The sequence below is a fragment of the Paenibacillus methanolicus genome (genome assembly GCF_008124765.1).
Taxonomy (GTDB): Bacteria; Bacillota; Bacilli; order Paenibacillales; family Paenibacillaceae; genus Paenibacillus_Z; species Paenibacillus_Z methanolicus.
Genome location: NZ_VNHS01000001.1, coordinates 1,152,778 through 1,210,448, shown reverse-complemented (window position 1 = coordinate 1,210,448; position 57,671 = coordinate 1,152,778). Strand labels below are relative to the sequence as shown.

The following is a 57,671-nucleotide window of genomic DNA, read 5'->3' as shown; positions in this document are numbered from 1 at the left end:
CTTCCCGAAGATGGTCATCAGCGGGTATCTCGACCCGATCGACGACGATGCGGACCTGACGTTGCCGGCATTCGCGACGAACAGCGTCACGATGACGAACGGCAAATTCCAGGGCAAGCAGTACGGCATCTCGGAGCCTTACGCCGAGACGCACGGTCTGTATTACGACAAGACACTGCTGCAGCAGCTGGGCCTGCCGGATCCGTATGAGCTGCAGGAGAAGGGCGAATGGACCTGGGCGAACATGCTGGACATCCTGAACAAGGTGAAGGCCGCCGGCAAAGTGCCGCTCTACTTCGACAGCGAATCGCTGCTCGCCTCCGTGCTCATCTACTCGAACGAAGGCAAGATCGAAGACGAGGCGACGGGCAAAATCGCGATCGACGAAGCGAATGCCATGGAAGCGCTTCAATTCTACAGCGACTTGTTCAACGTGCACAAAGTGATGAAAGTGGCGGACGGTGCCTCGTTCGGCAATGGCGATACGGCCTTCGTCAATGGCTACCGTTGGGATAACCTGGGCTACGTGAAAGACAAGCCGAACGATCTGGGATACGTGTTCTTCCCGAAAGGTCCGAAGGCGTCGAAGTACGTCGTTCCGTATGACAAAATGAACCTGTGGTTCGTGCCGAAGGGCGTCAAAAACCCGAAAGCCGTCCTCGCCGCGTTCTCGGAGCTGTTCGAGTTCGACGTTGTCAAAGGCAAGGACATCAAGCTCCAGAAGGAAGAGCCGAACATGAAGAACAAGGAATCGCTGGACACGATGCGCAAGATGATGGACAGCGAATTCAAAATCATCAACTACAAGGCGTACGTCGGACTCGCGGACGTCATCGAGGATGCGTTCAAGACCATCGCCTCCGGCAGCGAGTCGCCGTCTACGGCGATCGCAAGAGTGAAGCCGATGGCGCAGGCGGCGATCGACGTTACGACCAAAAAATAATAACCGCTGAAGAGGACGGAAGCGGCGGTACCCGGGGCGGATGCGAGGCTTGGGTACCGCCGTTCCTTCTGGAGGGGGACGCAGGATGAAGAAGGTAATGTTCCGCAAGGGCCTGCTCGCCGCGCTGCTGGCGGCGTGCGTCGCGCTCCCGCAGTCAGCCCCGTTCACGCCCGCAAGTTACGCAAGCGGGCGAACGGCCGGCGAAGTTACGGCGAGCCAAACCAACCTGAAACTGGGCTCATCGGCGAAGGACGGCTACGACCGCTACATCGCCCGTTACGAAGGGACCCCTGCGCCGAAGCAGGCGCTTATCGTGAAGGCGAGCGCGTTCTCCGCGGCGGAAGGGATGGCTCCGAGGCTGGTTGGCGGCGTGGAAGGCGCGGATGGCGAGGTGCTGGAGACGAGCGACGCCGGCACGGTGTCCTGGTCGATCGATGTGCCGGAGGACGGCTTGTACGAAATGGCGGTGCGTTATCGCGCCATGGCTGGCAAAGGATCAAATATGGCGCGCGAGATTTGGATCGACGGCAAGCTGCCGTTCGCAGAGGCGAAGAACATCGTGTTCTCGCGGGTATGGAAGAACGACGGCGAGACCGTCCGCGACGAGAAAGGCAACGACATGTATACGCCTCAGTCCGAGGCGCTCCAATGGCAGGTGTCGGCGGCGCAGAGCTCGGATGGACGCTACAGCGAGCCGTTCCGGTTTTATTTGTCCAAAGGCAAACACAAGCTGTCGCTCGTCTCCGTGAAGGAGCCGATGATGATCGATTACATAAAGCTGGATCGGGCCAAGGCGGTGCCGGCCTACGAAGAAATCAAAGCGGGTTACGAACGAGACGGGCGCAAGGCCGCGCGGGACGCGTTCGTCAAAGTGCAGGGCGAAGCGGCCGGCATGAAATCGAGCTCCTCGCTCGTGCCGATGATGGACCGCAGAAGTCCGGCAACCGAGCCTTATCACGTCTCGAAGGTCCGGCTGAACACGATCGGCTCCTATGAAGCCGGCCAGTGGATCGAATGGGAGTTCGACGTGCCGCAGAACGGATTGTACAAGATCGGCGTGAAATATGAGCAGAACATCTCGCGCGGCGTGACGTCCTATCGGAAAGTCATGATCGACGGCGAAGTGCCGTTCGCCGAATTGGAAGCGGTCCCGTTCGAATTCGCGACGGGCTGGCAATTAGGGGAGTTGGGCCCGGGCGACGGAGGCGAGCCTTATCTCTTCTACTTGACCGAGGGCAAGCACCGGCTGCGCATGGACGTCACGCTCGGCGACATGGCGGCGTTCTTGCGGACGATCGAGTCGAGCGTGCTGGAACTGAACACGATCTACCGGAAGATCGTCATGATTACCGGGACCGTGCCAGACGAATACCGGGACTATCAGCTGGACGTGAAGCTGCCGGAAATAATCGGAAAATTCAGAGAACAAGCGGATATAATTGCCGCCATCTCCGAGCGGCTCGAGCGGACGAGCGGAGGCGGCGAGAATACCGGGACGCTGGGCCGGCTCGTCTATCAGCTGCGGGACATGGCCGATCATCCCGGCACGATCGCAAGACGGCTGGAGACGTTCAAATCCAACACCGGCTCGCTCGGCACCTGGGTGTTCACCATGAAAGAAATGCCGCTTGCGATCGATTATATTGTCGTGGCTTCGCCGGAGCGGAAGATGCCGCGCGCATCGGCTTCCTTCCTGGCCAATGCCAAGCACCAGGCCGGCACGTTCTTCGCTTCGTTCTTCAACGATTACAATGCGTTCGGCTCCGGCAAGGAAGGCGCCGAGACGATCAAAGTATGGATCACGATGGGCCTGGACCAAGCCAAGATCATGAAACGGATGATCGAGGAGACGTTCGCGCCTGCCACCGGCATCTCGGTCGAACTGCAAGTCGTAACCGAGCCGGTGCTGCTGCAAGCGATGCTCGCGGGCCGTGGGCCGGACGTCGCGTTCGCGGTGCCGGACGACAAGCCGCTCAATTACGCGCTTCGGGGCGGCGTCGAGGATTTATCCGGTTATCCGGGATTCGCGGAGCTGAAGAGCGAGTATCACGAGAGCGCGTTCGTGCCTTACGAATTCGACGGCGCCACGTACGCGTTGCCCGTGGAGCAGTATTTTCCCGTCCTCTATTACCGCAAGGACATTCTCGAGGAGCTGGGCTTGACCGTGCCTCAAACGTGGGACGACGTCTATGCGATGATTCCGGAGCTCCAAAAGCACAATTTATTGTTCGGTTTCCCGATTCAGGTGCTCGTGAAGACCGGCTCCAACGTCCAGGAGAACGCCAGTCTCCCGATTAACCAGACCTACGGGACGATGCTGTTCCAGGAAGACGGCGAGCTGTATCAGAACGGCAACAAGAAAAGCGCGCTCGATACCGAGAAATCGGTGCAGGCGTTCATGCAATGGTCGGAGCTGTACACGACCTATAAGCTGCCGCTGACGACGGACTTCGTGAACCGGTTCCGCAGCGGCGAGATGCCGATCGGCATCTACGATTATAACAGGGCGAACGTCGTGAGCGTCGTGGCCCCGGAGTTGAACGGGATTTGGGATTTCACGCTCGTGCCGGGCACGCGGAAGCCAGACGGCACGATCCGGCGCGAGGTGCCGGCATCCGGCAGCGGCGCGGTCATGCTGAAGAGCAGCGCGCATAAGGACGCGGCTTGGACGTTCATGCGCTGGTGGGCGGAGGCGAAGACGCAGGCTAGATACGGCTGGGAGAACGAAGCGCTCTTCGGGCCGGCCGGACGCGTCGCCACGGCGAACCGCGAGGCGGCCGACCTGCTGGCCTGGCAGGCGAAGGACTACAAGACGATCATGGCGCAATGGGAGTGGGCCAAAGGCATCCCGCAGGTGCCCGGCGGCTATTTCACCGGACGCCATCTGGACAACGCGTTCCGCAGCGTGGTCATCTCGAACGAGGACCCGCGCGAAGCCATCGAGAAATACACGATTTATATCAATGACGAAATCAAGAAGAAGCGGGAAGAATTCGGATATCCCGCCGAATAGCCGACAAGGGGGAGAGGATCATTTCGGAACCGGTCCAAGTCAATGCCAAGCCGAGCCGGCTGCTCCCGCCGCCCGCGCGCGGGCTACGATCCGGCAGGCTCAAGGAAATCGCGCGCGAGATGAAGATGATGAGACAAGGATACGCGCTTATGGCCCCGTTCTTCTTATTGTTCTTCATCTTCACCGCATTTCCCGTACTTATGGCCTTCGCGCTCAGCTTTACTTATTACAACGTGCTGGAGACGCCGAAGTGGGTAGGCTGGGACAACTACGCGACGCTGTTCATCAAGGATGATGTGTTCCTTATCGCGCTTAAGAATACGCTCTTATTCGCCCTCGTCACGGGTCCGCTCAGCTATATCGCCTGCTTCCTGCTGGCCTGGCTGATCAACGAGCTGTCGCCGAAGATTCGCGCCGTCGTGACGCTGCTCTTCTACGCGCCGTCGATCTCGGGCAACGTCTATCTCATCTGGCAGGTCGGCTTCTCGGGCGATTCGTTCGGATACGTCAATGCGTTCTTGATCAAGTGGGGATTCATCCTGGAGCCGATTCAATGGCTTCAGGACCCCAAATACATGCTCGCGATCGTCATGGTCGTGCAGCTGTGGCTCAGTCTGGGCACCGCGTTCCTCGCCTTCATCGCCGGCCTGCAGAGCATGGATCAGACGCTGGTCGAAGCCGGCGCGATCGACGGCGTCCAGAATCGGTGGCAGGAATTGTGGTTCATTACGCTGCCGACGATGCGTCCGCAGCTCATGTTCGGCGCCGTCATGCAGATCACGAGTTCGTTCGCGGTGGCAGACGTGGCGACCAACATGGTCGGTTTCCCGAGTCCGCAGTACGCGGCGCATACGATCGTGACGCACTTGAACGATTACGGGTCGATCCGCTTCGAGATGGGCTATGCCTGCGCCATCGCTACGGTGCTGTTCATCATGATGCTCGGCACGAACATTCTCGTGCAGAAGTTGCTGCGGAAGGTGGGGGATTAGCCATGATGAGAGCCGTTCTTCGTTTGGGGAGAGAGAAGAAAATCAACCGGTCGCTACCGGTCGATCTCGCGCTCTTCGTCATACTGGCCGCCGTCGGCGCGTTCATGGCCGTCCCGTTCGTCTTCATGATCAGTACGGCGCTCAAGTCGCTCGACGAGCTGTTCCTTTTCCCGCCGACGTTCATCGTCCGCAATCCGACATTCGATAATTTTTACGACTTGTTTCTCATTTTCTCGAACTCGTGGGTGCCGCTGACGCGGTATATGTTCAACACGGTGTTCGTCTCGTTCGCGGGCACGGCGGGCCATGTCGTTCTGGCCTCCATGGCGGCGTATCCGCTGGCCAAGCTGAAGATACCGGGCCGGAACTTCCTGTTCTCGCTCGTCGTCCTCTCGCTCATGTTCGCGCCGCAGGTGACGGCGATTCCGAACTACTTGACGGTCAGCTGGATCGGGCTGCTGGATTCGTACGGGTCGCTGATTCTGCCGGCTTTCGCGACTTCGCTCGGTTTGTTCTTGATGAAGCAGTTCATGGAACAGATTCCGGATTCGCTGCTTGAGGCCGCGAAGATCGACGGCGCGAGCGAATATCGGATCTTCTGGCAGATCGTCATGCCGATCGTCAGACCGGCTTGGCTGACCTTGATTATTTTCTCGTTCAAGGGGCTGTGGGGAACCGGCGGCGGCTCCCAAGGCGCCTCGTATATCTACAGCGAGCAGCTGAAGACGATGGACTACGCGTTCAGCCAGATCATCTCGGGCGGCTTCGCCCGTTCCGGGCCGATGGCGGCCGCGACGCTCATTATGATGATCGTGCCGATCGCCATCTTCGTCTTCACGCAGAGCAACGTCATTCAGACCATGTCCACGTCAGGCATGAAAGATTAGAGGAGGGAGCGCATGTGAGAATGCGAAAGATAACCGGCTTGCTGCTGGCGACGGCGCTTCTGACCGCATGCCTGGCGGCTCCGGCGGCAGCGGAGGAACCGGACCATACGTACAACTATTCTTACTGGCGCGAGGCGGAGCCGGCACCGCTGCCGTATACCGCCGAACGCACCATTAACGGCTCCGATCTCGGGATCGGCGAGTTCCTCAATCCGCAGGATGTCTATGTCAGCTCGGATGGACATATCTTCATCGCGGATACGGACAACAACCGGGTGGTCCATTTAGATGAGACGGGGGACTTGGCAGGCGTCTTCGACGGATTCGATAACGAAGGCAAGGCGGACGCGTTCAACAAGCCGCATGGCGTATTCGTCGACCGGAACAAGGACGTATACGTCGCCGATACGCAGAACGGCCGGGTCGTGCGGCTGAACGAGTCGGGTAAGCTGCTTCAAATATACGGCCCCCCCGTATCGAGCGTCATTCCGAGGGACTTTCAATATTTCCCGAATAAGGTATCCGTTGACCGGACGGGACGCATCTACGTCGTGGCCAAGGGCGCTTACGAAGGGGTGATGGAATTCGACGGGCAGGGGGACTTCCGCGGCTACGTCGGGACGAACAAAGTACGTTTTAGTCCGGCGGATCTATTCTGGAAGCGGCTGGCGACCAAGGAGCAGAGCAGTCGGATGCAGCTGTTCCTGCCGGTCGAGTTCGCGAATCTCGATCTCGACGATCGCGGCTTCATGTACGTCGTTTCCTCGGAGGCGAACGCCGCGGCGCCGATCAAGCGGCTCAATCCCGGCGGGGAAGACGTGCTGCGGCGCGAAGGATATTTCGACCCGGTGGGAGACGTAGCTGCGCTTCGGGTCAGCGGGGATCAGCAGGAGGCGGTCGCGAACGCGGGCAGTTCGACCTTCGGCGATGTCGCGGCCGACGTTAGCGGGATGTACAGCGGGCTCGATACGAGGAGAGGACGCATCTTCACTTATAATCGCGACGGCAGCCTACTCTATCAATTCGGCGGCTTCGGCATGACGGACGAGGCTTTCGTGAACCCGACGGCAATCGACGCGCAGGGAGACCGCATGATCGTGCTCGATGCGGGCTTGAACCGGCTTGTCATCTTTAGTTCGACCCGTTACGGGGCGCTGATTCGGACCGGCGTCAAGGCGCATTTTGCCGGACGGTCCGACGAGGCGGCGCGGACGTGGGAGCAGGTGCTCCAACTGAACGCCAATTTCGATATCGCGTACATCGGGATCGGCAAGGCGCTCTTGAAGAAGGGCGAGAACAAGACGGCGATGGCGTATTTCAAGAACGGCAACAACCGCAAGTATTATTCCGAATCGCTGGATCGCTACCGTTCCGAATATGTGTGGAATCATTTCGGCGTTATCATGTCGTCGGCAATCGGATTGCTCGCCGCGACCATCGGCGGCCGCGTCTATTGGAGAAGACGCAAGCCGGCGGTCCATTATATCGACAATGGCGTCTGGACGACGCCGCTTCGCACGATCGTTCGTCCGTTCAGCGGATTCTGGGAAATGAAATACGAGCAGAAGGGCCGGGCGTGGATCGCGCTGGCAATCCTGCTCCTGCTCGTCATAACCATGATCGTGAAGCGCCAGTATGCCGGCTTCGTCGTCAATTTCAACAAGCCGGACGAGTTGAACAGTCTAGACGAACTGAAATTCATCGTCCTTCCGTTCCTCCTCTTCTGCGTCTCCAACTGGTCCCTGACGACGCTCATGGACGGCGAGGGCAAGTTCCGGGATATCGTGACGGCCGTCGGCTACGCGATGCTTCCGCTCGTCTTGATCTTCCTGCCTCAGACGCTGCTCAGCAATCTCGTCACGCTGGGCGAGGCGCCGTTCTATTACCTGTTGGACACGATCGCGTACTTGTGGTTCGGCTGGCTCTTGTTCGTCGGCACGATGACCGTCCATCAATATTCGATCGGCAAGACGGTGCTGACGCTCGCGCTGACCGCGTTCGTCATGGCGTTCATCGTCTTCCTGGGCCTGCTCTGCTTCAGTCTGCTTCAGCAGATGCTCCTGTTCGTCAAATCGTTGTACCGCGAAATTCTCGTACGCTGGTAAAGGAGGGATCGGAATGAAACGCAAGACAGCCAAACGGATTATTATCGGAAGCTTGGTCTGTGCCGCGGCGGCGGCTTATCTGATCCTGCAATGGACGGCGGCGCCGAGCACGGAGCGCACGGCGGCGGTTACCGCGCAGGACGGCGAGGCGCCGGAGAGCGAGTCGGGTGGAGCGATCGCGTTCGCGCAGACGGCTGGTCTTCAGCAGGTGTACGAAAATGAATCGCTCGCGCTCCTGCTCGATCCGGCCACGACGGAGATCGCCGTGAAAGACAAGCGCAGCGGAATGCTATGGTACTCCAATCCGCAGGACCGCGACCAGGACAAGAAGGCGGAAGGACCGAACCGGGACAATTTGTCCGCGCAATTCTCGATTGCTTATAACAACGATAAGGGCCAGAGCTTCGCCGCGAACAACTACGCCGAGTCGGTCAAACGCAAGCAGTTCGGCATTGCCCGCACGGCGAAAGGCGTCAAAATCACGTATCGGCTGGGCAACTTCCAGCAAGGGCTCGAAGCGATACCGACGCTGATCTCCAAGGCGCGCATGGACGAGAAAATTCTCGGCAAGCTCGCCGACGAGAAGCAGCGTTTCGAGATCGAGAAGCGGTTCTTCCTGGACGAGGAAACCCAAATCTACAAGCGCAAGGAAATCCCGGATTACGTCGTGGCCGACATCGTCGCGATCCTGGAACAGGCCGGTTACGCGGCGGAAGACGCCAAGGCCGACAACGCGGCGAATAACGCGGGGGGCGAGCAAGCGGCCGCAACCGCCAGGTTCACGGTTCCGATCGAATACGAGCTGGACGGCGCGGAGCTCCGCGTGCGGATAGCGGCGTCGGAAGTGACGGATACGCCGGCATTCCCGATCCAGTCGATCAAGCTGCTGGAGATGTTCGGGGCAGCCGGCGCCGCCGAGCAGGGATATATGTTCATTCCGGACGGTTCGGGCGCGTTGATCTACTTGAACAACGGCAAGACGTCCGCGCTGCCTTACGACATGCCCGTATACGGCAACGATCGCACGCTGCTCGCCAAGGAGAACGAAGGCGCGCAGCCCCCGGAACCCGCGACGCCCCGCTTCCCGGTGTACGGGATGAAGAAGGGCGACCATGCGTTCCTGGCGATGATCGAGGAAGGCGACGCGATCGCTTCGGTCCACGCGGATATTAGCGGCCGGGTGAACGTGTACAACCGCGCGTATGCGGAGTTTCTGATCAAGCCGATGGAGATGTTCACGTACCGGGTAGGCGCGGTGGCCAAGAACAGTCCGTTGTTCCCCGAGATGTTCGGCGGCGAGATCGAAATTCGCTACGCGTTCTTGTCCGGCGCGGACTCCGATTATTCCGGCATGGCGAATTATTACCGGGGCGCGCTCGTTCGCCAGGGCAAGCTCAAGCCGATGCAGGGCGAGTTGACTTCGCCGTTCATTCTGGAGCTGGCCGGCGCGATCGACGTGCGGAAGACGATACTGGGCGTCCCGTACTCATCGTCGGAGGCGCTTACGACGTTCAAGCAGGCGCGGTCGCTGCTGGAGCGGCTGAAGGCGAAGCGGGTCGACCATATCAAGCTGCGCTACTCGGGCTGGTTCAACGGCGGGATCGACCATGACTATCCCGACGACGTCGAGATCGAGCGCGCGCTCGGCGGGGCTAAGGGATTCGGTCAATTGAACGCCTATGCGGGCGAGAACGGAATCAAACTGTATCCGGACGTGGCGCTTCAGCGCGTGTCCCGCGGCGGCGAAGGGTTCAAGCCGTCCCGCGACGGCGCGGCATTCCTGTTCCGGGAAGGAATCCGGCAGATGCGGCGCGATCCGGTCACGACCAACAAAGACGGCACGGACTACTACGTGCTGTCGCCGAAGAAGCTGACGGGGCTTGTAGATGATTTCCTGAAGGACTTCCGACAGCTGGGAACGGGCGGACTGTCGCTTCGCGATCTCGGCGAGGATGTCAATTCCACCGTATCGTCGCGCGCCACGCTGGACCGGCAAGCTAGCGCTTCGCTTGTCGCGCAGAGCGCGGCGGAACTCGCGGAGGAAGCCGGCAAGCTGATGGTCAGCGGCGGCAACGGCATCGTGCTTCCGTACGCGGATACGGTCGTGCATGCGCCGCTCGCGGGCAGCCGGCTCTATCTCGCCGACGAGGATGTGCCGTTCTACGAAATGGTCGTGCACGGATTCGTCGATTACGCCGGGGCGCCGGTTAATTTAAGCCGCGATCAGGATTACGCGTCGAACCTGCTTAAGTCGCTGGAGACGGGCGCAAGCCTGTATGTGCTGTGGTTCTACGGCGACCCGGCCGCCGTGCGCGGCACGGACTTCAACGATCTGTATGCGGCGCATTATTCGAATTGGTTCGAGGAAGCGATTCGCGCTTACCATGAGCTGAACGAGGCGGTCGGCGACGTGCGGCTGCAGCCGATCGTGAAGCACGAGAAGTTGGCGGACAACGTCTACCGGACGACCTACGAGCGAGGGAAGAGGGTGACCGTCAACTACAACGCGCAAGCCGTAACGATCGACGGGACCCGGATCGAAGGGCGCGGCTACCGCATCGAAGGGGGGAGAACATGACCATGAAGCCTGCGCGAAAGCTGTGGAAGCTTCCGATAGGAGGAAGGAGCCTGTCGCTGTCCGACAAAAAATCGTGGCTCGGCGTCCTATTCGTCAGTCCGTGGTTCATCGGTTTCGTCTTTCTGTTCGCGGTTCCGCTCGTTCAATCGCTTCTATACAGCGTGAACACGCTGGAGGTCGGGCTCGAAGGGTTCGATACGACGTTCGCCGGCCTGCGGTTCTACGACGAACTGTTCACCGAGCATGCGACCTATACGCGGCTGCTCGTCGAATCGCTGGTAGACCTTGCGATCAACATCCCGTCGATCGTCGTGTTCAGCCTGTTCGCGGCGACGCTGCTGAACCAGAAGTTTCGCGGCCGCGTGCTGGCGCGGGCGATCTTCTTCTTGCCCGTGCTGCTCGCCACGAATCTGATCACGGTGGAGCAGAGCAGCGACATGGCGATGGTCGCGCAGAACGTCAGCGGGGCCGACGGCGGCGGGGCGCTCAAGAGCACGGAGCTGGAAGCGCTGCTGCTGCAGTCCGGTTTCGGCAGCGGCATCACCTCCTACATTACCGGCTCGGTTAACCGAATTTACGAGATTATTAGCCATTCGGGCGTCCAAATCCTAATCTTCCTCGCGGGCTTGCAGTCGGTGTCGCCGGCGCTCTACGAAGCGGCGAAGATCGAAGGGACGACAGGCTACGAAGCGTTCTGGAAGATCACCTTCCCGATGGTTAGTCCGCTCATTCTGACCAATCTGGTCTACACGGTCATCGATTCGTACAACTACAACAAGCTAAGCGTGCTCATCAGCGATACCGCCTTCGATGCGCTGAACTTCAGCCTGAGCGCGGCGATGTCGTGGGTATATTTCGCGGTCACGGGAATCATTCTGCTCGCGCTGGTCCGTTTGGTATCGACCAAAGTGTTCTATTACGACTGATCGGAGGGGAAACGCATGAAAGAGACGGCCATGCGGTCGGGCAGAGCCGCGGCGCGCTTGATCCGGCAGAAGCAGCCGCTGAACAAGCTGAGTTCTGCCGCTTGGGTGCTGCTGCGCGCGGTGCTGGTGACGGGTCTGTGCTTCGTCATTCTGTACCCGCTGTTCTTCAAATTGTCGATTTCGTTCAAGGCGCGCGGCGACATGCTCGATCCGACGGTGCTCTGGATTCCGAAGCACGTCACGCTGGATAATTTCCGCTTCGCGGCCAGCACGCTGCGCTATGCCGAGACGTTCACGAATTCGCTCGTCATCTCGCTGCTCACGACGGTGCTGCAGATCGTCTCCTGCTCGCTGGCGGCGTTCGGCTTCGCGCGGCTGAAGTTCAAGGGCAGCGGCGTCCTGTTCGCGCTGGCGGTGTTCACGATCGTCGTGCCGTCGCAGACGCTAATGATTCCGACGTACCTGAATTACCGGTATTTCGACCCGGCCGGCATTATCGGTTGGTTCGGCGGCGGGCAAGGGCTTAATTTGCTGGACAGTTATTGGCCTTTCGTTCTGCAGGCGATTACGGGGATGGGGATTAAGAGCGGCTTGATCATCTTCATCTTCCGGCAGTTCTTCCGGGGCATCCCGAAGGAGCTGGAGGAAGCGGCGTATATCGACGGCTGCGGCGTCTTCCAGACGTTCTGGCGCATCATGCTGCCGAACGCGATACCTGCCATTATCACCGGTTTCCTATTCTCGTTCGTCTGGATGTGGAACGACAATTATTACGCCGGCCTGCTGCTGACCAAAATCAAGGTGCTGACGACGACGCTGCCGATGATGTGGACGGCGACGCAGTTCGAGGATGGTCTGTACGGCTACATGATCAAGAATACGGGCGAACTGCTGTTCATCGCGCCGATTGTCATCTTGTATATGTTCGTGCAGCGGTATTTCACGGAAAGCATCGAACGGACTGGTCTTGTCGGCTAAGGCATACCTATGATAAGAACGTGAAGAGACAGCCAATAGGAACAGCCGCGCACCAGGCGCTGCGGGAGGGAATCGAAGATGGAGAAGCAATTGCGGTTTCGGGAAGACGGCACGTTTACGATCGTGCAGTTCACGGATTTGCATTGGAAGAACGGGGACGAGGAAGATCGGCGGACGCGTTCGCTCATGGAGCTTGCGATCGAGGCGGAGGCGCCCGATCTGATCGTCTTCACCGGCGACGTGATCTACAGCAGCGAATGCGTCAAGCCGCTGCTTGCGATTCGGGAGGCGGTGGCGGCAGCGGAGGCGAGCGGGATACCGTGGGCGGTCGTACTCGGCAATCACGATAGCGAGGCGGGCGTGACGCGCGAGGAACTGCACCGTTCTCTGCTAGGATATGGCGGCAGCGTAACGGGCCATACGCCCGGGCTGACCGGATTCGGCAATTATGCGATCGCGGTTCACGGCAGCGTCGCCGCTGCGGCTGCCGCCGTGCTGTACTTCCTGGACAGCGGGGACTATTCCAGACACGCGCATGTCGACGGCTATGCTTGGATCGCCAAGGACCAGATCGATTGGTACGCGAATCGATCCCGCTCGTTCGCGGCGGCAAGCGGCGGGGAACCGCTGCCGGCGCTGGCGTTCTTCCACATTCCGCTGCCCGAATACGCGGAAGCGTGGGAGCAAGGCGCATGCCGAGGAAGCAAGCACGAGGCGGTCTGCAGTCCAAAGCTCAACTCCGGGTTGTTCGCCGCGATGGTCGAGGCCGGGGACGTGATGGGCACGTTCGTCGGCCATGACCATATCAACGACTTCACCGGCGAGCTATGCGGCATCCGGCTGACCTATGGCCGGGCATCGGGCTACAACACGTACGGCAAAGAAGGCTTCCCTCGAGGAGCCCGGGTGATCCGGCTGCGGGAAGGAGATCGGTCGTTCGAGTCGTGGCTGCGGCTGGACGACGGCCGCGTCGATTGGCAGAACGAAGAGGCGCTAGTTAACAAGGAGGAGTGAGACGGGATGAAGATTCATTTTCTCGGCACGGCGGCGGCGGAAGGGTACCCGAACGCGTTCTGCCGCTGCGAAGCCTGCGCGAAGGCGCGAAGCTTGGGCGGACGCAACGTCCGGACGCGCAGCTCCGTCATCATCGACGATGTCATGAAAGTGGACTATTCGCCGGATTCGCATATGCAGGCGCTGCGAGATCGAGTCGATCTCGGGGCGGTCGAGCATTTGCTGTTCACGCACACGCATTACGATCATTTCAACCCGGAGGATCTATTCAGCCGGATCGAAGGATTCGCGCATGGCATCGACGCGCCGCTTGCGATCTATGGCAATGATGCGGTCATCGGCCGCAGCCGGGCGGCGCTCGGGCCATACGCCGGGGACAGGTTCCGGTTCCGCCTCGCGCGTCCCTTCGAGACCTTCGAAGCCGGCGATGCGCGGGTGACGCCGCTGCTCGCGGATCATGACCGGTACGAGACCTGTCTGCTCTATGATATCGAGAAAGGCGGCAGACGCATGTTCTACGGCAACGATACGGGATGGCTGCCCGAGACCACCTGGGCGTGGCTGGACGGCAGACAGGTCGATCTGGCTATCCTCGATTGCACCCATGGGTATACGGGCAACGACCGCAATCCGAACCATATGGGCATCGAGACTATTCTGGAAGTCAAGCGAAGAATGGAGGATAGCGGAGCGATGGCCAAGGACGGCCAAATCTTCGTGACGCACTTTACGCATAATTCGGGCTTGCTCCATGAAGAGTTCGTTCGGATATTCGAGCCGGCCGGCATCCAGGTCGCGTACGATGGGCTCGTTGTCCAGATCTGATCGCTCCGGCGCCGGCTGGCTGGCCGGTATCCGCGGCGTCGGGAGCACGAGGGACGGCTATTGATGAACGATGGAATAAGCAAACGAGGCGGCGAACGCGCGGTCGTCATGGTTGGCGCCGTCAGCGGGCTGGCGCTGTTCGGAGATGCGATGCTGTACGTCGTGCTGCCGATCTATTGGAAGGAAGCGGGGCTCGACTCGCTCTGGCAGGTGGGACTCGTTCTCTCGATTAACCGATTCGTTCGGCTGCCGCTCAATCCGCTGATCGGATGGCTGTATAACCGGCTGCCCCTGCGGGCTGGGCTCTATGCGGCGGTGCTGCTGGCAGCCTTGACGACGGCCGGTTACGGAATATGGAAGGGCTTCGCGGCATGGCTCGTTCTGCGGGCGTTGTGGGGCATCGCATGGTCGCTGCTTCGAATCGGCGGCTATCTGACCGTCATTCGTTATTCCGACCGGACGAATCGCGGCAGGCTCATGGGCCGGTATAATGGCGTCTGGCGACTCGGTTCGCTGGTTGGCGTCCTATTCGGCGGCATCCTCGTGCCCGCGGCCGGACTTCAGCCGGTTGCCATCTTGTTCGGCGTGCTCGCGCTCGCCGGGCTGCCGCTGGTCGCGCTGTACATCGGAAGGGGAAGCGCGGATGACGCGAACCCGCCTCCGAAGGCAGCTGGGGATCGGACGACGATACGGATATGGACGCGGCCGGTGAAGAAGATTGTCGCGTGCGGGCTGCTGATGGCCACGCTCCATGCGATATTCGGCTCCGCTCTCAGCTATTTGATCGCTTCGAAGTTCAGCCAAGGCGAGCTGATTCTGGGCATCGTGATCAGCAGCACGGTGCTCGCCGGCATGCTGGAGGCGATCCGCTGCCTCTGGGAGCCGTTCCTGGGGAGCTGGTTCGGGCGGCTGTCCGACGGGCCGGCCGGCCGAACGCCGCTGCTCCTGCTGTCCGCGGCAGCCGCGGCGCTCGGCTTCGCGCTCGTTCCGCTTGAGCTGCCGCCGCTGGCATGGCTGCTGATCGTGCTCTACGTCAAAGCAACGGGGACGATGATGACGACGATCGTCGACGCGATGGCGGCCGATGTCGCCAAGTCATCCGCCGTCGCGATCATGACGGCCTATTCGGTCGCGACGGATCTCGGCGCGGCGGTCGGTCCCGTCGTGATCTACTGGGCGCTGGGTCGCGAATTCGGGCTTCTGCCCGCTTTTCTGGCTTGCTCGGGGCTCTTCTTGCTCATCGGGTGGTCGTATCGCACCGAATATCGAATGGAAAGAAGGGGAGAAGAATGGGCAGAACGATGAAGTTCAGGGATGACGGCACGTTCGTCATCGTCCAATTCTCCGACGTCGAGTTTATCGACGCGGAGGATTACGATCCGCAGACGCCTGCCATTAATGAAGCGACCACGGCGACGATGATCGCGGTCATCGAGGCGGAGAAGCCGGATCTGATTGTCTTCGCAGGCGACGTGACCGCGAGCGCGCGCGGACGCGACCCGCTCCAATCGCTGCGCGACGCGGTGGCCGTCGCGGAAGAGCGCGCCATTCCATGGGCCGCGGTGTTCGGCAATCACGATTCGGAAGGCGGCGTGACGCGCCGGCGGATGCACGAGGAGCAGCTTGCGCATCGCTATTGTATGGCAAGCGAGGATCCGCCGGGCGTGAGCGGCGCAGGCAATTACGTCATTCACGTGCTGAACGGACAGGACGAGACAGCCTGCGCCTTGTATTTCCTGGACAGCGGCGATTATTCGGCATCGCCCCGGGTGGGCGGCTATGATTGGATTCGCCGCGATCAGATCGACTGGTATGCCGGTCAATCCCGGGAGCTGGCGGATGCGAACGGCGGCGCTCCCGTGCCGGCCTTGGCCTTCTTCCATATCCCGCTGCCCGAGTTTCGCGAGGCGTGGGAGACGCAGTTTTGCCTTGGACACGGCTTCGATGGCGTTAGTTCGCCGAGGGTTAATTCGGGCTTGTTCACCGCGATGGTCGAAGCGGGCGACGTGATGGGCGCGTTCGTCGGCCACGATCACGCGAACGACTTCTGCGGCACGCTGCGCGGCATTCGTCTATGCTACGGACGATCGACCCGCTATGTCAGTTATATCGACGGGGAGCGCAACGACCGCTTCAAGACCGGCGCCAGAGTCATTCGGCTGGAAGCGGGCAAGCGGGAATTCGAGACATGGATACGCCAGCATGACGGGACGATCGCGGAGCTGCCGGTTCACGAGCCGGTACAAGTTTAGTTGGATGCGGCATGAACGTTGGTACGAATAAAGCCATGACCATAGCCGACAGCAAGCAGCACGGGCAAGCGAACAAAGCCAAATTGGCGCATGGCGCGGCGATGAATACGATCGCTCCGGCGCACTGGAGGTCGCAGGTACATATGAAACAGCATGCGGACAAGATGGATTGGCTGCTCGATTCATCGGCTTACCTCGCGAGATTGGAGCAAGGCGAGCACCCGGACCAAATCGTGTTGACGAACGGGCTCATTAGCCGAACCTGGCGGTTAACGCCGAATGCCGCGACGGTCGCGTTCGACAACTTGATGACGGGCGAGACGATCATCCGGGGCGTCAAACCCGAAGCGGTACTGCGGCTGGACGGGGAAGTGGTGCCGGTCGGGGGACTGACGGGACAGCCGGACTACGCCTATTTGCGCGAGGAGTGGGTAGATGGCATGAAGGCCGATCCAGCCGCATTCTCGTTCACGGGATATACGGTCGGCGCGACGCAGGAGCGCTTCCCATGGAAGCGGACCGTTCACTCCGGATCGGCGGCGTGGCCGCCGCCGGGCGTCTCGCTCGCGCTTCGGTTCGCATCGGACGATCCGCGCTTCGAAGGCGTGCTGGTTAGCGTCCATTACGAGCTGTACGACGGCATTCCGTTGATCGCCAAATGGCTCGAGATTCGCAACGAAAGCGGAGAGGCGTTCACGCTGGATACGTTCGCAAGCGAGCTGCTCGCGGTCGTGGAATGGGATTCGCCCGTCGAGACGCCCGACCGCTGGGACTATCCGAATCTTCACGTGGAGAGCGACTATTCGTTCCAAGGGATGGCGCAGCGCAAGGCGAATCGGACGACGCGCTGGGAGATGGATCCGGACTACATAACGCAGATCAACTACGATCTGCGGACGCCGGCGCTGCTCGTCAGCGCGCCTCCGGTCGGCCCGGACGCGCGGATTCTACCCGGCGAATCGTTCGAGACGTTCCGCACGTTCATCCTCGTTCACGATAGCACGGACCGGGAGCGCAAGGGGCTCGCCCAGCGGCGGATGTACCGGACGCTAGCGCCTTGGACGCAGGAGAATCCGGTCTTCATGCACGTGCAGAGCATGGACCCCGAAGTGATTCGCGCCGCAATCGACCAATGCGCGGAGGCCGGATTCGAGCTGGTCATCCTGTCCTTCGGCAGCGGCCTCGACATGGAGAACGACGATCCGGCTTATCTGGCTGGCTTGAAGGACCTGGCCGATTACGCCCATGCGAAGGGAGTCGGGCTTGGAGGCTACTCGCTTCTCGCGAGTCGATCGATCGGGCCGGAGCACGATGTCGTCAATCCGGACGGGGCGTATTACGTGCATTCCCCATGTCTGGGCAGCGAATGGGGCGAAGAGTATTTTCGCAAGCTGCGCAACTTCTTCGAGCAGACGGGGTTCGACGCGCTGGAGCATGACGGCTCGTATCCGGGCGACCTGTGCGAATCCTTCTCGCATCCCGGTCATCGGGGCCGTGACGACTCGCAATGGACGCAGTGGAGCCATATCTCGGCATTTTACAAGTGGTGCAGAGACAAGGGCATCTATTTGAACGTGCCGGATTGGTACTTCTTGAACGGATCGAATAAGGCGGGGATGGGGTACCGCGAGGTGAACTGGGCGCTACCGAGAGAGCGCCAGGTCATGTTGGCGAGGCAAAATATTTACGACGGCACGTGGGAGAAGACGCCGAGCATGGGCTGGATGTTCGTCCCGCTCACTTCGTATCAGGGAGGAGGTCCGGATTCCACGCTGGAGCCGCTGGCTGAGCACCTGGATACGTACGACGCGCATCTGATGACGAATTTCACCGCCGGCGTGCAGGCGATCTACCGGGGATTCCGGTTGTACGATACGGAGCGGACGAAGGAGACGGTCAGCTTCTGGACGACGTTCTACCGCCGATACCGCGCTATCTTAGAATCGGACATCATTCATGTGCGCAGGCCGAGCGGCCGGGATTGGGACTGCATGCTGCACGTCAATCCGTTGCTTCGGCACCGTGGACTTGCGGTGGTGTACAATCCGCTCGATCGGGAGATTGCGTGCGAGGTCGAGCTGCCGCTTTATTATACGGGACTGAGCGACGCGGCTCGGATTCGCGAAGGGGAAGGCGAGTACCGCGAGTACCGGCTGGACCGCGAGTACCGGGTGAAGCTTGACGTTCGAATACCCGGCGGAAGCTGCAGCTGGTTCGTGATCGAAGCGCCGGAAGCTGCAGCTGGTTCGTGATCGAAGCGCCGGATGCTGCAGATGGTTCGTGATCGAAGCGCCGGATGCCGGGTATTGACCTTTATCACGCACAACGAAAATCCCCTGTACGCCGATTGTCGGCATGCAGGGGATTTGTTTCCTCGTTCGCTGGACTCGATAGAATGCTTATTGCGCCAACGGCTTGTCCGTTACTTGTAATACGAAGTCGTCAACGGCACGAAGAAGCTGCCGCCATCCTTGATCTTCGCATGAACGAACAGCGATTCGTAGCCGCTAATGTCGATCTCGTACGTCTTGAGACCGTCGGCGACCGCAATGGAATCGCTCTTCAGCCTCACGTCGGAATCGCTGTCGGAGACGAAGAATTCTTCGATGTCCTCCCCGATCGCGGCGGTTTGCAGCACGAGCTTCTGGTATTTGCCCTTCGGATAAAGCATGAATCCGTCCGAACGCGCGCCTTTCAAATTGTTAAAGTGGACGTCCTTGTAGTCTTTGCCGTTGTAGCTGGTCGACTGAGGATCCTTCGTGCGCTGACTGCCGCTGTTTCCGTAGCTGTCCGCGATCGGAACGCCAGCGAGCTTCTCGCCCAGAATGACGGTATTCGTCGCGCCGTTATATTCGATGGAGACGCCGAGCGCATTCGAGATCGCCCGAACCGGCAAATACGTGCTGCCGTTGTACGAGATCGGCGCAAGCGCCGCGCCTTTATCGTTCTGCGGCTGGAACGGCTTGCCGTTTACCAGGAATTTCATCGACGGATCGAGAAACGCCTTGATTTGCTGTAGATTGTTACCCGCATATACGCCTGCGCTGGCGCTGAGCAGGAAGATGCCGGCAGCCCCGGCCGCGATCCATTTCTTCTTCATGGTACACGCTCCTATTCGGTGGCATTATGTAAAGATTTGGACATTCAACCTTATCAGCATATCGGATCATCGGGCATGGGACTAGAGGCCGTGGTGCCAACTTTTTGGGAACATATGCCTTAATTTGCGGCAGCGTTCGATTTGCGCAATTGAGACGGCGTGACGCCCTTATACTGCTTGAATAGTTTCGTGAAGTAGTTCGGGTTGTCGCAGCCGATCCGCTCCGCGATCTCGGTCATCGTCATGTCCGTTTCCAGCAGGAACCGTTCGGCTTCGTTGACTTTGCATACGTGGACATATTCGACAAAGGTGCGGCCGGTGAGCTTTTTGAACATTTTGCAGAAATGGTGCAGGCTCATGTTCATCGCGCGGGCGGCATCGGCGACGGAATGCTTGTCCGCATAGCGGGTTTCGAGATCGAGAATTAGCGCCTTGAACCGTTCGCGATTCTGGATGAACGGCCGCGCCCGATGCTCCGGCAGCTGCAGCGGCAGGAAGGCGCGCGCCAGAAGGGTAAGCAGCATGTGCAACTGCGCCTTGACGATCAGGAGGTAGCCCGGCTCCTTGGCCGCGAACTCGGCTGCGGCCTGCTTCAGCAGGCCGTAATGCCGCGCGACGTCCGGATCCGACGCGGATGGCTTGACGGGGAATTGGACGCGGCCTTCCAGATAGGGAAGGACGAATTGGGCATGAATCGGATCATGGACCCAATGCTGGAATAAGGCGCTGTTGAACACGATGGACAGGAACGCGATATCGCCCACGCACGAGCTATAACCGACGTGAAGACCGCCGGCGGGCACGATCAGCACATCGCCGGGGGCGGCTTCATACGGCTGGCTGTCGATATGGAAGACGCCGGTGCCCTGCTGCATGACGATGATCTCGAAATGCTCGTGCCAATGAAGGAAGAGGATTTGTTGGCCGTCCTTCGCATTCGGACAGCGGTTGAAGAAGAACTGAACGGGATGCGTCTTCTCGTCCAGACGGGTATGTTCGCGCAGCTCCTTCGGGTACGTCATCGGACCTTCACCTTTCGCAAAATCGGACTAGTCTTGCACAAGAACGGTAGAGAAATTCCGCATCGGGGCTGACTATACTTACATGAATGAATAGCGGTCATGCGCATAATCAGCGCGGTACCCATGAGACATGACGGGATCAGTCGCGTCGGAGCGCTTCATGCCATGTATACGCATTCATTATATCGGCGGGGGACGAAGCCGACAATTGCAATCTCGTTCGTGGCACCGCGACCCGGGATGGTGACGGCGATATCCGAATGCGGAGAGTGTTGCGAAGTGCTGTCGGAAGAGGGGATCGTTCGAGTTGACGTCTAGTCGCAGCTTCATGATTCTAAGGATGAAAGGGAGCGAAGCGGCTAACGGACAGACGAAGAGGAGCCCTTAAAGTCATCGAAGATGACGAAGGGCCCCTCGCGCGAATGGTTATCGTGTTTGAGTGCGACATAATCGGAGTCATAGCGACACGCATGTCGTAATCGAGCTCGGAATGTGTCGCAAATCCGTACTATCCAACTTTATGACAGAACGTATGCTAGCGGAGGCAGATATGCCGTACGCTTAACCGTCGTCTATCTAAGCTTGGTTCAAATACACCGCTTCGCCCGTGCGAGCGGATTCGTAGAGCGCCTCCAAAATTTGCGAAACGACGAATGCCTGCTCCGGCGTCACGACCGGATCGGTATCCTGCTCGATCGCCTGCAGCCACATGCGCATCTCGACGTCCGCCGCATCCTCGGCCTTACCGGAGTAGAACGCGACGCCGCCCGCCTTCAGGTCGACTTCGGTGACATACAGGCGGCTGTGCTGCTCGCCGTTGATCCGAAGTCCGTCCTTCATGTCGGCGCCGGCTTCGGTGCCGCTCAGCGTGCACTTGGCTTCGTCGACTTCCAGCGTATTGAGCGCCCAGCTCGACTCGAGCATGATGGTCGCGCCGTTCTCCATGACGATCATGCCGAAGGCGGAATCTTCGACCGTGAACTTCGCCGGATCCCAAGGGCCCCAAGCGTTGGCGGCGTTCTCACGCTGCGACAGCTTGTGATAGGACGTCCCGAGCACGAGCTTCGGCTTGTAGTTATCGAGCATCCACAGCGTCAAGTCCAGCGCGTGGGTGCCGATGTCGATCAGCGGCCCGCCGCCTTGCTTCTCTTCGTCGAGGAACACGCCCCACGTCGGCACCGCTCTGCGGCGCACGGCATGCGCTTTCGCGAAATAAATGTCGCCGAGCGCGCCTTCTTCGCATAGCCGCTTCAGGTGAAGACTGTCCGGACGATACCGGTTGTTGTAACCGATCGTCAGCTTCTTGCCGGTCCGCCGGGCCGCTTCGACCATCCGTTTGGCGTCCGCCGCGGTCTTGGCCATCGGCTTCTCGCACATGACGTGCTTGCCGGCTTCGAGCGCCGCGATCGCGATTTCGGCATGGGAGTCGTTCGGCGTACAAACATGGACGATCTCGATCGTCTCGTCCTGCAGCAGTTCCTTATACTGCGCGTAGACCGTCGCGTCATCCGTCCCGTATTTCTCGCAAGCCTGCTCCGCGCGCTCGGCGACGATGTCGCAGAACGCGACCAGCTGCGCGTTGGGCAGCTTGCTCAAGCTCGGCAGATGCTTGCCGTTCGCGATGCCGCCGCAGCCGATAATGCCAATTCGAAAGGTTTGAGTCATGTCCTTCCCATCCCCCTAGTTAGGTTTGTTTGGTAAAGCGCTCTCATGTTCGTTGATCACTCCAAATGTAGCATAGCGCATACGACGCGACTATTACGATTACGCGCAATCCGTACTCTAAAATTACGACAGAAGGAGAATGACGTTGGGAAGCAGAAGATTAAACCATGTCGTAAATTTATAGTCGTCGTGGCGCGTTCATGCATAACATTCGGTCCGAACCTATGATACCTTAACGGTGATGTCGTACATTCATAGATAGGGGCGAGCCAAACATGATTCGAATCGGAAAAATCAGTTATTGGCATGTGCACGCGGAAGAATACACGCAAGCGATCTTGAACCATCCGGGGAGCGAGCTAGCCGCGATCTGGGACGAGAACGCCGAACGCGGGAGGCGGATGGCCGACAAATATGGCGCGCCGTTCGTCTCGTCGCTCGAAGAATTGCTCGGCCGCGACGATATCGACGCCGTCGTCATCGACGCGCCGACCACGAAGCACCGCGACATTATGGTGCAGGCAGCTCGCGCGGGCAAGCATATTTTCACGGAGAAGGTCATCGCGCCGACGCTGCGGGAAGTGAATGACGTACTGAGCGAAGTCCGGAAGGCCGGCGTCCGCATGGCCGTCTCGCTGCCGAGACTATACGATGCCTACACGGTCGCGATTCGCGGCGTGCTGGAATCCGGACGGCTCGGGACGCTGACGCAGGCGCGCGTGCGTTTATCCCACAACGGGGCAACCGCGAATTGGCTGCCGTCGCATTTCTATAACAAGAACGAGACCGCCGGCGGCGCCATGATCGACTTGGGCTGTCATCCGATGTATCTCGTCCGTCTGTTCCTCGGCCAGCCCGAGCAGGTCAGCGCGCAGTACGGCTACGTGACGGGCAAAGACGTCGAGGACAACGCGATCGTGCTGCTCGGCTGCGCGAACGGGGCGATCGGCGTCGTCGAAGCGGGCTTCGTGAACGATCGCTCGCCGTTCTCGATCGAGCTTCACGGTACGAAGGGGACGCTGCTGTACGGGTTGCCGGAGAATAAGCTGCTGGTCAGCAGCCAAGACGGCTGGGAAGAAGTGCCGGTGGGCGACCGCGAGCCGATCGCGTTCCAACAATGGATCGCGCACGTTCAGAACGATACGGAAGCCGAGGAGAACTTGACGTTCGCCCGCGATTTGACCGCATTGATGGAAGCGGCGAATCGGTCCGCCGAATCCGGCCGGTCCGTTCGGTTGGACGAACTCGAACAATAATAATGCGCTTTAATGAATAAAAATACCGTTCGAGCATGCGAATTCGCATCGCGCCATGCTCGGGCGGCGGCAATGCTGTCAGGTTAAGGAAAAACGTCCGATGAAGCTATCTGTGACCTATAGTTGACAGGCTTGTGTTAAAGGACTTACTTCAACACCGACTGAAGCTTTGTCCGTCAGGACAAACGCGTGCCAGCTCGAAGCAACCCGCCGACCGTGAACAAACGTGCCAGCACGAAAAGGGTGTCCAGAGGGCAAAGCCCTTTGGTTCCCCTCAGCGGAGAGGGAAGGGGGAAGGGGGAAGGGGGAAGGGGGAGGGGAAAAAGGTCGGAGCCCTCTTAACCTAACAGCATTGCGGACGACGGAGGGAGAAGGCGATGAAGAAGCAGGAAGAACCCGGATTTGCGGCCGCCAAGGAGCAGCTGCGCCAATACGATTTGTTCACGCGGCTCTGGTCGAATCGGCGCTGGGACGTGCTGGACCGGCTGGACCTGCAATTCCGCTGGGGCGGTTACGGCGTCCGGGTGCTGCGCTGTCATCTGACCGCTTTCTCGCCCGGCCAGACGATCTCGTTCCACCAGCATTCCGAGTACGAGCTGCATTTTATTCCGCAAGGGCGCGGGAAGGTGGCATTCCAACATCACGAGTACGAGCTAAAGGCGGGCATGTTCTACATCACCGGCCCCGGGGTCATGCATCAGCAGTGGTCCGACGAGGCTGAGCCGATGTACGAGTTTTGCCTGCATTGCGACATTCAACCGTTGGAAGATGGCGGGGCGGCGGACGGGACGGCCTGGGGCGAGGCGATCGAGCGCGGCGAAGCGGAGGAATGCGTGCGGCTGCTCGGCAGCTCCTCCGCGATTCCCGTCGCCGACCGGTTCAACGCGATGAGCTGCTTCATGGACGCGTACCGTATTTATGACGAGCAGCGGGTCGGATTCTATACGTCGCTGAAGAGCGCCATTATTCAAATGCTGCTCCGCGCAGTCCGTCCGTTCGCCCCGGCCGAGCAGACCGTGTCGATCCCGGAGCGGGACATGAACGCCCACCGGTATCGGCAGGCGAAGCAATATATGGAGGACAACGCGTCCCGTCCGATAACATTGGAGGAAGTCGCGCTCGCGGCCGGGGTGAGTCCACGGCAGCTGCAGCGGATTTTCGTCCAGGAGGGGAGCCTGTCGTTCCGGGAGGAGCTCGAAGAGATGCGGATGACGCGCATCTGTTCGGACCTTGCCGTCAGCTCGAAGCCGATCGACGCGATCGCGCAGGCGCACGGCTATGCCAACGTGAACTATCTATATCCCGTATTCAAGAAGAAATTCGGCCTGACGCCGGCCGCGTATCGCAAGCGACAGGCGCTAGCCAAGACGAATCCACTCCAGAAGGAGCCATCCGAATGAACAACGTTAGAATCGGAATTATCGGCAGCGGCGGCATCGCCGGCGCGCATGCGGCCGCTTACCGCAAGCTGCCCTTCGTCGAAGTGGTCGCCGTCGCGGATATCGTGCCAGGGCGCGCGGCCGCGTTCATCGAACGTCACGGTCTCGGCGATGTAGCCGCGTACGACAGCCATGACGAGCTGCTTCGTCAAGAGCTCGACGCGGTCAGTATTTGTACCCCCAACGCTTCTCACCACCGGATCGCCGTAGACGCCCTCCGGGCGGGCAAGCAGGTGCTGCTCGAGAAGCCGATGTCGGTCACGCTGCAAGAAGGACTCGAGATGGTCGAAGCATCGCGCGAATCCGGCTGCATGCTGTCCATCGGCTTCCAGCCCCGGTACGACCCGAACATGAAGCTGCTGCAGCGAATCGTGCAGAGCGGCCGGCTGGGCCAGGTGTATTACGCGGAGACGGGCGGCGGCCGCCGCCGCGGCATGCCGGGCGGCACGTTCATTCGCAAGGAGCTGGCCGGCGCAGGCGCGATGGCTGACATCGGCTGCTATTCCCTGGACATGGCGCTGAACACGATGGGTCATCCGCGTCCCGTATCGGTGTCGGCGTTCACGTCGAATCATTTCGGCCGCAATCCGCTTTATCATCGCGAAGCCGACCAGTTCGAAGTCGAGGATTTCGGCTCGGCGATGGTGCGGTTCGAGAACGATATGGTGCTCCAGTTCAAAATTTCGTGGGCGATGCACATGGATTCGCTCGGCTCGACGATGTTCCTCGGCACGGACGCTGGACTGAAGGTGCAGCCGTTCGGAACGGGGCCTTGGTCCGGCGTATGGGACGGCAAGATCGGCGGCATGACGTTGTTCCACGACGAGTTCGGCGGGCATACGACGACCGAGGTGCCGCTAATCGGCCATGACTTGGATCTGTTCTTCGAGAAGGTCAGAGACTTCGCCGAGGCTGTACGCGATGGACGGCCCGCGCCGATTCCAGCCGACGAGATCGTCATCCAGCAGGCGATCATCGACGGGATTCTCCGGTCCGCCGAAGCGAAGCGCGAGGTGTCGGTCGAGCTGCCTTACGGCGTTGGGAGCGAAGCCGGGAATTTGGCAGACGATCAAGCCGCGAGCTGATCGGGCGCCGAATAAGGGAAGGAACCGTTAGCGGCGGCTATATTGACTTAAGGCAGCAGCTCCGCGATAGAAGATGGCCCCTGTGCCATCGGTTAAATGCGCCGAAACGGCGCTTCGAACCGAGGCGAAGGGGCTTTTGCTTAACTTGGTTATTGACAGACAATTCCCGCGCATGCGAAAATGTACGCGCGTACATAAAAGTTCATTCAGCATATTGAAGGCGGAGGAATACCTATTAACAGAAAAGAAGTGGCCAGGCTCGCCGGCGTATCCGAAGCGACCGTATCCCGGGTGCTGAACGGCGTCGGCCCGATCAAAGAGCAGACGAGAGCGCGCGTCATGGAGGCCGCGAAGGCGCTTAATTACGTGCCGAGCGCCCTCGCGCAGGGCTTCGCCCGCAAGCGCAGCGGCAATCTGGGCGTCATCCTGCCGCTGTTGCCGAAGGTGAATCTGTTCTCCACGCATTACTTCTCGGAGCTGCTTAGCGGCATCGGCGCGACGGCGAGGCGGTACGGCTACGATCTGCTCCTCCTGTTCCGCGAGCCTGACGAGCCGCGCGAATACGAGCGGCTGTTCCAGGCGCAGAAGATCGACGCCTGTCTCATCCTCGGCGCGCAGGACGTCGAGCCCGAACGCCTTGCGCTGGCGGAGCTGGCCGCGGCCGGCCGGCAATTTTGCCTGGTGAGCCAGCGGTTCGAGGGAGCCGGCTACAATACGGTGGATGCGGATCATCGCGAAGGCACGCGCGCGGCGGTCCATCATTTGCTGGATCGGGGCTATTCCCGGATCTGGTTCCTGAACGGGCCGTCATCGTATTCGAACAGCGCGGATCGGTTGCAAGGGTATCAAGAAGCGATGCTGGAGCGCGGCGCGTCGTTCGAACCGGGGCATGTGCTAATCGGCAATTACAGCCGAACGAGCGGTTATCGGCTGTCGGCCGAAATCGAGCGGCGCATCCGCTCGGGCGAGGCGGACGCGATCGTGGCGGGCAGCGACCGGATGGCGATCGGCGTGCTTCAAGGATTGAAGGAGAAAGGGCTGCTCGCCGGGCGCGATTACGGTCTCGTCGGCTGCGACGATTCTGAAGGGGCGAAGCTGACCGAGCCGATGCTATCCTCGGTCGCGGTGCCTTTCTACGAGATGGGGTGCCAGGCCGCGGATCAATTGCTTGCCCCGCTCGCCAAGGGAGAGACGTCGTCGTCCTTCCAGCTGAAGCTGCCTGTCGAGCTGATCGCGCGAGGTTCGTCGGGCGGTTAGCGTCATTCATTGCCGTTCGGGCAAAAGCAGGAAACAATCATTCATTGCACATCCATTTTCCAAGCGAAGAAAGGTGGAGCTGCCACATGAAATCCGTTAACGTCGGCATGGTCGGCTATAAATTTATGGGCAAGGCGCACAGCAACGCGTACCGCGCGGTTCCGATGTTCTTCCCGCAGTCGGCAAAGCCGGTCATGAAAGCGATTTGCGGCCGCGACGCGGACGCGCTGGAAGCGGCGCGCGCGCAATTCGGGTGGGAGAGCGCGGAGACAAACTGGCGAGAGCTGGTGAAGCGTGCCGATATCGATCTGATCGACATCAACGCACCGAGCGACGCGCACAAGGAGATCGCGCTGGCCGCGGCCGCCGAAGGCAAGCATATTTTCTGCGAGAAACCGCTTGCCCTGACGCTGGCCGACAGCATCGAGATGTTGAAGGCGGCCGAAGCCGCTGGCGTCAAGCATATGGTCGGCTTCAACTACCGGTTCGCGCCGGCGGTGCAGCTGGCGAAGAAGCTCATTGCCGAGGGGCGCATCGGGGAGATTTATCACTTCCGCGGCTGGTTCCTGCAGGACTGGATTCTCGATCCGAGCTTCCCGCTCGTCTGGCGGCTGCAGAAGGAGATCGCCGGTTCCGGCTCCCATGGCGACCTTGGCGCGCACGTCATTGATCTGGCCCGCTACCTGGTCGGCGAATTTCGCGAAGTCATCGGCATGAGCGAGACATTCGTCAAGGAACGTCCGCTGCCGACCGCGATGGCGGGCTTGTCGGCCAAGGGCGACAAGGACGCGCCGCGCGGCGCGGTTACCGTCGACGACGCGACGCTGTTCCTGTCCCGTTTCGAGAACGGAGCGCTCGGCAGCATCGAAGCAACGCGGTTCGCCGCCGGCCATCGCTGTACGAACGCGTTCGAGATCAACGGCAGCAAAGGCAGCATCAAGTTCGATTTTGAACGGGTGAACGAGCTGCAGGTTTACTTTACGGACGATGCGGATGACGTGCAGGGCTTCCGGCGCGTGCTGGCGACCGACGCGTCGCATGCTTACATGGATGCGTGGTGGCCGGCCGGTCATACGATCGGGTACGAGCACACGTTCACGCACGAGGTCGTCGAGCTGATGGAAGCGATAGCCGAAGACCGCCCGGCTTCGCCGAGCTTCGTCGACGGGGTGGCATGCCAAGCCGTGCTGGAAGCCGTGGACCGCTCCATCGCGGAGCGCCGCTGGGTATCGTTAAGCGAATTCGAGGAAAGCAGGTAGATGCGGATATGCGGAATGCGTTGATCGTGTGGGGCGGATGGGACGGCCATCAGCCGAAAGAAGTAGGCGAGATTTTCGCGGATTTGCTGCGCAAAGAATCGTTCGACGTGACGGTAAGCGATTCGCTGGACGCGTTCGCCGACGCGGAGCTGATGGCGAAGCAGGATCTGATCGTGCCGGTGTGGACGATGGGGACGATTACGAAGGAGCAGCTGAAGCCGCTGCTCGATGCGGTGAATGGCGGCTGCGGCATCGCGGGCTGTCACGGCGGCATGGGCGACTCGTTCCGCAACGAAGTCGAATTCCAGCATATGGTCGGCGGCCAGTGGGTGGCGCATCCGGGCAATGACGGCGTGCGGTATATGGTGAACATGGTCAGCGAGGACGAACCGCTGACGGCCGGCATCGGCGATTTCGAAGTGTGTTCGGAGCAGTATTACATGCACGTCGATCCGGCGATCAAAGTCCACGCGACGACTTCGTTCGGCGACGTGAAGATGCCGGTCGTCTGGACGAAGACGTGGGGCAGCGGGCGCGTCTATTATAACTCGCTCGGTCATCAGGCGGACATCGTGGCGATGCCGCAGACGCTCGAACTGATGCGTCGGGGATTCCTGTGGGCGGCAAGAGGGTAGCGAAGCAGCGAGCGGATCGATAAGCGAATGGAGGAATTCACGCATGAAACCGATTAAGACGGGCATTATCGGCTGCGGGAACATTAGCCGGATTTATTTTACGAATTTGCTGGAATACCCCGAGATCGATCTTGTCGCCGCGGCCGATCTGGATCTCGAACGCGCGCGGGAGCGGGCGGAAGAATACGGCATCGCGAAGGCGTATACGGTCGACGAGCTGCTGGCCGATCCGGAGATCGAGATCGTCGTGAACTTGACGATTCCCGCGGCGCACGCTTCGATCTGCAAGCGCGCGCTCGAAGCCGGGAAGCACGTCTACGTCGAGAAGCCGCTCGCCGTTACGCGCGAGGAAGGCCTCGAAGTGCTGGCGCTTGCGGCGGAGAAGGGGCTGCGCGTCGCCAGCGCGCCCGAGACGTTCCTCGGCGGCGGCATCCAGACATGCCGGAAGCTGATCGACGAAGGCGCGATCGGCCAGCCGGTCTCCGTCTCCGGGTTCATGCTGGGCGGAGGCCACGAGAGCTGGCATCCGGATCCGGAATTCTATTACGCCATCGGCGGCGGACCGATGTTCGATATGGGACCGTATTATTTGACGGCGTTCGTGACGCTGCTCGGTCCGATCCGTCGCGTCACCGGCAGCGCGGTGATTACGTATCCGGAGCGCACGATCACGAGCGAGAAGAAGCGGGGACAGACGATTAAGGTCGAGACGCCGACCCACTTGGCGGGCGTGCTGGATTTTGCTAACGGCGCGGTCGGTACGCTGATCACGAGCTTCGACGCGAAGGCGGGGACGTCGCTGCCGAACATCGAGATTCACGGCAGCGCGGGCACGCTGCTCGTGCCGGACCCGAACAACTTCGGCGGCACCGTGAAGCTGCGCCGCGCGGGCGGCGACTGGGAAGAGATCCCGCTGACGCACGGCTACACGCACAACAACCGCGGCATCGGCGTGGCGGACATGGCCCGCGCGATCGCGGATAATCGCCCGCACCGCGCCAGCGGCGAGATGGCGTATCACGTGCTGGAGGCGATGCACGGCATTCACGATGCGTCGCGAGACGGCGTGCACTACATCATGGAGAGCAGCTGCGCGCGCCCGGAACCGATGCCGGCGCTGGCGGTGCAAGGAAGCTGATTTTATTGGAAGAGCCCTTCTTGGCGAAGGGCTCTTTTGTATGAGGAGGGGAGGGAGGGAATGAAGTATTGAATGAGCGAGTACCGCGCGGAAGTGGCGCAAATAGTGGCGTGCAGCCGACTAGCGCGGCGGCAGCCACACGACAACAACAGAAAAAGCCGGCTCGGTCAGCGACCGGCCAGCTCTTATATGTCTCATCATTTGTTCGCGAACGCGAGGTTAGCTAGCTCGCTCCGATTGCAACGTACCGCCTACAGCACGCCGTTCTCGCGGAAGAACCGCAAGCAGATCTCGGCGCTCTCCAGCGACGACGAAGCGAATTCTTCCTGCTCGACGATGTAGTAACGGACGCCCGCGTCTTCCGCGATCGCCAGCACGCTCTTCAGGTCGACCGAGCCCGTCCCGACTTCGGTGTCCTTGCGGCCGTCGCCGAAATCCTTGAAATGAGCAAGCGGCACGCGTCCCGCGTATTTGTTCACGTATTCGGACGGATTGTGGCCGGCGACATGCACCCAGCCCAGGTCGAACTCGGCGATGAGGTATTCGGCCGGCACCAGCTCCAGCAGATGATCGATGACCGGCTTGCCTTCGACGAGGCGGAATTCGAAGTCGTGGTTGTGGTAGCCGAACCGAAGTCCCGCTGCCGTCACTTGTTTGCCGGCTTGTTCCAACGTGGCGGCCAGCTGCTTCACATCGTCCAACGTCGGGCTATCCGGCAAAGGCGCCCACGGCACGACGAGATACGAGAGGCCGATTTCCTTGGCATAGTCGATTTGCTTGGCCAGATCGGTCCACATGTTCTCCGGTTCCTTAAAATTCAAGCCGACATGCGCGGACGGCGCCTCCAGCTTCAATTCTTCTAAAAGCGCTTTCAACTCTGCAGCGGGCGTGTTGTAATACCCCGCAAACTCGACGGCCCGATAGCCCATTGCGGCCACTTTCCGAATGGTACCTAGAAAATCCTTCTCTGTTTGGTCACGCAGCGTGTACAACTGTAAACCTACTACCGGTTTGGCCATGCTTAGTTCACTCCTGAGCATTAGATTGGAAATTCCTGCTTCTCTCCTCATTATAGCGTGTCTATCTGGGCAAACGAGGGAAGCATTGGGGAAAATATTATGGTTTATTGCTCATTATCCTGCGAGGGTAACCATGACCAACCGCGACAAATACCCCCGTCTGTACCTGGCGAACCTTCGCCGATCAGAAGGGGGTGTCGTGACGTACATCTTGAATCAGCCGTGCACGAGTTGCGCTTAAGGCAAGCGCTCCTTGTACTCGTCCGAACGATTCAACGTATCCGTAAGTTCTGGCTTAACCGGTACGGGGACGCTATCGCCTTCGAAGCTATGCGCGCCGGCCGTCTGTTTCTCCAACGCGCGTATCCGACGGGTCAGTTTGTATTGACGCACGATGCCGAACAGGCCGACAGCCAGTCCTCCGAACAGCGCCGATCCGATAATAACCAGAATCAACGGCACATTCGATTGTCCCCACACGTAGTCGACGGGTACGGCTTCCACGTTGACGACGGCGAAGAGCGCGATGAGCAGCGCAAAAATAAACGCGACGATGATCGACGCCTGTACTTTCATGTTCATCCTCCTGACGATGCGCATCTACTTTAACCTTATCCTTTTCGCTTACCTTTCAATCAAAGCACATCGCCAAAAAAAGAACAACCTCTGACGCGCGTACGCACATCAAAGGTTGTAACTCGCAACGGCCTTGCACAACCCCCGAAGTCCGAGTTTTCATATGCCGCTACCGGCTGACGAAAGCCCGGAAGTCCGTCATCTTCAGTTTCCGCACCTTCTTGGCTAGCAGCTCCCGGTCGCGCACCTTCCACGTATGCGCCATGCGATCCTCCTGACGGATCGCGGAGAAGTTATAGCGGCTGCCGGAGTAGATCGAATAGCCGCTGGCCCGCGCTTCCGCGCAAAACCGAACGCATTCGCCGCGATTCACGTCCTGGAAGCGGACTTTCCGCAATACGCGGCGCTTGAACAGCAGCGTCGCCCCCTGCACCTGCCGGGCAGGGCGGTTCTCCATGCGGCGATAGCGGAGCAGAAGCAAGGATCGGCCGCTCAAATACATATAATGCGCGCGCTTGCCGACGATATCCGCGTCCGTTCGACGCAGCGTGTCCACGCTCTCCGCCAGGTAGTTCGGGGCGTAATAATCGTCGTCGTCGAATTTGGCGATCAACTCGTAACGAGCAAGACTCGCGGCGTAATTCAGACATGCACCGAGCGACGTTTCTTTCGGCAGAGAGGCAATACGAATATTCGGATCGTCGCGGGTGGCACGGTAATAGTCGTCCAGGTTATGTTCGTCATGATTAATGAGGATGATCAGTTCTTTGGAGGCGTAACGCTGACGGGCATAGTTGTCGACCAAGTTGTGCAGGAACTCCGGACGCTTCGTACAAGTGAGGATGGAAACAGCCGGTGTCCGGCCGGTGGATCGAGAGGCGGTCATTCATTCCACGCCTTTGGGCCGGCGCTGCACGAATTTTTTGTAGCGGCGGACGTTCGGAATACGTTTATGATGCTTCAGCAGCGTCTTGTCGCTAATAATCCATGTATGATTCGATGAATTTCTGCGCCGGACCGCCGTGAAATTGGATTTGCCGCCCGAATAGACGACGTAGCCGAGCCGGCGGCAGCGCAGGCAGAACTGGTCGTCCTCGCCGACGCTAATGTTCGGGAAACGAACGCGCAGCGCTACTTTGCGCTTCATGATCAGCGTGGCGCCCGGCAGCATTGCGACTTTTCGGTGTTCATCTTGCGGGAAGCGGTGAATGAGGGTGCGGGAGCCTTTCAAATACATATAGTGCGAGCGTTTGCCGATTACGTCCGCGCCGGAATCCCTGAAAGTGAGAAGTCCCTCGCTCAAATAGTAAGGCGCGTAATAATCGTCGTCGTCAAATTTGGCCACATAACCGTATCGGGCTTGCTGCACCGCGTAATTCAAGCAAAAGCCAAGCGAACGATTCCCAGGCTGCCGATAGATGCGCACGTTGCCTAATTCGCGTGCGATTTTCACGTACGGGGCAAGCGATATCCGATCATCGTTAACGACCAGAATGAGTTCCTTCCTTGCGTGCCGCTGTCTTGCGAAATTGCGGAAAAGATTGTCGATATAGGCCGCGCGGTTGGTGCACGTCACGACGGATACGCCAAGCTGCGCGAGCTGCTCCCGTAGTCGGTCATTCATGATATCGGTCCCCTTGTGTCGTTAGATTCTAGTACTACCATATGTCGTAGAAGCAGGGGGGCAACGGCTTTTATACTAGATTCTAAGTTTCGGGAGACATCATCGGAGGGGTGGTCGGGGCATCATATTACAAAGCGGACCCCCGGATTATACCGGGAGTCCGCTTGCTGGTTCGCGTGACGAATGACGGTTCACTCTGCACCGACGACTTGATTGCGGCCTTCTTGCTTGGCGCGGTACAGCATCCGGTCCGCCAGATCGACAAGATCGCCGGGATCGCGGTCTGGTGTGGGGTGAAGGCTGGCCGCGCCGATGCTGACCGTGACCTGATCGCTTACATTGGATTTCGCATGCGGGATGGCCAGCTCCTCGACGCCGGATCGGTAGAAGGCAGCCGTACGCAGCGCCGCTTCTAGACCTGCGCGCGGCAGCAGCATGACGAATTCTTCGCCGCCGTAACGGGCGGCCAGCGCTCCTTTCCCAGCTTCGGCGGCCGCATGCTCCAGCGCTTGCGCCACCTGTTTCAGACATTGGTCTCCTTCGGGATGCCCGTACGTATCGTTGAAGTTCTTGAAGAAATCGATGTCGCTCAGGATAATCGCGATCGGCGTGCGGTCCTGTATGGCAAGTTCCCAGGCATCCTTCAGCATATGTTCAAAATGTCTCCGGTTCGCAATGCCCGTCAATCCGTCGCGCACCGCGAGATCGGTCAACAGCTGGTTAGCTTCCTCAAGTTTTAGCTGCGCTAGTTTGCGCTCGGTCACGTCGCGGACGATAAGCATGACGCCGACTTGATCGTGGTAGGGGATGGCCGCGACCGACAGCTCCACGTCGATGAGACTGCCGTCGATTCGAATGTACCGGCTTTCCCAGTTTTCGAGCGGATCGCTCTCCAGCGTCACGAACTGCAGCGCGTACCTGACTTTATCCCGGTCTTCCTCGTGGACGAAATCGACCACTTCGCGGCCGATGATTTCGTTCTCGTCCGAGGCGCCGATCAGCCGCATCGCCTGTGCGTTAACGAAGCCGATGCGTCCCGCCGTGACGACGACAATCGCCTCCGGACTGAGCTCGATCAATCTGCGGTGCCGAAGCTCGCTCTCCCGCAGCTCTTTCTCGACCAGCTTGCGGGCGGTCACATCCCGCAAAATACCGATAAACAAGATAAAGCCGGCGCTGCCATGGATATTCAAGGTCAGCTCTAACGGAAATTCTGTGCCGTTCTTGCGCAAGCCGACCATTTCGACCAGCTGATTCATGAGCTTGGACGTGCCGGCAGCCGCCGCGCGTTCATAGCCGGCGGTGTGCGCCTGACGGAACCGTTCGGGCATGATCATCGTAAGCGACTGCCCGGCCGTTTCTTCCGGCGTGTAGCCGAACATGCGCTCCGCGCCGCGGTTCCAGTGAATGATCCGGCCGGATTCATCCGCAATGACGATGGCGTCCGATGTCGCCTCGCTCACGATTTCAAAGTTGGCTTCGGCGTTCTTGTGGGCGATGCCCATGCCGATCAGCGGATTCAAGAAGGTGAAGACCGTTTGATCCGACTCCGTGAACGTCCCGGGCTTGGTTGCGCCGATATTGACGAGGGCTACCGCCTTATCGCCATGGTAGAAGGGAATGTGGACGGAAGAACGTACGCCTTGGCGGTAGAGTTCATCTTCGATTTGACTGTGCGGGCGGTGCCGGTTCCAGTCCGAATGGAAGGCCGATTTTCCGATCCGCAGGGCATCGAACCCTTCGGTTTCGTCCGGAACGACGCGTTTCACATGCTCGTATTCGCCGTTCGCAACGCGCAGGGCCAGCATCATCTGCCCCTGCTGCACGATGAAGATCGTCCCGAATTCCGCGCCGAACAGCTCCATCAGCCGCTTGAGCGTAACCGCGTAAATTTCGGAGGCATCCGTCGTCTCGTAATAAGCGGACGCGAGCGAGGTGAAGGCCGACTTGATCCTGTGCTCCTCATTGACCCGCTGCTGCAATCCGAGCACGAGCATGCTGTAAATGCCGCACGAAGAAATAAAGAGAATATAAGACGGGAGGGTCTCCGAAGCCAGCACTGTCAATTGGAAGTAAAGGGTGATGACGCTGATGGTCAGCGTAGCGCCGATCATCAGGAGCCACTTCACGGTGTGGCGGTGTACCTGGGTGCTGATCCACCCCGTCGCAACGGCCATGAGGAACGCGCTGACGATGGCCATGTAGGCAGCCGTGCTTACGCCGAAATACACAATGCGAAACAGGGCGATCATCATGGCGGTGATGATCGCAGCGGGTATTCCGCCGAAATTGGCGGCCATGATGATCGCGATTTGCCTGGCATCGAGCAGGACGTTATTACTAATAGGGATGCTGAAGAGCATAAGCAGGATTCCGATGGACCCGCCGATGACCCCGATGAACAGTCGCCGAATGAACGGCCGAACGTCGGTGAACTTACGCAGCAGCCAACCGCCGAGCAGTACCTCGATCGTCAAGACCGCGAAATTATTGAATAAATGTTGGATCATGCCGCACCTCATGCTTCAAACTGCCGTAAATGCTCTGAATATGCAGTATTTCCGAAAAGAGGGAGCACGATTCGCCTGTTCGGCGGACGCTGCGCGCCAAGCGAGCGACACGGCCTCTATTTTAAGCTGCGCTTAGAAAAAAAACCTGCTCGCGAGGACGCACAGCAGGTTTGTAAACGGTATGGTCAAGATATTATCTGGCTTATCGGCTCCGGATCTGGAACGGCTGACGCCCCTCCGGCTGATGTACGGGCTGTTCGGTCACGACCGTGCCGTCCTCCAGATGAAGCCACGTCTCGAAATCCGCAGTGCCTGCCGTCAATCGGATCACCCTTGCTCCGGTCGGGAAGGGCTCCGCGGCATAGGCGTTGCGCGTCGTACGGCCGTAAGCGAGCTTGATGCCGTGCAGCGTGCCGATGAAATCGTTGGCGTGATCGTGACCGGCGAAGACGCCGCGCACGTCGCCCATCTCCATCATGGCCGCGAATAGGCCGGTATTGATCCACGGCGCGCAGATCGGATCGCCTTTGACGCCATGGCACACGCTGAAGTCCCAGATGTCGTGGTATTCCGGCAGCGGGATATGGAAGAACATGAGCGATGGTAGCGGGCTTCCGCCGTTGTCCGTCGTAAGCGCGTGCGACTGCTCCGTATACCACTGGATTTGGCTTCGGCGAATCCAGTCATAGAAGCCGAGCCGGCTGTGCTCGAGCGGCGAGTAGCTCCCCGAGTCGAGGAAGTAGAGCGCGGCAGCCGGCTCGCGCTCCTCCCCCGCGACAGTCAAGACAAAGTTGCCCGCGCCGTGCAAGCCGGGCGGATCGGGTTTCGCATAGTTGCACCGGTACGTGAGCTGGAGCGCGTGGAGCTGCTCGCGGGTTACATTCGGCGCTTCTGCGTCATGATTGCCGAACACGGCCGCCCAGGGGATACCGCGCGATTCTGGCACCGCGGCTGCGCATCGGAAGGAGCCGATTGGGTCGGAGTTGCCGCCGCTCGCGATGACGTCGCCCGTATAGACGACAAGATCCGGCTGCTCGGCCGCCAAGATGCGCGCCATCGTCTCGTTCATCTTGATTTCGTCCGCCGCACGCGGATCGCTGAATTCGGTATCGGTGAACTGCACGATCGTGAACGTGCCGTCCGGTCGAAAACGAAGCTGTTTCCTCATCGCTCCATGTCTCCGATCTCCGCGCCGGCAGCAGCCTCGCCGAGCGGCGAGATATCCGTCCCGATCAGACCCGACGCGGCTTCGAGCAACCGCAGGTGCAGCGCCGCGAATGCGTCCGGGTCAACCGAGACGTCCGTAAAGCTTGCCATGCCTTCGTCGCAGATCGCGTCCGCAAGCGCCTTATCCGACGCGGCCAATAGGCGGAACAGCTCGTAATCCTCGCAGCCCGCGCGCATGGCTTCCAACCGCATGCTGAGCAGCGGCCCGTCTGCCCCGGGATAGACGATATGGGTATCGCCCGGCGGGACGCGCTTGGCATGGACGTCCGGCGCGAGCAACGGGCATGTCAGTTCGAACGGATCTTGCCCGTCCAAGTACTGGTTGAAGCCCCAGTGCAAATAGCCGGTCAGTCCGTACTTGTAATTGCCCCAATGCAAATACCGGGTCTTCAGCAGACTAATGTCGAGAAATCGGTTCAAATAATAGCCGCCGGGATTCCAGCACGTATAGAACCAGAATACTTCCCCGAGCCGCTGCAGCGATTCGAAATAAGCGCGGTGCTCGTCATAGCCTTTGTTCGTCGGCACCCAGATGTCCACGGAACCTTCGATATTCGGATCGACGATCGCCTCGATGAGCGGCACGCCGGGCAGCAGTTTGCGAATAATGCCGCACAGGATGCGGAAATCGGCGGCGGATTCCTTGATCGGTTCGTCCGCGACATGCTGCACGATACGATCCAGCCAGCCGTTCTCGCTTAGGAAGGCATGCCAGGCAGGCAGGAACTGCGCGAGGAAGGCGAAGCCCTCCGGTTGAGTAGCTTCGATGCCGCGGTCGTACGTCAGCACGAAGGTCGGCTCGCTCCAGCCGGTTCGGCAGGCGAGATGCCCGCCTTCAATCCAGCTGAATCCAAGCGAGAGGAACAGCTCGATATATCGTTTGGCCCGGGCGAAATCGAACGCGTATCGGGTACCGTCCCGCGTCGCCTCGATCAGATCCATGCCGACGATAAAATGCGTCTGCCTCGCACGGCGCATCGCTTCGCCGTAACGGCCGATCATCGCCCAGTGGTCTTCCGACCATTCTTCCAGCCCGTGATAGGAAGCGATGTTGCCGTTGGAATGCCAATTCGTCGTGTGCAGCGTCTCGCGCCGCGGAACGACGGCTTCATAGACATACAAGCTAACCTCGTAGACGAGCGAGTCGCCGCCGCAATCCAGCGCGAGCGTTCCGTGGTAGTCGCCCGGCGCAAGCTCCGTCGGGACCACCCAACTCACATAGAGCGCCAACGTATCGCCTGCGGGCCGAATGAATGCGGAGGAGACCGGGACTAGGACGTCATAGACGCGAAAAGGCGCGAGGCGCGCGGCATAGGGGGCATCCGTGCCGTTCGGGACGGTCGAATAGGAAGGTCCCGTATTTTCATTGACGAGCACGTCGGACAGACGAAACGCTTCGATCGGCAGCTCGTCGTCTGCCAGACGATGCGGCGCATGCCAGCTGAACGTCCATCTCATCGCTTCCTCTTGCGGGAATGAACGAATGAGCAATTGAGTCGCGGCGCGCCCGCCGCGGGCGCAGGCCAGCTCGACTCGTCTGCCGCCGGTATCGTTCAGCTCGCTGTCGGGATAGAGCCATTCGTGCGCGTGATAGATTTGCGTAATCATTGCGTCTCCTCCGCCTTTCTTCCAAGCTGCCGCTTGATAAAATCCGGAAGCTCCGCATCCCAGGCCGACGGCGCTTCAAGTCCGAGTGCCCAAGCCGCGACGGCCGCGGTATCCGCAAGCGATAGGGCGGAGATCGGCGTCCCCGGCTCGATGCCCGGGCCGAAGCAGCCCCAGAACACGTTCTTATCCATCGGGTGGTCGCTGCCGTGGTTGAACGGGTCGTCCCCGCCGCCGCCATGATCGGTCAGCGCGATAATAAGACTGGTGTCGAGGATACCGGCCTTCTCGATCGTCTGCAGCACTTCGCCGAACAGCCGGTCGCACGTTGCAATGGCGTCCAGATAGGCGGGAGATTCCAGCCCGTAACCATGCCGATGCCCGGAGCCGTCCGGCTCGTCGAGCTGCAGGAACAGCAGCTTAACGTCGGGATTGTTCTCGACGTACGCGCACAGTTCATCGACCAACTGCCGGTCGGGCAGCGATTTTTTGTACACGCCGATATCATCCTCCACGATGCCGAAGTTGATCGGCGACCAGCCGGTGAAGGAAGCGAGCTTCGCTTCCGGCCACGCTTCCCGCGCCAGCTTGAACACGGAAGGATAGGGCGAGGCGTCCGGGTAACGCTCGGACGCGCTAATCTCGTTCGTCAGCCCGTGTTTTTCCGGCTTGACTCCATGAAGCGCCGATCCCCAGCATTGCGCGCTGATCGTCGGCGATTCCGCCTGCGCGTCGTTCGTGAACGCGCCCCGCGCGGCGAAGGCGTCCAGCACCGGCGTGCTCGCCTGTCGATTGAAATTGCCCGCGCCGTCCATACCCAATATAAAGACGCGTTCGATCCTCTTATCTGCCATAGCTGGCAGCCTCCTTTGACGTCATAGTACTAGATTTGTGGGAATAGCAACGTAAAGCGTGTCCGCAAAAGCGGACGAAAGCGAAGGTCAGCACGCAGCCGCATCAAGCGCATAACCCCTACAGGACACCACCCAAGGCATACCGCTATGTACGAAGCTCGAACAAAAGCCAGTCCGCAGGACTAGCGGGCTCCCCGCGAAAGGACACATCGAAGACGGCCGCGTATCGAGTCACGCTAGTTCTGGGAGTCCAGAGGGCGAGAGCCCTTGGTTCCCCTCGGAGGAGGGGGAAGGGGCGAGGAAGAAAATAACGGGTTCACTAAGGGCAAAGCCCTTCGCTATCTTTGATGTTGTGGATTTACGTTGCATTCAGCTTAAATAAAGCATGAATGCGGTGTCAATACAGGCATAGTTCAACGAACGAACTAGTCATGATCGTCCTAATACGAAGTCATCATCGTGGTAGAGGGAGCGGTAGGGGGCTGGCTTACAATGAAAGGGCAAGCGATGAACGAGAGACTGGAAGGGTGAAAAGGATGAGAGCTTCCGAGACATTGCCGCTGGCGGCCCAAGCGCAGCCGGAGAGGGCTGCCAGGAAACAGCACGCCTGGCTTAAGCGGCTGAACAAATTCAAGTGGCTGCTGTTGATGACGCTTCCAGGCGTGCTTTATTTATTCGTCAACAACTATATTCCGATGTACGGCGTCATTCTCGCCTTCAAGAATTATACGTACACGAAGGGGATCTGGGGGAGCGATTGGGCCGGGTGGAAGAACTTCGAGTTTTTGTTCATTTCGCCCGACGCCTACACGATTACCCGCAACACCGTGCTGTACAATCTGGCTTTCATCGTGCTGAACCTGGTTATGGCGTTATTGACCGCGCTGCTGATCAACGAGATTCGGCAGAAGAAGATCGCGCGCTTCTACCAGAGCGCCTTCTTGCTGCCTCACATCATCTCCATGGTCGTCGTGTCCTATCTCGTGTACAGCTTCCTCAACATGGAGAGCGGGATGCTCAACCGGGTGCTGTCCGGCTGGTTCGGCATCGAGCCGATCTCCTGGTATAGCGAAGCGGGATACTGGCCGTACATTCTGGTCATCGTGAACGCGTGGAAGCATGTCGGGTACTTGGCCATCATCTATTTCGCGGCCGTGCTCGGCATCAATCGCGAATTTTACGAAGCGGCGGCGATCGACGGGGCGACCAAATGGCGACAAATGACCCGCATTACGATTCCGCTCATTACGCCGGTCATCATTACGATGACGCTGCTGTCGTTCAGCGGCATTCTCCGCTCGGATTTCGGCTTGTTCTACCAGGTGCCGATGAACACGGGCGCGCTGACGCCGACGACGAACACGATCGATACGTTCGTGTATCGCGCGCTGCTGAACCAAGGGGATATCGGCATGTCCTCCGCGGCGGGTCTGTATCAATCGGTCGTCTGCCTCATCTTGGTCGTCGCGGTGAATGCGGTCGTGCGGCGCATCAACAAACAAGACGCTTTATTCTAACGGGAGAGGAGAACGAATCCAAGTGCCCCACACTTCAAAATTCAAATTCGGCCAGCTTGGCATCCACGCCTTCTTCTGGCTGTTCGTAATCGGCAGCCTGCTGCCCTTCGCGCTGATCGTGATGGTGTCAATCTCGGGAGAAAGCTCGATCGAGCAGCACGGTTACTCGCTGTTCCCGAGCGAGATCCGCTTTACCGCCTACACGTTTCTGTTCCATGATTTCAGCGAAATCGCAAGAGCTTACGGGGTGACGATCATCTGCACCGTAATCGGCACGCTCGTCAGCCTGCTCGTGACGACGCTGCTCGCTTACCCGCTATCCCGCACAGAGCTTCCGTTCCGCCGCAGCCTCTCGTTCTACGTGTTCTTCACGATGCTGTTTAGCGGCGGGATGGTGCCCTGGTACATGACGTTCACGAATTTGCTCCCGATGAAAAACACGCTGCTGGCGATGATCATCCCCGGCATGCTGCTCAGCGCGTTCAACGTGCTGCTCATGCGCAGCTTCTTCCACAACTCCATCCCGGATTCGGTCGTCGAATCGGCAACGATGGACGGCGCGAGCGAAATTCAAGTTTTCTTCCGCATTATCGTGCCGCTGTCCTTGCCGATCATGGGGACGATCGGGTTGTTCCAGACCCTGTCTTATTGGAACGACTGGTACAACTGCATGTTGTTCATCGACGATCCGAAGCTGTACAACATTCAGTACATGATGACCAAGACGCTGACGAACGTGCAATATTTGCTCATGAAATCGAGCAGCTCGGCCCAAGCGGGGGACATGCTCGCAAAGATGCCCCGCGAGACCGTCCGCATGGCGCTCGCCGTCGTCGGCTTCGCCCCGCTGCTGATCGCGTATCCGTTCTTCCAGCGATTCTACGTGAGCGGGATTACGAACGGCGCGGTGAAAGGATAGCCCGGGCCCGTCTTCCTTAAATCGCGTGCGAACGCCGGTTTTCGAAGGGCCAATCGGGGAGGTGGATCGTCAACCGAACATTCATTACATCTGCTGGCAGGTTTGAAGCGCGCAAGCGAAGAATTACCATTATAGCTGAACGTTAGAGAGGGGTTATCCAAGCATGCGGAAGTACGCCAAGGCCGTCATGGCCGCCACGTTGAGCAGTATGCTCGTCTTGTCCGCCTGCGGCGGCAATAACAATGCGCCAAGCGGGGAGCAAGGCTCGAATACCGGGAATCAGAACGCCAATAACGGCGCCAAGGAAGAAGGCAAGCTCGATCCTTACAAAATCACGCTCGTCTATCCGGCGTCCGCGCCGAAGGATCTCGAGCTCGTGCAAGCCGAGATGAGCAAATATTTGACCGAGAAAATCAACGCCACCATCGAACTGAAGCCGATCGAATGGGGTTCGTGGGAAGACAAGACGAACCTGATGAAGGTGTCCAACGAGCAGTTCGATCTGATGTTCACGGCCAGCTGGTACTTCCTCCCGCAAGACGTGACGAAAGGGCAGTACATTGAGCTCGACGATCTGATGGCGCAGTACGGCAAGGATATTCCCGGCGTGCTCGGACCCGACTTCCTGAAGGGCGCGCGCATCAACGGCAAGCTGTACGCGCTGCCGACGAAGAAGGAGTTCGGTCAAGGGTTCGGCTTCCTGCTTAGCAAGAAGCTCGTCGACAAATATAAATTCGACGTCAACGGCGTCAAGACGATCGAAGAGATGGAAGCGATGTTCAAGACGATCAAGGACAACGAGCCGGACGTGACGCCTGTCATCTCCAGCAAATTCGCGAATACGTGGGGCGCCTCGAACTACGACGGCATCGTGGCCGGTCTGTCCGTGCCGCGCGGCAGCAAGGAGATCAAGCTGTCGGATAATCTGGAAGACCCGAAATACCTGGACTTCTTCAAGCGGATGCGCGAATGGAACAAGAACGGCTGGTTCGACAAAGACGTGCTGACCTCGGACAGCGAAGTCGCGATGACCATGATCAAAGCCGGCAAAGGCTTCGCGACCGCATCGTCCTTGAAGCCGGGCAAGGACAAGGAAATGAGCGTCTCCTACGGCGTGGACCTCGTGCAGGTCGAGACGGCCGAGCCGTTCACGACGACCGGCGACGCGCAGGGCGCGATGCTCGGCATCTCCCGCACGTCGAAGGACCCGGCGCGGGCGATGATGTTCCTCAATCTGCTCTACACGGACGAGAAGCTGATCAATATGCTCGATTGGGGCATCGAAGGCACGCACTTCGTGAAGAAAGGCGACAACGTCATCGATTACCCGGCGGGCATGACCGCGGAGACGCAGACGTACCCGAACCCGGGCGGATGGATGTTCGGCAACCAGTTCATCTCGTATCTGTGGGCGAACGAGGATCCGAACAAGTGGAAGCAGTTCGAAGCCTTTAACAACCGTTCGGAGCGTTCGGCCATTCTCGGCTTCTCGTTCAACCAAGAGCCGGTGAAGTCCGAGCTCGCCTCGATCGCCAACGTCGAGAACGAATTCATCGACGCGCTGTTCGCGGGCGCGGTCGATCCGGAGAAGACGATCGCCAAGTGGAAAGAGAAACGCGCCGCGGCCGGCTTCGACGCCGTGAAGGCGGAGGTCGAGAAGCAGCTCGCCGCTTGGGCGCAGAACCAGCAATAATCTTCGATAATTCAGTTGAATCCCTACCTTTACGGAAGTTCCATAAGGGTAGGGATTCCTTGTATTCAGGTCGAATACTATAATGAAAGATAACCAAATGCAACCGGTGGGGACGTGGTGACGGTGAGGAGTTCGCTGAATTTTCGGGTAACCATTGGCTTTTTCGCGATTGCGATTCCTTTGATCTTCATGCTGATTTACAACAACTATTATGCATCGAACACGGTCAGGGAGCAGGTCGCCGAATCGAACAAGAATACGATGATTCTGTATTCCAACCAAATTCAAGCCGAGCTGAACCGCGAGACGCAATATTTGTACAACCTCGCCTCGGAAGACCCGAACGTGATGCAGCTGTCCCGCGCGACGTACGATCCGGACGAATACGTCTTCGCCAAGATTCGCGTCATGAAGGCGATGGAACGTTATTTGCGCTTCGATAGCATCGTAGACTTCCAGTTTGTCTATGCGGTGCGCAACAACGCGCTCATTAACACGGCGATCCCCGCAGACACCTACGAGAAGTTAACGACCGTCCAGACGACGATCGAGCGTTTCTTGCGCGAGGTGAAACCGGGCAGCCTGTACTTCAACGAATGGCGGACGATCCGCTACGGAGACGAGTATGCGCTGCTGCGACTCGTCGATACCGGCGACGGCTACTATATGGGGGCCTCGGTCAGCCTGCGCAATTTGATGATCCCGCTGGATCTGATGAATATGGGCGAAGAGGGGTTCACCGCATTCCTCTCGTCCGAAGGGAAGGCATTGGCCGGTTCGGCCGACCGGGTGCTGCCGGAGGAGAAGTTCCGCTTCGCCGAAGGCGAGACGTTCTCCCGCATCCGCCATGAAGGGAGCCGATTCATCGTCGTGTCGAATCCGGTGCAGGGGACCGATACGACGCTGAGCGCGTTCATCCCGGAAGAGCAGGCGCTGCACAAGCTGAGTTATTTTCAGCTCATCATCTATACCATTCCCGCGCTGGCGGCGATCGTGCTCATCTTCTATTTGATCTACTTAAACGATCTCGTCCTGAAGCCGATGCGCGTGCTGCTCGGAGGGATGCGCCGCATCAAGAACGGGGATTGGCAGTACCGGCTGGCGCCGTCCAAGACGAAGGAATTCACGATGATCAACGAAACGTTCAACGCGATGGCCTCCGAGATCCACCGGCTCAAGATCAACGTCTACGAGCAGGAGATTCAAGTACACAAGGCGGAGCTGAAGCATTTGCAGCTGCAGATGAACCCGCATTTTCTGCTAAACGCGATCAATATCGTCTATAATCTGGCCCAGGTGAAAAAATTCGAGATTATCCAGCTGATGTGCCAGAACTTGGTCAAATATTTCCGCTTCGCCACGCAGACGCACCGCGCCGCCGTCACGATTCGCGATGAAATGGAGCATATCGAAAGCTACATCAACATCCAGCAGCTTCGGTTCCCCGAGCGGATCACGTACCGGATTCACATCGCGGACGAGCTTGGCGCAGCTTGTATTCCACCGCTCTTGCTCCAGCCGTTCGTTGAGAACTGCATCAAGTACGGATTCGATTTCATGGATCACCCGTTCCATATCGATATCCGGATCGAGCATGCGGACGCAAGCGGACAGATGCGGATCGAGATCGCCGACAACGGGATCGGCTTCTCGGAGGAAATGCTCGTCGAGCTGCATAACGGCCGCTACTTCGATGCGTACAACGGCGAGCATCTCGGCATATGGAACGTGTTTCACCGGCTCAATATCGTGTTCGGCCGCGAGGCGCGCGCCCTGTTCTCGAATCGCCCGGATTCGGGCGCGTGCGTCGCGATCTACATGCCGGTGAGGACGATGGAGCAGTATGGATGAGATAAACGGGTTTGAACGGTCGGTAGGCCACTACGGGAAGGAGAAATTCCGATGAACGCGACTGCGCTGATTGTCGATGACGAACATTACGCGATTATGGGGATTCGGGACGGGATCGATTGGGAGGCGCTGCGCATTGCGGACGTTTACGACGCTTGCAACGTGCGCCAGGCGATGCGCGTTTTCGAGGAGCGGTCGATCGATATTCTGATTTGCGATATTGAAATGCCGCGCGGGACCGGCATCGAGCTGTTGGAGTGGGTGAACGAGCATTCGCCCCGTACGGAGACGATTTTCTTGACGGCCCACGCCGAGTTTGGCTTCGTTCAACGCGCGGTGCAGCTGGACAGCTTCGATTACATGCTCAAGCCGGTCGATTTTGCCGCGCTTCAAGCCACGATCGCAAGAGCGCTGGCATCGGTCGAGAAAGAGCGGGAGCTCGCGTCGATGCGGGAGCAGTACGCCGCCTATCGGGAGCTGATCGAGCGGCAGAAGTCGCGGCATGCGGACCGGTTCTGGCACGACGTGTTGGAGGGTCGCGTTCGCGCTGGGGACGAAGAGGCCGAGCGGCTCATGCGGGAATACGCGATACCTTTGTCCGAGGATCGCCGCATGCGGCCGATCGCGCTGAGCGTCGAGTCGTGGCCGCAGGAGCTGGAGAGCGGCGATGAAGACGTGCTGGATTACGCCTTGCGCGAGGCGGCGATGCGCACGCTCGTCCCGGACGGTCGCGGGGCGATTATTCAGACGAAGCAGGGCGTGAATGTCGCGTTGATTTATGCCGATGAAGAAAGCCGAGAAGCGCTGCAGACGCGCTGCACGGCGTTTGTCGAGCACGGCAAGACCGAGCTCGGCTGTCAGGTGGCGTGTTATGTGGGGGAACGCGTCGGCCTGCCGGCTTTGAAGGGCATGTACGAGCAGCTGCTCGACATGGAATACGACAATGTGCGCAAGTCCGGGCAGGTGTATTGGTCCGGCTCCGCCAAGCCGGAAAGGGACGTGCCCAAATTCCCGGCGTTCGCGGCATGGCAAATCTGGATCGAGCAGGGCAAGAGAGCGGAGCTGGAGAAGGAAATCCGCAAGACGGTCGTGGAACTCGGCGGAGATCCCCATTTGCATGCGGGCACCATTCAAGCGTTCTACCACGGTTATCTGCAAATGATCCATTACGTGCTCCAGAAGAACGGATTGTCCGCGCACGAGCTGTTCCGGGAACTTGACGAACGGAAGGAAGGCGCGATGCCGCGCACGCTGGCCCAGTTGGAGCATTGGGCGATCGCGCGGATGGACATCGTAACGGGCCAGCTGCACCGGCAGGACTCGATTGTTCGACGGGTGCAGTGCTACATCGCCGATCATTTGAACGAGACGGTCAAGCGCGAAGACATCGCGGACCATGTTCACTTGAACCAAGCCTATCTGTCCCGGCTGTTCAAGAAAGAGACGGGCGTCTCGCTGACCGATTATATGCTGCAAGAGAGGATGAAGCTCGCCCATGAGCTGATCCGCGGCTCGACGATCCCGATCTCGGACATCGCGAAGTCGCTCGGCTACAACAATTTCTCGTATTTCTCGAAAATGTTCAAGCGCCTATACGGCGGGACGCCGCAGCAGTGCAGACGGCAGGAGGCCGGAGGCGGGGGATTAGCTGCTGACCATCCGAAAGTATAAAAGGGGAAGCTGTTCTTAAGGCGATTTCTATTTTTATCCCTTTCTTGATCGCGTATACTGGGAAGCAAGCAGAGAGAGAAGGAGAGGAAGAAGTTGAACATTATCATTGACGATTTGAACGGGCCGGAAGTGGCCGAGCTGCTGAACGAGCATCTTCGCGACATGTTCGCGGGTTCCCCTCCGGAGAGCGTGCACGCCCTGGATATGGACGGTCTGAAGAAACCCGAAATCACGTTCTGGAGCGCGTGGGAGAACGGCGAGCTGCTCGGCTGCGGCGCGATCAAGGAGCTGGACGGCGAACATGTCGAGCTGAAGTCGATGCGCACCGCGAGCCGGCATTTGCGCAAAGGCGTCGCCAAGACGATACTGGAGCACATTCTGTCACAGGCGAAGGAACGCGGCTATACGCGGATTAGCCTGGAGACCGGTTCGCAGGAGAGCTTCGAGCCCGCCCGCAAGCTGTATGAGCGGTTCGGCTTCGTCTACTGCGGTCCGTTCGCGGATTATGAGCTTGATCCGTACAGCGTGTTTATGACGAAGACGATATAGTATAGAGGTTACCAGAGCGGCAGCAGATCGAGAGATCGGCTGCTGTTTTTTATTTGACTTCAATTACGAGATATGGAACGGGGGAAATAATCTTGCGTCAATCCAATCAGATTTTACCGGGGGAGCGTTATTTGATCATCAATGCGGATGATTTCGGAATGGATGAAGGGACAAACGAAAAAATATTGGAATTGCTTGCCCGAGATAAGGTGACTTCCGCATCGGTGATGATGCCGGCTCCATATGCGAAAGAGGCGATCGAGGCTAGTCGCCGGCTAGGCTTGAAGCAAGTCGGTATACATTTGACGTTGACCAGCGATGCTAGACAGACGTATCGGCCCGTTGTCGCGGCGCTTTCGCGAAGTTGCAGCTTTACGACCGATGAAGGGACGTTCTTTCGCGAAGTTGCCGCATTCGAACTGCGCGCGGATCCCGATGAAGTCGCGTACGAACTTGAAGCCCAGATCCTTCTTGCCATTGAGCTTGGGCTCGATCCTACCCATTTGGATTGTCATGCCGGAAGTCTATTGGGGCTCTCTACCGGCCGTGATTTGCTGGACGTCGTATTCGAGGCAAGCCTCAAGTTCGGCCTTCCGTTTAATCTGCCGGTCGGAATCATCGACCAGGATTTTCTGAGCGAAGAACAGCGTGCGCGTTTCCGGTCCATATTCGAAGTGGCCGTCAGCCGGGGGCTTATCTTCATCGACGATATAATTGCCTTGCCTTACTGCATGGGGCGAGAGATCGACTACCGCGACGCGAGAGACCGAGTGCTGGAGATGATTCGGCGCTTGCGGCCAGGCGTGACGCAATGGACCGTGCATCCATCTAAGTTAACCGATCGCCTCAAGGGATTGACAGATTGCTATCGGGAACGCGAGTTGGAAGCTCGCTTGGTTCAGGATGATGCGATCCGGGACGCCTTACGGGAGGAAGGCATTCGATTGCTTAGCTGGGGCGCAATCCGCGATAAGCAGCGCGAGCAGAGCCATAGATAGTACAACTTGTACGCTTCGGGTTCTTCAGCGAATTCGGAAAACGTATCGAGCACGCGGAATCTCCACTTCTTGTCGTGCGCCAGGAAATCGAACCGCTCAACCCATCACGAATTCACGTCAAAAAAAGCTTAACCGCTGCGAGCCTCAACAGCCCGCCGGTTAAGCTTTTTCGCATGTCGCGCCTTATCGCGCGCATCACGACAGTTGTGCGCACGATTATACGGCTAGCCGCTCGTCTCTCGCTTGTATTGGGAAGGGAGGAGGCCGGTCCACTTTTTGAACGTCTTCGTAAAATGCGCCTCGTCGTAATAACCGACTTCACGCGCGACGGACTGGATTTTTCGATCGCCGGCCTGCAGCAGCGCCTTGGCTTTGTCGATCCGGTATTGGTGGACGTAATCCAGGAAGTTCACGCCAAGCTCTTGCTTGAACAGCGTGGACAAGTACGTGCTCGAGACGAACAGCGCTTTGGCGACGCCGGCGAGCGACAACCCATGTTCGTTGTAATGCCGCTCGATGAAGTCGATCGCCTGCTGCACCTTGCGCTTGGGCGTCTTCTGCGGGTTGACCCGCTCGACGATCTGGCGGATCGTCCGGTAGACGAACCCGGTCAGATCTTCCAGCGTCTCCAAATCCGTCATCCGCTCCCGCAGCCGCTCGAAGCTGCGGAGCCAGCCGGCGTCGTCCGTCTGCTGCTGCGGCGCGGCTTGGATCAAGCGGCCCAAGAAGGAGAGCGCCCGGTCGTTGATCTGCTTGCGCGAGTGGGGATAATCCGCGGTGAAGACGGTCAGCCATTGCTCCGCGTTGCCCAACATCTCGGCGAACAAGCCGCCGCGCAGATGCTCGAGGGCGGATTGCTCCAATTTCAGCAGTTCGACCGCGTTAATGTGCATCGGCAGGACCGGCGTGCCGGCAACCTGAAGCTCCGTATAGTAGTGGCAGCTTCCCGGACCGCGAAAGAACCGCTGCTCGAGCGCCTCCAGCGCCTCGCCGTAAGCGGCGTGCAGCTGGTCGAGATCGGCATGCGCGCCGCTTACGCCGATGCTGGCCGTTACTTTGAGATACGCGTTCAAATTGCGCTGCACGGCGTCCAGACTCTCCTGCAGCTTGTCGCCCAGCCATTCGAACAGGCCGTTCGTAATCGCGATCAGCGCGCCGTTCTCCATCACGACTTCGACGGGCTGCAGCAATCCGTGCTCCAACGTCTCTTGCGCCACGTTGGAGGCGGCGACGGCCAGTAGATGCGTATCGGCCTGCGAATAATTGAGGTTTTCCAACGATCTGCCATCCAGGCGCAGCGCCACGACGATGATGTACTCGAAGGCGATTGGCATGCCCGCATGTCGGTGCTGCTCGCGGCGGTTCTCCGCAGGCAGGGCGGGACCGCTCAGCCACTGCCGGTACAGCTGGGTTTTGGCATGGGGCAGATTGACGTGCAGCTGGCGCTCCAAGCCGCGCACTTCTTCGGACAGCCGCCGCTCTTCGGTACGCTTGGCGGCGATGGCGCGGAAGACGCGCTTGATTTCGTCGGGCGAGCAAGGCTTGACCAGGAACTCCGTCACGCCAAGCCGCATGGCCCGCTGCGCGTATTGGAAATCGCCATAGCCGGAGAGCAGGACGCATTCCGTGTCCAGTCCGCGTTCGCGGATTTGGCCGATCAACTGCAAGCCGTCCACCAGCGGCATGCGGATATCCGTCAGCAGCAGGTCGACCGGTTCCGCCTCCAGCATGCGCAGCGCTTCCAGACCGTTCGCGGCGACGCCGCTGACCCGCACGCCGAGCGATTCCCAATTGATTAGCGACGTTAATCCGTCTCTCGTTAATTCCTCGTCTTCGGCAATAAGCAGCTTAAGCATGCCGGTTACCTCCTCGTGACGTTATAGGGAGCGTGAGGCTGATGCGCGTGCCGGAGCCGGGTTCGCTCTGGATGTCGATCGTCGCGCCGTCGCCGTAGAACATCCGGATGCGTTCCCCGATATTGTACAGCGCGTAGCTTTGGCCGCCTCGGCTTGGATTCATGCCGCCTTCGCGCATGCCTTTCCTCATATCGCGCTGCCGGTCCGGGGCAATCCCGACGCCGTTATCGGTTATTTCGATCTGTATCGTACGATCTCCGGCCGAAGCGCGAACGTGCACGTATCCGAGGTCGTCCGTCAACGGTTCGATGCCGTGCACGACGGAATTCTCGACCAGCGGCTGCAGCAGCAGCTTCGGGATCGGGAACTCCGCCAGTTGCGAGTCCAATTCCAACTCGTACGACAAGCGGTCCTTGAACCGCATCTGCTGCAGGAACAAGTAATGCTCGACGAGCTTGAACTCGTCCTGCAAGGTAATCGTGTCCCGGCCTTGACTTAAGCTGATGGTGAAGATCGCGGACAACGCGTAGATCATCTCGCCGACGACCTTGTCGCCGTTCTTCTCAGCCGTCCAGGCGATCGTATTGAGCGTGTTGTACAGAAAATGCGGGTTGATCTGCGACTGCAGCACTTTCAGCTCGGCTTCCTTCTGTTTCAATTGGGCGGCATACATGTCGTCGACCAGTTCGCGCACGCGCCCGACCATAATGTTATAGCCCGCGCCGAGCTGTCCGATCTCGTCCATGCCGGCGAGCAGGACCCGTTCGTCGAAGTGGCCTTTCTGGAACTTCTTCATCGATTGCAGGATGCGCCGGATCGGACGGGTAATGACGCCGGCGACCGCCCAGGAGATATGCAGGCTGACGATGATGGTCGCGGCGATGATGAGCAGCGTCACGAGCATGATGCGGTTCATCTGTTCGAGCAGCTCGCTGCGCGGCTGGACGACCAGCACGCGCCAGCCGGTCAGCTTGGAGGTCATGGTGGCGAATACCCATTTCGACGGATCGATGGAAGCTTCGAAATCTTTCATTCCGGTCGCCGCGTCGTTTACGTACGGGAGCTCGCTCATGGGCATCCCGACCGTCTGCCCCGTACTCTCCGACAGCACCGTGCCGTCCGTATTAATGACCGCGATCTTCAGATTGCTTGCCCCGGACGTATACGTCTCGCGGATATCCGTCTCGTCGATGCCGAGCAGCAGGATGCCGGCAGGCTCGTAGGTGACATTGTTCTTCATCACCTTGGTGAGCAGCACCTTCTTCTTCGTATCGCCGTAGAAAATCGTCTTCGTCCGGCCCGGCACCTCGACGCTCCACATTTCGATCTGAGGGCGCTTCAATACATCGTCATAGTTGTAGATCGCGCGATAATCCTCGAATGGCAGCGCCGACGACAGCCCCTTGTTATTGAATTGCAGCGGGGCGAAGCGGTCGGAGTAGATCGTCAGGAATTGAAAGTAAGGCCTGGTGACCATGAGCCGGTTGATCATATCGATGATCTTCTGGTTCGAGACGTACGCGTTGTTGCGGGCATCCGAGCGAAGCAGCGACTGAATCTCCGGCGTCAGGAACAAGTAATCCGAGATATCGACCGCGTCCTGGGCGATATAATCGAGATGATCGATCGCCTGCTTCGCCGTCGCCTGCTGTTCGGCCGCCATCTTGGTGACGATCTCGCGCGTGGCGATCCGGAAGGCGAAGACCCCGGTAACCGTAATCGTGACGATGAGCAGCGGGATGAACCAGAGCAAAATTTTGCGCCGGATCGGCATATCGAGATAACGTCTGCGAATCGGTTGCAGCAGCATGATGCGGACCTCTTTCGTTCGAGAGTTGGCATGTATGTATACGATTACATCGTTTCTCTTTCTACTATAATGAGATTCGCGGCGGAATGCTACGTTCACGCGGGTCCCAGCTGGACGAAACGATAGAATGTACAATAACATCTGAAAAACGATCGGTTTTCCGTCGCCGCTTGGCAGCTTCGGATGGATGTCGCGCGAAGGAGATTCGACGCAACCCGAAAAATATACAAGAGATACGAAAGAATAGGTTCTAACAAAAAACGGAGGGACTTTCTATAATCAGACGTAGCGACATTACGACCAAAGGTGGGAAAGGCATGAACGGCTTCGTCCGTTATTTACCGAGAACGGGGCTTGCGGTCTGCGCGGCGGCGATTCTGCTCGCAGGTTGCGACAGCGGTCCGTCCGGCGGAGAGGCTGACAACGCGGTCAAGGGGGCTTCTGCGAATACGGAGAAGATCGCCGCCGAAGATGCTTACACGCTTACGTTCTTCACGAACAACTCCGATCGCGCGGTCGGTCAGGGCAAGATGGAACAGGAGCTGATCGACGCATACATGCGGGACCATCCGAACGTGACGATCGAAGTGGAGACGCTGTCGCCCGATCCTCAGTATCAAGACAAAATCAAAGTGTACAACGCTTCCAACAAGCTGCCGGACATCATTAGTTCCTGGGGGAACACGAGTTTCCTGAAACCGCTCGTCGAGAGCGGGGCGCTTGCCGAGATCGACCGAGGGGAGCTTGGCGAGCATCAATTCGAAGCGGCGGCGCTGGATTCTTACAGCATCGAGGGGAAGCTGTACGGCTTTCCGCGCAACTCGGATTTCTGGGTGCTGTATTACAACAAACGGATATTCGCGGAGAACGGGTTAGCTCCGCCCGCAACCGAAGCTGAACTGATGAAGGTCGTCGACGTGCTGAAGGCAAAGGGGATCGTGCCGATCGCGATGGACGGGCGGGAAGCCTGGACGTCCGGCATCTGGTTCGATACGATGCTGCAGCGCGTGACGGGGAGTTGGGATATGGCTGCCCAAGCGATGGCGGGATCGGGAAGCTTCGGAGGCCCCGAGACGATAAAGGCGGCCAAAGCGATGCGGCGCTGGATCGAGGCGGGGGCATTCGGCGACGGGTTCCTCAATCAGGATTACGGCGCGGCGCGCAATCTGTTCGGGCAAGGGAAGGCGGCTATATTCATGATGGGCGAATGGGAGATGGGCATGTCGGCCGACGGCAGCTTCCCCGCGGACGTCAGAGAACAGATCGGCGCGATTCCGCTTCCGTCGCTCGAAGGCGGCAAAGGCACCGCGAAGGATTTGACCGCCTGGTTCGGCGGCGGGTATTCCGTGTCCGCGCAGTCCCCGCGCAAAGCCGAAGCGATCGCGTTCTTGAAGTGGATGTTCCGGCCGGACAATTGGGCCAAAGGGGTCTGGCAGAACGGCATTGCGTTCCCGGCGCAGCGATACGAGGGCTTCATGACCGGCAGTGAATCGGAGCTCCAGCGCGAATTGAATGAAATCTATAACGGCGCCTCGAGCTACAGCGGCACGGTCTCGCAGGACAAATTCACGTCCGAGACGCAGAAAACCTACTACGACGCGCTGCAGAAGCTTGAAGGCGGCAGCTTGAGCCCCGAGGCGTTCGCCTCCGCGATCGCTGCCGCCGCCGGCAAATCAACCGCCGAATCCAGATAAGCGGAGACGGCGCGTAGGTGTAGATCTTCGGTATTAACGGCATGTTTGTGCGCCTCTTCGCTGTGAAGAGGCGTATGGCAGGCCGTCACATACATAGGCATAGGACGGTTCAAACGTCTGCCGCCGATTTTACTGTAATCGTTTACAACGAATTGGAGGGATAGCAACTTGAGCAACTGGAGCAAGATGAACAACGTGAATAGCATAAGAAACGCGCGAAGAAGCATCGCGTTAACGGCTTCGGCCTCGCTCGTCTGGTCGATGCTGGCAGGCATCGCTCCCGCGCAGGCCGAAGCGGCGGAAACCGCCGCGCTACCGCTGTATTTGCAGGCGAAGGCGCCGGTCGAGCAGCGAGTATCCGACCTGTTGGGAAGAATGAATTTGGACGAGAAAGTCGGTCAGATGGTGCAGGCGGAGCGGGCTTCCGTGACGCCGCAGGACGTGCGCGATTATTACCTCGGCTCGGTGCTTTCGGGCGGTGGATCGTTCCCGAACGGCAAGCAGTCCGATAGCACGCGGGAGAAGTGGGCCGAATTGGTCGACGGTTATCAGACGGGGGCGATCTCCACGCGGCTTGGCATTCCGATCCTCTATGGGGTGGATGCCATTCATGGCAACAGCAACCTAATCGGAGCGACCTTGTTCCCGCACAATATCGGACTCGGCGCGACGCGCAACGCCGCGCTCGTGGAGCAGATCGGGGCGGCAACGGCTTCGGAGGTGAAGGCGGCGGGCACGAATTGGGCGTTCGCGCCGACGATCGCCGATCCGCAAAATATCAATTGGGGCCGCACGTACGAAGGTTTTGGCGATAACCAGCAGCTGGTCGCCGAGATGGGTGCCGCATTTGTGAAAGGCTTGCAAGGCGAGTCGAGCGGCGAATTGGCCGAGACGGATCGCGTCGTCTCGTCCGTAAAGCATTTCTTGGGCGAAGGCTTAACGGACGGAGGCGCGAACCAAGGCGATATTACCGGCATGACCGAAGCGGAAGTCGCCGCGCTGAACCTGCCGATGTACAAAGCGGCGATCGACGCCGGCGCGCGCACGGTGATGGCTTCTTATAACAGCATTAAAGGAATTAAGATGCATGCGAACAAACGGCTGCTCACCGATCTGTTGAAGGGGACCGGCGATGGCCAACTCGGCTTCACGGGCTTCGTCATTTCGGACTATAACGCGGTGCAGCAGATTACGAAGGATTGGGAAGGCAATGCCGTCAGCGGGTTGAAGAATCAAATCGGCGTCGCGGTCAACGCGGGCGTCGACATGATGATGATGCCGACGGATTGGAAGTCGACGATCGATCATTTGAAAGCGCTTGTAGGCGAAGGCGCGATCACGCAGGAACGGATCGACGACGCGGTTACGCGCATTCTTCGCGTCAAATTCGAATCGGGCGTGTTCGAGCATCCGATGACGGATCAGAGCTTGGCCGAAGACTTCGGCTCGGATGCGCATCGCGAGCTCGCCCGTCAAGCGGCCGCCGAGTCGCTCGTGCTGCTGAAGAACGATAAGCCGAAGGATAGCGAAGAGCCGATCATGTCGCTGCTAGCCGGCATGGAAGATATATTCGTAGCGGGCAAGAGCGCGGACGATATCGGTCTGCAAGCCGGCGGCTGGTCGATCTCGTGGCAGGGCGCGGCCGGCAAGACGACGGAAGGCACGACGCTGCTTCAAGGCATTCGCGAAGTAGCGGGCGACTCTAAGAAGATCACGTACAACAAGCACGGACGCGGAGCGGCCGGACATGACGTCGCGATCGTGTTCGTCGGCGAGAAGCCTTACGCGGAGAGCAACGGCGACGCGCTCAACAAGCTGCAGCTGGATAACGAAGACCTCGCGACGCTCGACAACGTGAAGTCGTCCGGCGTGCCGACGGTCGTCGTGCTCGTATCCGGGCGTCCGCTCATCGTGAACGATCGCTTGGGCGACTGGGACGCGCTCGTGGCGGCTTGGCTGCCGGGCACCGAAGGCGCCGGCGTCGCCGACGTATTGCTAGGCGACAAGGATTTCGCGGGCAAGCTGCCGGTCCGCTGGCCGTTCTATACGGAGGCGTATACGAATCCGGCGGCGGGCAAATCCAATCTGGACCCGCAATACGTGCTGTTCGATTACGGCTACGGGCTGACGAAGGCGCAAGAGACGCCTGCCTTGAAGCCGGTTCCGGCGAAGCCGGGCGATAACGCGCCTTACGTGAAAGTAGAGGCCGAGAGCTTCACGGCCAAATCCGACGGTTTGAAGACGGAGAATACGTCCGATACGGGCGGCGGCCAAAATATCGGGTACACGAGCAAGGATCAATGGCTCGAATATCGGATTAAAGTGGAGACGGCCGGCACTTACGATATCGATTTCCGGTATGCGGGCGGCGAAGCGAGCATCACGAACTCCGGCTTCCGCGTGCTGAACGCGGCCGGAGCGACGCTCGGCACGCTGAGCGGCATCGGACATACGGGCGGCTGGCAGACGTGGAAGACGGCGACGCTCAAGGACGTGGCGCTGGAAGCCGGCGAGCAAACGATCAAGCTCGTCCTCGTCGACGGCGGCTTGAACTTCAACTGGTTCGGCTCCGAAGGCTTCGTGCCGGCACCTCCGGCAACCGGCGGACCGGGCGGCGAGATCGAGCCGCAAGCGCCGGTCGAAGGCGGCGTGAAGAAGGTGGAAAGCTGGATCTCCACCGAACGCGACAGCCAGAGCATGAAGTGGTATTACGCGCCGCAATGGCAAGCCGGCGACGAAGCCGGCCAATTGACGAAGCGCGACGAGAACCTGGACTTGACGGCGATCGGCGACGACGCGGACGTTACGACGATCAAGATCAATCCGTCGAAGACCTATCAGAGCATGATGGGCATCGGTTCATCGATGGAGGAATCGACGGTCTACAACCTGATCAAGATGTCGCCCGCGAAGCAAGACGAACTCATCAAGAAGCTGGTCAACCCGGACGACGGCATCGGCGTCAGCATGACGCGCGTGACGATCGGAACGGCGGACTTTACGGCGCGGAAGTTCTATTCTTATGACGATATGCCGCTAGGGCAGACCGACACGGCGCTCGCGAACTTCTCGATTCAGAAGGATATCGACTTCGGCATTATCGACGCGCTCAAGCGCATTCTCAAGCATAACCCGAACATGCAGTTCTTCGCGTCGCCTTGGAGCCCGCCGGGCTGGATGAAGACGACGGACAGCATGATCAAGGGCTCGGTGAAGGACGAATACCTGCCGGTGCTCGCGGACTACTACGTGAAATTCATCCAAGCGTACAAAGCGCAAGGGATCAACATCTCCGCGATGACGCTGCAGAACGAGCCGTTGCTCGAGAT

General features: G+C 59.3%; 42 protein-coding genes (2 of these 42 only partly in view). 29 read left to right on the top strand and 13 right to left on the bottom strand.

The features are described 5' to 3' along the window. The 13 genes from BCM02_RS04660 to BCM02_RS04600 all read left to right on the top strand — a co-directional run. A protein-coding gene (locus BCM02_RS04660) for an ABC transporter substrate-binding protein (protein ID WP_148927845.1) crosses the window boundary here: on the top strand, nucleotides 1-943 show its 3' portion. Its footprint begins 431 nt before the window's first position; 943 of the gene's 1,374 nt are visible here — the last part of the coding sequence; its start codon lies off the left edge, out of view; it ends in the stop codon at nucleotides 941-943. Nucleotides 944-1,028: 85 nt separating this feature from the next. Beyond that, nucleotides 1,029-3,956: an extracellular solute-binding protein gene (locus BCM02_RS04655; protein ID WP_148927844.1), complete on the top strand. Its 2,928-nt coding sequence runs from the start codon at nucleotides 1,029-1,031 to the stop codon at nucleotides 3,954-3,956. A 119-nt stretch (nucleotides 3,957-4,075) separates the two neighbouring features. Next, nucleotides 4,076-4,948 (top strand): carbohydrate ABC transporter permease, encoded by an 873-nt coding sequence (locus tag BCM02_RS04650; protein WP_148927843.1) that lies wholly within the window; start codon nucleotides 4,076-4,078, stop codon nucleotides 4,946-4,948. 5 nt (nucleotides 4,949-4,953) lie between these two features. Next, entirely contained in the window at nucleotides 4,954-5,835 is an 882-nt protein-coding gene (locus BCM02_RS04645) for a carbohydrate ABC transporter permease (RefSeq protein ID WP_187434033.1), read from the top strand. Nucleotides 5,836-5,855: 20 nt separating this feature from the next. Further along, nucleotides 5,856-7,940, top strand: a complete 2,085-nt coding sequence (locus tag BCM02_RS04640; RefSeq protein WP_246183222.1) for a YIP1 family protein — start codon at nucleotides 5,856-5,858, stop codon at nucleotides 7,938-7,940. A gap of 13 nt (nucleotides 7,941-7,953) precedes the next feature. Next, nucleotides 7,954-10,518, top strand: a complete 2,565-nt coding sequence (locus BCM02_RS04635) for a DUF5696 domain-containing protein (protein WP_148927840.1) — start codon at nucleotides 7,954-7,956, stop codon at nucleotides 10,516-10,518. A gap of 2 nt (nucleotides 10,519-10,520) precedes the next feature. Further along, on the top strand, nucleotides 10,521-11,444 hold the full coding sequence (locus BCM02_RS04630; RefSeq protein WP_148927839.1) for a carbohydrate ABC transporter permease: 924 nt from the start codon (nucleotides 10,521-10,523) through the stop codon (nucleotides 11,442-11,444). A 15-nt stretch (nucleotides 11,445-11,459) separates the two neighbouring features. After that, nucleotides 11,460-12,422, top strand: a complete 963-nt coding sequence (locus BCM02_RS04625) for a carbohydrate ABC transporter permease (RefSeq protein WP_246183194.1) — start codon at nucleotides 11,460-11,462, stop codon at nucleotides 12,420-12,422. 78 nt (nucleotides 12,423-12,500) lie between these two features. Then, the gene (locus BCM02_RS04620) at nucleotides 12,501-13,436 is read left to right on the top strand and encodes a metallophosphoesterase family protein (protein WP_148927838.1); all 936 of its coding nucleotides are present in this window, start codon (nucleotides 12,501-12,503) and stop codon (nucleotides 13,434-13,436) included. 6 nt (nucleotides 13,437-13,442) lie between these two features. After that, the gene (locus BCM02_RS04615) at nucleotides 13,443-14,261 is read left to right on the top strand and encodes an MBL fold metallo-hydrolase (RefSeq protein ID WP_148927837.1); all 819 of its coding nucleotides are present in this window, start codon (nucleotides 13,443-13,445) and stop codon (nucleotides 14,259-14,261) included. Nucleotides 14,262-14,324: 63 nt separating this feature from the next. Next, nucleotides 14,325-15,566 (top strand): MFS transporter, encoded by a 1,242-nt coding sequence (locus tag BCM02_RS04610; RefSeq protein WP_148927836.1) that lies wholly within the window; start codon nucleotides 14,325-14,327, stop codon nucleotides 15,564-15,566. Further along, a complete protein-coding gene (locus tag BCM02_RS04605; RefSeq protein WP_148927835.1) occupies nucleotides 15,551-16,513 on the top strand; it encodes a metallophosphoesterase family protein in 963 nt (320 codons plus the stop codon). Before BCM02_RS04610 ends, BCM02_RS04605 begins: the two co-directional genes overlap by 16 nt. A gap of 11 nt (nucleotides 16,514-16,524) precedes the next feature. Then, nucleotides 16,525-18,765, top strand: a complete 2,241-nt coding sequence (locus tag BCM02_RS04600) for an alpha-amylase family protein (RefSeq protein WP_222870987.1) — start codon at nucleotides 16,525-16,527, stop codon at nucleotides 18,763-18,765. Between the two features lie 170 nt (nucleotides 18,766-18,935). Here BCM02_RS04600 and BCM02_RS04595 read toward each other — a convergent pair whose 3' ends face one another. From BCM02_RS04595 to BCM02_RS04585, 3 genes are all read right to left on the bottom strand, one after another. Next, nucleotides 18,936-19,613 carry a stalk domain-containing protein gene (locus BCM02_RS04595; protein WP_148927834.1) on the bottom strand — a complete coding sequence of 226 codons (678 nt, stop codon included), beginning with the start codon at nucleotides 19,611-19,613 and terminating at the stop codon, nucleotides 18,936-18,938. Between the two features lie 119 nt (nucleotides 19,614-19,732). Beyond that, nucleotides 19,733-20,635, bottom strand: coding sequence for a helix-turn-helix transcriptional regulator (locus BCM02_RS04590; protein ID WP_148927833.1), 903 nt, complete (start codon nucleotides 20,633-20,635; stop codon nucleotides 19,733-19,735). Between the two features lie 576 nt (nucleotides 20,636-21,211). After that, nucleotides 21,212-22,300, bottom strand: a complete 1,089-nt coding sequence (locus BCM02_RS04585) for a Gfo/Idh/MocA family protein (protein ID WP_148927832.1) — start codon at nucleotides 22,298-22,300, stop codon at nucleotides 21,212-21,214. A 275-nt stretch (nucleotides 22,301-22,575) separates the two neighbouring features. Here BCM02_RS04585 and BCM02_RS04580 point away from each other — a divergent pair, with 275 nt between their 5' ends. The 7 genes from BCM02_RS04580 to BCM02_RS04550 all read left to right on the top strand — a co-directional run bounded on the left by BCM02_RS04580 (nucleotide 22,576) and on the right by BCM02_RS04550 (nucleotide 30,369). Beyond that, a complete protein-coding gene (locus BCM02_RS04580; RefSeq protein ID WP_148927831.1) occupies nucleotides 22,576-23,556 on the top strand; it encodes a Gfo/Idh/MocA family protein in 981 nt (326 codons plus the stop codon). Between the two features lie 377 nt (nucleotides 23,557-23,933). Beyond that, nucleotides 23,934-24,956: an AraC family transcriptional regulator gene (locus BCM02_RS04575; RefSeq protein WP_148927830.1), complete on the top strand. Its 1,023-nt coding sequence runs from the start codon at nucleotides 23,934-23,936 to the stop codon at nucleotides 24,954-24,956. After that, nucleotides 24,953-26,080, top strand: a complete 1,128-nt coding sequence (locus BCM02_RS04570) for a Gfo/Idh/MocA family protein (RefSeq protein WP_148927829.1) — start codon at nucleotides 24,953-24,955, stop codon at nucleotides 26,078-26,080. The genes BCM02_RS04575 and BCM02_RS04570 overlap by 4 nt, the downstream gene beginning before the upstream one ends. A 249-nt stretch (nucleotides 26,081-26,329) precedes the next feature. Continuing rightward, nucleotides 26,330-27,337: a LacI family DNA-binding transcriptional regulator gene (locus tag BCM02_RS04565; protein ID WP_246183193.1), complete on the top strand. Its 1,008-nt coding sequence runs from the start codon at nucleotides 26,330-26,332 to the stop codon at nucleotides 27,335-27,337. Between the two features lie 86 nt (nucleotides 27,338-27,423). Continuing rightward, nucleotides 27,424-28,596 (top strand): Gfo/Idh/MocA family protein, encoded by a 1,173-nt coding sequence (locus tag BCM02_RS04560; RefSeq protein WP_148927827.1) that lies wholly within the window; start codon nucleotides 27,424-27,426, stop codon nucleotides 28,594-28,596. 8 nt (nucleotides 28,597-28,604) lie between these two features. After that, nucleotides 28,605-29,231, top strand: a complete 627-nt coding sequence (locus BCM02_RS04555; RefSeq protein ID WP_148927826.1) for a ThuA domain-containing protein — start codon at nucleotides 28,605-28,607, stop codon at nucleotides 29,229-29,231. Nucleotides 29,232-29,274: 43 nt separating this feature from the next. Beyond that, nucleotides 29,275-30,369 carry a Gfo/Idh/MocA family protein gene (locus tag BCM02_RS04550; RefSeq protein WP_148927825.1) on the top strand — a complete coding sequence of 365 codons (1,095 nt, stop codon included), beginning with the start codon at nucleotides 29,275-29,277 and terminating at the stop codon, nucleotides 30,367-30,369. Between the two features lie 251 nt (nucleotides 30,370-30,620). Here BCM02_RS04550 and BCM02_RS04545 read toward each other — a convergent pair whose 3' ends face one another. The 8 genes from BCM02_RS04545 to BCM02_RS04510 all read right to left on the bottom strand — a co-directional run bounded on the left by BCM02_RS04545 (nucleotide 30,621) and on the right by BCM02_RS04510 (nucleotide 39,784). Continuing rightward, nucleotides 30,621-31,388 (bottom strand): sugar phosphate isomerase/epimerase family protein, encoded by a 768-nt coding sequence (locus BCM02_RS04545; protein WP_148927824.1) that lies wholly within the window; start codon nucleotides 31,386-31,388, stop codon nucleotides 30,621-30,623. Nucleotides 31,389-31,625: 237 nt separating this feature from the next. Beyond that, complete coding sequence (locus BCM02_RS04540) at nucleotides 31,626-31,964, bottom strand: LapA family protein (protein WP_187434017.1); 339 nt, start codon at nucleotides 31,962-31,964, stop codon at nucleotides 31,626-31,628. A 169-nt stretch (nucleotides 31,965-32,133) separates the two neighbouring features. Then, nucleotides 32,134-32,850, bottom strand: a complete 717-nt coding sequence (locus BCM02_RS04535; RefSeq protein ID WP_148927822.1) for a glycosyltransferase family 2 protein — start codon at nucleotides 32,848-32,850, stop codon at nucleotides 32,134-32,136. Beyond that, nucleotides 32,851-33,588 carry a glycosyltransferase family 2 protein gene (locus BCM02_RS04530; protein ID WP_148927821.1) on the bottom strand — a complete coding sequence of 246 codons (738 nt, stop codon included), beginning with the start codon at nucleotides 33,586-33,588 and terminating at the stop codon, nucleotides 32,851-32,853. A 191-nt stretch (nucleotides 33,589-33,779) separates the two neighbouring features. Beyond that, entirely contained in the window at nucleotides 33,780-36,098 is a 2,319-nt protein-coding gene (locus BCM02_RS04525) for a diguanylate cyclase domain-containing protein (RefSeq protein ID WP_187434016.1), read from the bottom strand. 202 nt (nucleotides 36,099-36,300) lie between these two features. After that, nucleotides 36,301-37,266 carry a metallophosphoesterase family protein gene (locus BCM02_RS04520; protein WP_148927819.1) on the bottom strand — a complete coding sequence of 322 codons (966 nt, stop codon included), beginning with the start codon at nucleotides 37,264-37,266 and terminating at the stop codon, nucleotides 36,301-36,303. Further along, a complete protein-coding gene (locus tag BCM02_RS04515; protein ID WP_148927818.1) occupies nucleotides 37,263-38,933 on the bottom strand; it encodes a DUF4091 domain-containing protein in 1,671 nt (556 codons plus the stop codon). Before BCM02_RS04515 ends, BCM02_RS04520 begins: the two co-directional genes overlap by 4 nt. Beyond that, nucleotides 38,930-39,784, bottom strand: a complete 855-nt coding sequence (locus BCM02_RS04510) for an alkaline phosphatase family protein (protein ID WP_148927817.1) — start codon at nucleotides 39,782-39,784, stop codon at nucleotides 38,930-38,932. Before BCM02_RS04510 ends, BCM02_RS04515 begins: the two co-directional genes overlap by 4 nt. Before the next feature lie 536 nt (nucleotides 39,785-40,320). Between BCM02_RS04510 and BCM02_RS04505 the strand changes: the two genes are divergently transcribed. The 7 genes from BCM02_RS04505 (at nucleotide 40,321) to BCM02_RS04475 (ending at nucleotide 48,982) form a co-directional block, all read left to right on the top strand. Further along, on the top strand, nucleotides 40,321-41,301 hold the full coding sequence (locus BCM02_RS04505) for an ABC transporter permease (protein WP_148927816.1): 981 nt from the start codon (nucleotides 40,321-40,323) through the stop codon (nucleotides 41,299-41,301). A 22-nt stretch (nucleotides 41,302-41,323) separates the two neighbouring features. After that, nucleotides 41,324-42,220, top strand: coding sequence for a carbohydrate ABC transporter permease (locus tag BCM02_RS04500; RefSeq protein ID WP_246183192.1), 897 nt, complete (start codon nucleotides 41,324-41,326; stop codon nucleotides 42,218-42,220). A gap of 163 nt (nucleotides 42,221-42,383) precedes the next feature. Further along, nucleotides 42,384-43,913, top strand: coding sequence for an ABC transporter substrate-binding protein (locus tag BCM02_RS04495; protein ID WP_148927814.1), 1,530 nt, complete (start codon nucleotides 42,384-42,386; stop codon nucleotides 43,911-43,913). Nucleotides 43,914-44,030: 117 nt separating this feature from the next. Next, nucleotides 44,031-45,764, top strand: a complete 1,734-nt coding sequence (locus BCM02_RS04490) for a sensor histidine kinase (protein WP_246183191.1) — start codon at nucleotides 44,031-44,033, stop codon at nucleotides 45,762-45,764. Nucleotides 45,765-45,815: 51 nt separating this feature from the next. Beyond that, nucleotides 45,816-47,435 carry a response regulator gene (locus BCM02_RS04485; protein ID WP_148927813.1) on the top strand — a complete coding sequence of 540 codons (1,620 nt, stop codon included), beginning with the start codon at nucleotides 45,816-45,818 and terminating at the stop codon, nucleotides 47,433-47,435. 93 nt (nucleotides 47,436-47,528) lie between these two features. Beyond that, a complete protein-coding gene (locus BCM02_RS04480) occupies nucleotides 47,529-47,984 on the top strand; it encodes a GNAT family N-acetyltransferase (protein WP_148927812.1) in 456 nt (151 codons plus the stop codon). A 92-nt stretch (nucleotides 47,985-48,076) separates the two neighbouring features. Beyond that, nucleotides 48,077-48,982 carry a ChbG/HpnK family deacetylase gene (locus BCM02_RS04475; protein WP_148927811.1) on the top strand — a complete coding sequence of 302 codons (906 nt, stop codon included), beginning with the start codon at nucleotides 48,077-48,079 and terminating at the stop codon, nucleotides 48,980-48,982. A gap of 224 nt (nucleotides 48,983-49,206) precedes the next feature. Here BCM02_RS04475 and BCM02_RS04470 read toward each other — a convergent pair whose 3' ends face one another. Together BCM02_RS04470 and BCM02_RS04465 are read right to left on the bottom strand one after the other, a co-directional pair. Continuing rightward, a complete protein-coding gene (locus BCM02_RS04470) occupies nucleotides 49,207-50,838 on the bottom strand; it encodes a response regulator (protein ID WP_148927810.1) in 1,632 nt (543 codons plus the stop codon). Then, on the bottom strand, nucleotides 50,831-52,648 hold the full coding sequence (locus BCM02_RS04465) for a sensor histidine kinase (protein ID WP_187434015.1): 1,818 nt from the start codon (nucleotides 52,646-52,648) through the stop codon (nucleotides 50,831-50,833). Before BCM02_RS04465 ends, BCM02_RS04470 begins: the two co-directional genes overlap by 8 nt. A 317-nt stretch (nucleotides 52,649-52,965) precedes the next feature. Between BCM02_RS04465 and BCM02_RS04460 the strand changes: the two genes are divergently transcribed. Both BCM02_RS04460 and BCM02_RS04455 read left to right on the top strand, forming a co-directional pair. Beyond that, entirely contained in the window at nucleotides 52,966-54,342 is a 1,377-nt protein-coding gene (locus tag BCM02_RS04460) for an ABC transporter substrate-binding protein (protein WP_148927808.1), read from the top strand. Between the two features lie 168 nt (nucleotides 54,343-54,510). Continuing rightward, nucleotides 54,511-57,671, top strand: the beginning of a protein-coding gene (locus BCM02_RS04455) for a glycoside hydrolase family 3 N-terminal domain-containing protein (protein ID WP_148927807.1). 3,919 nt of this gene lie beyond the right edge of the window; only the first 3,161 of its 7,080 coding nucleotides appear in the window; the start codon lies at nucleotides 54,511-54,513; the stop codon falls past the right edge of the window.

What these genes read in the sequence shown, in the direction of transcription:
- BCM02_RS04650 (WP_148927843.1), top strand. Translation starts at nt 4,076, where the DNA reads ATGAAGATGATGAGACAAGGATACGCGCTTATGGCCCCGTTCTTCTTA.
- BCM02_RS04520 (WP_148927819.1), bottom strand. Translation starts at nt 37,266, where the DNA reads ATGAGGAAACAGCTTCGTTTTCGACCGGACGGCACGTTCACGATCGTG.
- BCM02_RS04530 (WP_148927821.1), bottom strand. Translation starts at nt 33,588, where the DNA reads ATGAATGACCGACTACGGGAGCAGCTCGCGCAGCTTGGCGTATCCGTC.
- BCM02_RS04630 (WP_148927839.1), top strand. Translation starts at nt 10,521, where the DNA reads ATGAAGCCTGCGCGAAAGCTGTGGAAGCTTCCGATAGGAGGAAGGAGC.
- BCM02_RS04625 (WP_246183194.1), top strand. Translation starts at nt 11,460, where the DNA reads ATGAAAGAGACGGCCATGCGGTCGGGCAGAGCCGCGGCGCGCTTGATC.
- BCM02_RS04635 (WP_148927840.1), top strand. Translation starts at nt 7,954, where the DNA reads ATGAAACGCAAGACAGCCAAACGGATTATTATCGGAAGCTTGGTCTGT.
- BCM02_RS04640 (WP_246183222.1), top strand. Translation starts at nt 5,856, where the DNA reads ATGCGAAAGATAACCGGCTTGCTGCTGGCGACGGCGCTTCTGACCGCA.
- BCM02_RS04615 (WP_148927837.1), top strand. Translation starts at nt 13,443, where the DNA reads ATGAAGATTCATTTTCTCGGCACGGCGGCGGCGGAAGGGTACCCGAAC.
- BCM02_RS04540 (WP_187434017.1), bottom strand. Translation starts at nt 31,964, where the DNA reads ATGAAAGTACAGGCGTCGATCATCGTCGCGTTTATTTTTGCGCTGCTC.
- BCM02_RS04620 (WP_148927838.1), top strand. Translation starts at nt 12,501, where the DNA reads ATGGAGAAGCAATTGCGGTTTCGGGAAGACGGCACGTTTACGATCGTG.
- BCM02_RS04495 (WP_148927814.1), top strand. Translation starts at nt 42,384, where the DNA reads ATGCGGAAGTACGCCAAGGCCGTCATGGCCGCCACGTTGAGCAGTATG.
- BCM02_RS04515 (WP_148927818.1), bottom strand. Translation starts at nt 38,933, where the DNA reads ATGATTACGCAAATCTATCACGCGCACGAATGGCTCTATCCCGACAGC.
- BCM02_RS04545 (WP_148927824.1), bottom strand. Translation starts at nt 31,388, where the DNA reads ATGGCCAAACCGGTAGTAGGTTTACAGTTGTACACGCTGCGTGACCAA.
- BCM02_RS04610 (WP_148927836.1), top strand. Translation starts at nt 14,325, where the DNA reads ATGAACGATGGAATAAGCAAACGAGGCGGCGAACGCGCGGTCGTCATG.
- BCM02_RS04570 (WP_148927829.1), top strand. Translation starts at nt 24,953, where the DNA reads ATGAACAACGTTAGAATCGGAATTATCGGCAGCGGCGGCATCGCCGGC.
- BCM02_RS04600 (WP_222870987.1), top strand. Translation starts at nt 16,525, where the DNA reads ATGAACGTTGGTACGAATAAAGCCATGACCATAGCCGACAGCAAGCAG.
- BCM02_RS04655 (WP_148927844.1), top strand. Translation starts at nt 1,029, where the DNA reads ATGAAGAAGGTAATGTTCCGCAAGGGCCTGCTCGCCGCGCTGCTGGCG.
- BCM02_RS04590 (WP_148927833.1), bottom strand. Translation starts at nt 20,635, where the DNA reads ATGACGTACCCGAAGGAGCTGCGCGAACATACCCGTCTGGACGAGAAG.
- BCM02_RS04510 (WP_148927817.1), bottom strand. Translation starts at nt 39,784, where the DNA reads ATGGCAGATAAGAGGATCGAACGCGTCTTTATATTGGGTATGGACGGC.
- BCM02_RS04485 (WP_148927813.1), top strand. Translation starts at nt 45,816, where the DNA reads ATGAACGCGACTGCGCTGATTGTCGATGACGAACATTACGCGATTATG.
- BCM02_RS04550 (WP_148927825.1), top strand. Translation starts at nt 29,275, where the DNA reads ATGAAACCGATTAAGACGGGCATTATCGGCTGCGGGAACATTAGCCGG.
- BCM02_RS04525 (WP_187434016.1), bottom strand. Translation starts at nt 36,098, where the DNA reads ATGATCCAACATTTATTCAATAATTTCGCGGTCTTGACGATCGAGGTA.
- BCM02_RS04535 (WP_148927822.1), bottom strand. Translation starts at nt 32,850, where the DNA reads ATGACCGCCTCTCGATCCACCGGCCGGACACCGGCTGTTTCCATCCTC.
- BCM02_RS04555 (WP_148927826.1), top strand. Translation starts at nt 28,605, where the DNA reads ATGCGGAATGCGTTGATCGTGTGGGGCGGATGGGACGGCCATCAGCCG.
- BCM02_RS04575 (WP_148927830.1), top strand. Translation starts at nt 23,934, where the DNA reads ATGAAGAAGCAGGAAGAACCCGGATTTGCGGCCGCCAAGGAGCAGCTG.
- BCM02_RS04560 (WP_148927827.1), top strand. Translation starts at nt 27,424, where the DNA reads ATGAAATCCGTTAACGTCGGCATGGTCGGCTATAAATTTATGGGCAAG.
- BCM02_RS04595 (WP_148927834.1), bottom strand. Translation starts at nt 19,613, where the DNA reads ATGAAGAAGAAATGGATCGCGGCCGGGGCTGCCGGCATCTTCCTGCTC.
- BCM02_RS04460 (WP_148927808.1), top strand. Translation starts at nt 52,966, where the DNA reads ATGAACGGCTTCGTCCGTTATTTACCGAGAACGGGGCTTGCGGTCTGC.
- BCM02_RS04645 (WP_187434033.1), top strand. Translation starts at nt 4,954, where the DNA reads ATGAGAGCCGTTCTTCGTTTGGGGAGAGAGAAGAAAATCAACCGGTCG.
- BCM02_RS04505 (WP_148927816.1), top strand. Translation starts at nt 40,321, where the DNA reads ATGAGAGCTTCCGAGACATTGCCGCTGGCGGCCCAAGCGCAGCCGGAG.
- BCM02_RS04465 (WP_187434015.1), bottom strand. Translation starts at nt 52,648, where the DNA reads ATGCTGCTGCAACCGATTCGCAGACGTTATCTCGATATGCCGATCCGG.
- BCM02_RS04585 (WP_148927832.1), bottom strand. Translation starts at nt 22,300, where the DNA reads ATGACTCAAACCTTTCGAATTGGCATTATCGGCTGCGGCGGCATCGCG.
- BCM02_RS04470 (WP_148927810.1), bottom strand. Translation starts at nt 50,838, where the DNA reads ATGCTTAAGCTGCTTATTGCCGAAGACGAGGAATTAACGAGAGACGGA.
- BCM02_RS04580 (WP_148927831.1), top strand. Translation starts at nt 22,576, where the DNA reads ATGATTCGAATCGGAAAAATCAGTTATTGGCATGTGCACGCGGAAGAA.
- BCM02_RS04605 (WP_148927835.1), top strand. Translation starts at nt 15,551, where the DNA reads ATGGGCAGAACGATGAAGTTCAGGGATGACGGCACGTTCGTCATCGTC.